52 protein-coding genes and 1 pseudogene (2 of these 53 running past the window's edge) are annotated in these 57,671 nt (G+C 37.7%); 42 read left to right on the top strand and 11 right to left on the bottom strand.

The features are described 5' to 3' along the window. On the top strand, positions 1-383 hold the end of the coding sequence (locus MMB69_RS16640) for an aldehyde dehydrogenase family protein (protein WP_050689120.1). It extends 1,057 nt beyond the left edge of the window; only the last 383 of its 1,440 coding nucleotides appear in the window; the start codon falls outside the window, past its left edge; the stop codon is at positions 381-383. A gap of 152 nt (positions 384-535) precedes the next feature. Continuing rightward, positions 536-1,384, top strand: a complete 849-nt coding sequence (locus tag MMB69_RS16635) for an MBL fold metallo-hydrolase (protein WP_221786017.1) — start codon at positions 536-538, stop codon at positions 1,382-1,384. A 137-nt stretch (positions 1,385-1,521) separates the two neighbouring features. Here MMB69_RS16635 and MMB69_RS16630 read toward each other — a convergent pair whose 3' ends face one another. Then, positions 1,522-1,758 carry a hypothetical protein gene (locus MMB69_RS16630; RefSeq protein ID WP_221786016.1) on the bottom strand — a complete coding sequence of 79 codons (237 nt, stop codon included), beginning with the start codon at positions 1,756-1,758 and terminating at the stop codon, positions 1,522-1,524. Positions 1,759-1,928: 170 nt separating this feature from the next. Here MMB69_RS16630 and MMB69_RS16625 point away from each other — a divergent pair, with 170 nt between their 5' ends. From MMB69_RS16625 to MMB69_RS16615, 3 genes are all read left to right on the top strand, one after another. Continuing rightward, positions 1,929-2,552: a LysE family transporter gene (locus MMB69_RS16625; RefSeq protein WP_221786015.1), complete on the top strand. Its 624-nt coding sequence runs from the start codon at positions 1,929-1,931 to the stop codon at positions 2,550-2,552. A gap of 119 nt (positions 2,553-2,671) precedes the next feature. Then, entirely contained in the window at positions 2,672-4,015 is a 1,344-nt protein-coding gene (locus MMB69_RS16620) for an amino acid permease (protein ID WP_221786014.1), read from the top strand. Positions 4,016-4,085: 70 nt separating this feature from the next. Then, the gene (locus tag MMB69_RS16615) at positions 4,086-4,226 is read left to right on the top strand and encodes a hypothetical protein (protein ID WP_013082476.1); all 141 of its coding nucleotides are present in this window, start codon (positions 4,086-4,088) and stop codon (positions 4,224-4,226) included. 44 nt (positions 4,227-4,270) lie between these two features. Here the strand turns inward: MMB69_RS16615 and MMB69_RS16610 are convergent, their stop codons facing one another. Beyond that, a complete protein-coding gene (locus MMB69_RS16610; protein WP_014460817.1) occupies positions 4,271-4,423 on the bottom strand; it encodes a YpzG family protein in 153 nt (50 codons plus the stop codon). A gap of 227 nt (positions 4,424-4,650) precedes the next feature. Continuing rightward, entirely contained in the window at positions 4,651-6,324 is a 1,674-nt protein-coding gene (locus tag MMB69_RS16605; protein WP_221786013.1) for a ribonuclease J, read from the bottom strand. A gap of 216 nt (positions 6,325-6,540) precedes the next feature. On the opposite strand from MMB69_RS16605, the gene MMB69_RS16600 reads away from it, so the two are divergent. The 4 genes from MMB69_RS16600 to MMB69_RS16585 all read left to right on the top strand — a co-directional run bounded on the left by MMB69_RS16600 (position 6,541) and on the right by MMB69_RS16585 (position 9,036). After that, positions 6,541-6,681: a hypothetical protein gene (locus MMB69_RS16600; RefSeq protein ID WP_013056280.1), complete on the top strand. Its 141-nt coding sequence runs from the start codon at positions 6,541-6,543 to the stop codon at positions 6,679-6,681. A gap of 68 nt (positions 6,682-6,749) precedes the next feature. Continuing rightward, positions 6,750-6,896 carry a hypothetical protein gene (locus MMB69_RS16595; protein WP_195780663.1) on the top strand — a complete coding sequence of 49 codons (147 nt, stop codon included), beginning with the start codon at positions 6,750-6,752 and terminating at the stop codon, positions 6,894-6,896. Between the two features lie 181 nt (positions 6,897-7,077). Next, entirely contained in the window at positions 7,078-8,664 is a 1,587-nt protein-coding gene (locus MMB69_RS16590) for a type 1 glutamine amidotransferase family protein (RefSeq protein WP_221786012.1), read from the top strand. 147 nt (positions 8,665-8,811) lie between these two features. Then, a complete protein-coding gene (locus tag MMB69_RS16585) occupies positions 8,812-9,036 on the top strand; it encodes a transcriptional regulator (protein ID WP_221786011.1) in 225 nt (74 codons plus the stop codon). Positions 9,037-9,133: 97 nt separating this feature from the next. On the opposite strand, the gene MMB69_RS16580 is transcribed toward MMB69_RS16585, so the two are convergent. Next, entirely contained in the window at positions 9,134-9,865 is a 732-nt protein-coding gene (locus MMB69_RS16580) for a ZIP family metal transporter (RefSeq protein WP_277448008.1), read from the bottom strand. 461 nt (positions 9,866-10,326) lie between these two features. On the opposite strand from MMB69_RS16580, the gene MMB69_RS16575 reads away from it, so the two are divergent. The 3 genes from MMB69_RS16575 (at position 10,327) to MMB69_RS16565 (ending at position 12,447) form a co-directional block, all read left to right on the top strand. Beyond that, positions 10,327-11,712, top strand: coding sequence for an amino acid permease (locus MMB69_RS16575; protein ID WP_221786009.1), 1,386 nt, complete (start codon positions 10,327-10,329; stop codon positions 11,710-11,712). Between the two features lie 156 nt (positions 11,713-11,868). After that, on the top strand, positions 11,869-12,090 hold the full coding sequence (locus tag MMB69_RS16570) for a hypothetical protein (protein WP_013056286.1): 222 nt from the start codon (positions 11,869-11,871) through the stop codon (positions 12,088-12,090). 156 nt (positions 12,091-12,246) lie between these two features. Continuing rightward, positions 12,247-12,447, top strand: coding sequence for a hypothetical protein (locus MMB69_RS16565; RefSeq protein ID WP_221786008.1), 201 nt, complete (start codon positions 12,247-12,249; stop codon positions 12,445-12,447). An 89-nt stretch (positions 12,448-12,536) separates the two neighbouring features. Here the strand turns inward: MMB69_RS16565 and MMB69_RS16560 are convergent, their stop codons facing one another. Further along, on the bottom strand, positions 12,537-12,746 hold the full coding sequence (locus tag MMB69_RS16560) for an alpha/beta-type small acid-soluble spore protein (RefSeq protein WP_013058452.1): 210 nt from the start codon (positions 12,744-12,746) through the stop codon (positions 12,537-12,539). A 90-nt stretch (positions 12,747-12,836) separates the two neighbouring features. Further along, positions 12,837-13,820, bottom strand: a complete 984-nt coding sequence (locus MMB69_RS16555; RefSeq protein WP_221786007.1) for a LacI family DNA-binding transcriptional regulator — start codon at positions 13,818-13,820, stop codon at positions 12,837-12,839. Positions 13,821-14,144: 324 nt separating this feature from the next. Between MMB69_RS16555 and MMB69_RS16550 the strand changes: the two genes are divergently transcribed. The 12 genes from MMB69_RS16550 to MMB69_RS16495 all read left to right on the top strand — a co-directional run bounded on the left by MMB69_RS16550 (position 14,145) and on the right by MMB69_RS16495 (position 31,803). Next, positions 14,145-15,386: an MFS transporter gene (locus MMB69_RS16550; RefSeq protein WP_028413935.1), complete on the top strand. Its 1,242-nt coding sequence runs from the start codon at positions 14,145-14,147 to the stop codon at positions 15,384-15,386. Between the two features lie 21 nt (positions 15,387-15,407). Further along, a complete protein-coding gene (locus MMB69_RS16545) occupies positions 15,408-16,865 on the top strand; it encodes a glycoside hydrolase family 32 protein (protein WP_221786050.1) in 1,458 nt (485 codons plus the stop codon). Positions 16,866-17,138: 273 nt separating this feature from the next. Continuing rightward, positions 17,139-18,590, top strand: coding sequence for a protein adenylyltransferase SelO (locus tag MMB69_RS16540; protein WP_221786006.1), 1,452 nt, complete (start codon positions 17,139-17,141; stop codon positions 18,588-18,590). Positions 18,591-19,180: 590 nt separating this feature from the next. Further along, a complete protein-coding gene (locus MMB69_RS16535) occupies positions 19,181-20,632 on the top strand; it encodes a glycoside hydrolase family 68 protein (RefSeq protein WP_098399806.1) in 1,452 nt (483 codons plus the stop codon). Positions 20,633-20,985: 353 nt separating this feature from the next. After that, positions 20,986-23,772: a sigma-54-dependent transcriptional regulator gene (locus MMB69_RS16530; RefSeq protein WP_221786005.1), complete on the top strand. Its 2,787-nt coding sequence runs from the start codon at positions 20,986-20,988 to the stop codon at positions 23,770-23,772. A gap of 254 nt (positions 23,773-24,026) precedes the next feature. Beyond that, positions 24,027-24,467 carry a mannose/fructose/sorbose PTS transporter subunit IIA gene (locus tag MMB69_RS16525; protein WP_014460796.1) on the top strand — a complete coding sequence of 147 codons (441 nt, stop codon included), beginning with the start codon at positions 24,027-24,029 and terminating at the stop codon, positions 24,465-24,467. Next, positions 24,464-24,958, top strand: a complete 495-nt coding sequence (locus MMB69_RS16520; protein WP_221786004.1) for a PTS sugar transporter subunit IIB — start codon at positions 24,464-24,466, stop codon at positions 24,956-24,958. The genes MMB69_RS16525 and MMB69_RS16520 overlap by 4 nt, the downstream gene beginning before the upstream one ends. Positions 24,959-24,970: 12 nt before the next feature. After that, the gene (locus tag MMB69_RS16515; protein WP_013056297.1) at positions 24,971-25,777 is read left to right on the top strand and encodes a PTS mannose/fructose/sorbose transporter subunit IIC; all 807 of its coding nucleotides are present in this window, start codon (positions 24,971-24,973) and stop codon (positions 25,775-25,777) included. Between the two features lie 26 nt (positions 25,778-25,803). After that, positions 25,804-26,631 (top strand): mannose/fructose/sorbose PTS transporter subunit IID, encoded by an 828-nt coding sequence (locus MMB69_RS16510; protein WP_013056298.1) that lies wholly within the window; start codon positions 25,804-25,806, stop codon positions 26,629-26,631. Positions 26,632-26,717: 86 nt separating this feature from the next. Then, the gene (locus tag MMB69_RS16505; RefSeq protein ID WP_277448007.1) at positions 26,718-30,293 is read left to right on the top strand and encodes a glycoside hydrolase family 32 protein; all 3,576 of its coding nucleotides are present in this window, start codon (positions 26,718-26,720) and stop codon (positions 30,291-30,293) included. A gap of 193 nt (positions 30,294-30,486) precedes the next feature. Further along, positions 30,487-31,284 carry a type I methionyl aminopeptidase gene (gene map / locus MMB69_RS16500; protein ID WP_221786049.1) on the top strand — a complete coding sequence of 266 codons (798 nt, stop codon included), beginning with the start codon at positions 30,487-30,489 and terminating at the stop codon, positions 31,282-31,284. A 210-nt stretch (positions 31,285-31,494) separates the two neighbouring features. Beyond that, complete coding sequence (locus MMB69_RS16495) at positions 31,495-31,803, top strand: DUF5634 family protein (RefSeq protein ID WP_014460781.1); 309 nt, start codon at positions 31,495-31,497, stop codon at positions 31,801-31,803. A gap of 870 nt (positions 31,804-32,673) precedes the next feature. Here MMB69_RS16495 and MMB69_RS16490 read toward each other — a convergent pair. Beyond that, positions 32,674-33,147: a YbaK/EbsC family protein gene (locus MMB69_RS16490; protein WP_013082511.1), complete on the bottom strand. Its 474-nt coding sequence runs from the start codon at positions 33,145-33,147 to the stop codon at positions 32,674-32,676. A gap of 307 nt (positions 33,148-33,454) precedes the next feature. On the opposite strand from MMB69_RS16490, the gene MMB69_RS16485 reads away from it, so the two are divergent. The 8 genes from MMB69_RS16485 to MMB69_RS16450 all read left to right on the top strand — a co-directional run bounded on the left by MMB69_RS16485 (position 33,455) and on the right by MMB69_RS16450 (position 41,143). After that, entirely contained in the window at positions 33,455-33,646 is a 192-nt protein-coding gene (locus tag MMB69_RS16485) for a hypothetical protein (protein WP_269871034.1), read from the top strand. 37 nt (positions 33,647-33,683) lie between these two features. Further along, positions 33,684-34,508 (top strand): aldo/keto reductase, encoded by an 825-nt coding sequence (locus tag MMB69_RS16480; protein ID WP_221786002.1) that lies wholly within the window; start codon positions 33,684-33,686, stop codon positions 34,506-34,508. Positions 34,509-34,865: 357 nt separating this feature from the next. Then, a complete protein-coding gene (hutH, locus tag MMB69_RS16475; RefSeq protein ID WP_269871033.1) occupies positions 34,866-36,377 on the top strand; it encodes a histidine ammonia-lyase in 1,512 nt (503 codons plus the stop codon). Positions 36,378-36,427: 50 nt separating this feature from the next. After that, positions 36,428-38,089 carry a urocanate hydratase gene (hutU, locus tag MMB69_RS16470; protein ID WP_269871032.1) on the top strand — a complete coding sequence of 554 codons (1,662 nt, stop codon included), beginning with the start codon at positions 36,428-36,430 and terminating at the stop codon, positions 38,087-38,089. A 16-nt stretch (positions 38,090-38,105) separates the two neighbouring features. Next, positions 38,106-39,395 (top strand): imidazolonepropionase, encoded by a 1,290-nt coding sequence (hutI, locus tag MMB69_RS16465; RefSeq protein ID WP_269871031.1) that lies wholly within the window; start codon positions 38,106-38,108, stop codon positions 39,393-39,395. After that, on the top strand, positions 39,370-40,353 hold the full coding sequence (locus MMB69_RS16460) for an agmatinase family protein (protein ID WP_269871030.1): 984 nt from the start codon (positions 39,370-39,372) through the stop codon (positions 40,351-40,353). Before hutI ends, MMB69_RS16460 begins: the two co-directional genes overlap by 26 nt. Positions 40,354-40,543: 190 nt before the next feature. After that, positions 40,544-40,975, top strand: coding sequence for a MarR family winged helix-turn-helix transcriptional regulator (locus MMB69_RS16455; protein ID WP_221785998.1), 432 nt, complete (start codon positions 40,544-40,546; stop codon positions 40,973-40,975). A gap of 3 nt (positions 40,976-40,978) precedes the next feature. Continuing rightward, positions 40,979-41,143, top strand: a complete 165-nt coding sequence (locus MMB69_RS16450; protein WP_221785997.1) for a hypothetical protein — start codon at positions 40,979-40,981, stop codon at positions 41,141-41,143. A gap of 88 nt (positions 41,144-41,231) precedes the next feature. On the opposite strand, the gene MMB69_RS16445 is transcribed toward MMB69_RS16450, so the two are convergent. Further along, positions 41,232-42,170 carry a nucleoside hydrolase gene (locus tag MMB69_RS16445; RefSeq protein ID WP_277448006.1) on the bottom strand — a complete coding sequence of 313 codons (939 nt, stop codon included), beginning with the start codon at positions 42,168-42,170 and terminating at the stop codon, positions 41,232-41,234. Positions 42,171-42,724: 554 nt separating this feature from the next. On the opposite strand from MMB69_RS16445, the gene MMB69_RS16440 reads away from it, so the two are divergent. The 4 genes from MMB69_RS16440 to MMB69_RS16425 all read left to right on the top strand — a co-directional run bounded on the left by MMB69_RS16440 (position 42,725) and on the right by MMB69_RS16425 (position 50,300). After that, a complete protein-coding gene (locus MMB69_RS16440) occupies positions 42,725-44,146 on the top strand; it encodes a YfcC family protein (RefSeq protein WP_277448005.1) in 1,422 nt (473 codons plus the stop codon). Positions 44,147-44,208: 62 nt separating this feature from the next. After that, the gene (iadA, locus tag MMB69_RS16435) at positions 44,209-45,381 is read left to right on the top strand and encodes a beta-aspartyl-peptidase (protein WP_221785995.1); all 1,173 of its coding nucleotides are present in this window, start codon (positions 44,209-44,211) and stop codon (positions 45,379-45,381) included. Positions 45,382-45,489: 108 nt separating this feature from the next. Further along, entirely contained in the window at positions 45,490-48,042 is a 2,553-nt protein-coding gene (locus tag MMB69_RS16430) for a cyanophycinase (RefSeq protein WP_277448004.1), read from the top strand. Between the two features lie 212 nt (positions 48,043-48,254). Beyond that, positions 48,255-50,300: a sigma 54-interacting transcriptional regulator gene (locus MMB69_RS16425; RefSeq protein WP_277448003.1), complete on the top strand. Its 2,046-nt coding sequence runs from the start codon at positions 48,255-48,257 to the stop codon at positions 50,298-50,300. A 78-nt stretch (positions 50,301-50,378) separates the two neighbouring features. Here the strand turns inward: MMB69_RS16425 and MMB69_RS16420 are convergent, their stop codons facing one another. Continuing rightward, on the bottom strand, positions 50,379-51,455 hold the full coding sequence (locus tag MMB69_RS16420; RefSeq protein ID WP_277448002.1) for a cyanophycinase: 1,077 nt from the start codon (positions 51,453-51,455) through the stop codon (positions 50,379-50,381). A 422-nt stretch (positions 51,456-51,877) separates the two neighbouring features. Between MMB69_RS16420 and MMB69_RS16415 the strand changes: the two genes are divergently transcribed. Continuing rightward, complete coding sequence (locus MMB69_RS16415) at positions 51,878-53,146, top strand: MFS transporter (protein WP_221785991.1); 1,269 nt, start codon at positions 51,878-51,880, stop codon at positions 53,144-53,146. A 244-nt stretch (positions 53,147-53,390) separates the two neighbouring features. Here the strand turns inward: MMB69_RS16415 and MMB69_RS16410 are convergent, their stop codons facing one another. Then, positions 53,391-54,137, bottom strand: a complete 747-nt coding sequence (locus MMB69_RS16410; protein WP_221812675.1) for a phosphorylase family protein — start codon at positions 54,135-54,137, stop codon at positions 53,391-53,393. Between the two features lie 288 nt (positions 54,138-54,425). On the opposite strand from MMB69_RS16410, the gene MMB69_RS16405 reads away from it, so the two are divergent. The 3 genes and pseudogenes from MMB69_RS16405 to MMB69_RS16395 all read left to right on the top strand — a co-directional run. Continuing rightward, the gene (locus MMB69_RS16405; protein WP_277448001.1) at positions 54,426-54,998 is read left to right on the top strand and encodes a GNAT family N-acetyltransferase; all 573 of its coding nucleotides are present in this window, start codon (positions 54,426-54,428) and stop codon (positions 54,996-54,998) included. A 51-nt stretch (positions 54,999-55,049) separates the two neighbouring features. Continuing rightward, positions 55,050-55,499, top strand: coding sequence for a GNAT family N-acetyltransferase (locus MMB69_RS16400; RefSeq protein WP_277448000.1), 450 nt, complete (start codon positions 55,050-55,052; stop codon positions 55,497-55,499). A gap of 148 nt (positions 55,500-55,647) precedes the next feature. Next, positions 55,648-56,154 (top strand): annotated as a pseudogene (locus MMB69_RS16395) (class I SAM-dependent methyltransferase); the annotation flags it as partial. Between the two features lie 62 nt (positions 56,155-56,216). On the opposite strand, the gene MMB69_RS16390 reads toward MMB69_RS16395, so the two are convergent. Continuing rightward, complete coding sequence (locus tag MMB69_RS16390; protein ID WP_277447999.1) at positions 56,217-56,864, bottom strand: YczE/YyaS/YitT family protein; 648 nt, start codon at positions 56,862-56,864, stop codon at positions 56,217-56,219. A 116-nt stretch (positions 56,865-56,980) separates the two neighbouring features. Here MMB69_RS16390 and MMB69_RS16385 point away from each other — a divergent pair, with 116 nt between their 5' ends. Together MMB69_RS16385 and paiA are read left to right on the top strand one after the other, a co-directional pair. Beyond that, positions 56,981-57,433 carry a MarR family winged helix-turn-helix transcriptional regulator gene (locus MMB69_RS16385; protein ID WP_277447998.1) on the top strand — a complete coding sequence of 151 codons (453 nt, stop codon included), beginning with the start codon at positions 56,981-56,983 and terminating at the stop codon, positions 57,431-57,433. Between the two features lie 28 nt (positions 57,434-57,461). Next, positions 57,462-57,671: the start of a spermidine/spermine N(1)-acetyltransferase gene (paiA, locus tag MMB69_RS16380; RefSeq protein ID WP_260507069.1), read on the top strand. It continues 306 nt past the right edge of the window; only the first 210 of its 516 coding nucleotides appear in the window; its start codon is at positions 57,462-57,464; its stop codon lies beyond the right edge, outside the window.

Genomic DNA, 57,671 nt, shown 5'->3' with positions numbered 1-57,671 from the left:
ACGGCTTAGAAACAGGATACTTTGTTAAACCGACAGTCTTTACTGATGTTTCAAATGATATGGTGATTGCACAAGAAGAAATCTTTGGGCCTGTAACCACTATTATTACGTATGATGACCTAGAGCAAGCTCTTGAAATTGCAAATGATACAATTTATGGACTTGCAGGCTACGCGGTCGGAAAAGACCAAGAAACACTTGACTATGTTGCTAAAAATATTAGAGCTGGTCAAATCATCGTCAACGATGCGGAGCAAGACAGAGCTGCACCATTCGGTGGATTTAAGCAATCTGGTATTGGACGCGAGTGGGGAGCATTTGGTATCGAAGAATATCTAGAGCCAAAAGCGATCATGGGCGTTAAAGTTCCGGCAAAAGTATAATTCATGTAAAAAAAGAAAGGAGTTTTTCTCCTTTCTTTTTTTATGGATACATAAAAGAGAGCTAGTTAAAAAAAGAATAACGAAAGCAAAGGTGGATAGCATAAACGTGTATCACGCATATGAAGTGACACGTTAAAGGAGGGAATTATAAATTGAATAGAGAGATGCACGGAAGTTCATCAACGGAAAGCTTTATTCCCATGAGCTCTATAGCCAGTGGAAAAGGAGTCGAAGTGACGCGGGATATCTACAGCTACACTACACAGATTGTTAACATATGTTTTATAGGAAATCCAGATAAAGACAATAATTTTGTACTTGTGGATGCAGGAATGCCTAATTCTGCTTCTATGATTATCAAAGAGGCAGAAGAAAGGTTTGGAAAAGGAAAAAAACCAAAAGCAATTATTCTTACACATGCACATTTTGATCATATTGGATCTATTATTGAACTAGTGGAGAAGTGGAACATACCGGTATATGCACATCCACTTGAACTTCCATATGTGACGGGTGAAAAAAATTATCCTGCACCGGATGGTACAGTGGAAGGCGGGCTTGTGGCAAAGCTTTCTCCTTTATTTCCAACGGAAGCCATTGATTTAGGCTCTCATGTGCAAGCTTTACCAGCCGACGGCTCTGTACCTCATATGCCGGAATGGGAATGGATTCACACCCCTGGCCATTCTCCAGGACATATTTCTCTTTTTAGAAAGCAGGATCTTGCGCTTATCGCAGGAGATGCTTTTGTTACCACTAAGCAAGAATATTTGCTGGATGTACTAGAGCAAGAATTGGAAATTAGCGGTCCACCTCGTTATTTAACTACGGACTGGGCATCTGCCAAAAAATCAGTTGAAGTGCTTCAGTCACTTCATCCGTCTGTAGCGGTGACAGGACATGGAAAACCGGTTTCCGGCGAATGGCTTTCAACTAATTTATTAAAGCTTACGAAGAAATTCGATGAAATTGCTCTTCCTGATTACGGAAAGTATGTATAAGAATAAAGAAAAAATGTTACTCTTTACGCAGCTCCTAAAAACTGCAGGTGAAGATCAAAAGCTCTACGAACCCACTGAGTTCGTAGAGCTTTTTCAGTTTTTCGTATAAAAGTGAAAAAAGGTTGTTATTACCCTTATTAAAAATTTTGTTGAATAGCCTGCTGCGCTTCTCGTAAATGTTTTAAGTGCTCTTCCATTCGTTTTAATTCTTTATCACCAGACGCCGCTTCTTTTTGTTCATTAATTTGCTGCTGAACCATATTCAACTGCATTTGAGCTTTTTGAAAATTGGCTGCGTCCAAATTCATCTGCCCTTGACAAACAGCCTGTTCAGCTAATTGTAATGCTTCTTTAATATGAGTGTATGAATTCATGCTTCTCATCCTTCTGTATAGTATTTACAGTTAACATGCGCTGGTTTTTCGTAGCTATACAAAAGGATTTAGAAATAAAATAAAAATTACGTAGTACAAGCTAAGCAGGCTGCATAGATTTATCATAGTTCAATTTATAAAATCTCAGAAGTGATAGAGGGTGGATGTATGTGGGGGCTTTTTTCAGCTATGTATTATTAGGGCTATCATTAGCTGCGCCAATCGGTCCAATCAACGCAGCTCAGCTTGATAAAGGAATTAAAAGCGGTTTTTTGCATGCTTGGTTCTTAGGGATAGGAGCAACATCGGTTGACGCTCTTTATATGCTTGTAGTTTATTTTGGGTCCGTTCATTTTTTAAGCAGCGATTTTATGAAAACGTTTCTTTTTTCGTTTGGGTGCTTTGTATTAATTTATACAGGTGTTGAGGGGCTAATGGGTGCAGGGAGGATTACACAGCATAGAAAAACAAACGGTGATTCTGTATTAAAGTGTTTTTTCTCAGGTTTTTTGCTGTCATTAACGAATCCGCTTACAATTCTCTTTTGGCTTGGGATTTATGGCTCTGTTTTAGCAAAAACAGCTAATACATATGAAACCCAACAGCTTATCTTATATAGCTGCGCTATTTTTACGGGAATTCTGGCCTGGGATATTGCGATGGCAGCTTTAGCAAGCACGTTTCGACGATACTTAGCAGCGACGTTTTTAACTGCCGTGTCCGTTGTATCGGGGTTATCTTTAATAGGGTTTGGCCTATATTTCGGCTGGCAAGCCGCACAGCAATTAGGCTAAAAGAAGTGCTGAATCTAAAGTGTTTTCAGTACGTTGAGAAATAATAGAAAAGGTGCTTCTTTTTACGCATAAATTTTTCAAACTATCACACACTACATCGAAGTGTGAGGAGTGATAGAGTGAAAAAGGAAATAGGCTGCGGAAGTCAAGTTGAAGGGAAATTAAAATGGTGGCATCTGTCTTTAATCGGAGTAGGATGCATAATCGGTACAGGCTATTTTTTAGGATCAAGTATTGCAATAAAAGCAGCTGGCCCCGCTGTATTAATTGCCTTTTTATTAGCGGCAGTGTGTACATTTATTGTGTTTGATGCGCTTGCTAAAATGAGCGCTCAAGATCCTCAAAAAGGTTCGTTTCGCTCCTATGCTAAAAAGGCTTATGGAAGATGGGCAGGATTTAGCAGCGGATGGGTGTACTGGAGTTCAGAGATGCTGATCATGGGGAGTCAGCTCACGGCTTTATCTCTTTTTACACGTTTTTGGTTTGACGGTATTCCACTGTGGGTCTTTGCCTCTATTTATGCTGTTTTAGGCATTGCTGTTGTATTAATCGGAACAAAAGGCTTTGAACGAATGGAAAATGTATTTGCTGTCACAAAAGTGGCTGCTATTTTAATGTTCATTGTATTAGCTAGTCTAGCTTTATTTGGATTTCTTGACGAAGGCGCCAAACAAGGAGTGCCTCGAACGATAAACGAATTATTTCCCCGCGGTTTTTTGGGTTTATGGGGTGCTTTGCTTTATGCATTTTATGCTTTTGGAGGCATCGAAGTTATGGGGATTATGACGGTTCGTTTAGAAAAAAAAGAAGACGCACCGAAAGCGGGAAGAAGTATGCTTATTCTCCTTGGAATTATTTATATCGCTTCATTGAGCTTAGCTATTTTAATTGTGCCATTTCATGATTTTCATGGAAATCAAAGTCCATTTATAACAGCTTTAGAAACATATCATCTTCCATTTTTCCCTCATGTTTTTAATGGAGCAATGATTATCGCTGGTTTTTCAACGATGTCAGCGTCTTTTTTTTCCGTAACGACAATGATTGTCACTCTTTCAGAAGATGGGGATGCTCCGGCATTATTTTCAAAACAAAAAAAGAAAAAGCGGCAATTTCCTTTCCCGGCTTTGCTTTTAACAACAGCGGGATTAGTTATTTCTATTGTTTTGTCCTTGCTATTGCCCGGGGAAATTTATGAGTACATTACAACAGCAGCGGGACTGATGCTGATTTATAACTGGTTCTTTATTTTAATTTCTTTTCATCGTTTAATGGAACAAACCGTGTGGGATAAAATAAAACAAGCTATTGGTATCTTGTTAATCTTACTAGCAGTAAGCGGCACGCTGTTAGAATCAGCAAGCAGACCGGGCTTTTTTGCAAGTTTAGGCTTTTTAATTGTTATAAGTCTTGTTATTTTGAAACTGCGCCATAAGTGGAAAGAAGAAGAAGCGGCTAGCTAACATATATTTAATCTTTATGAGGGACACTATGCACGTTATACTATTACAAAGATAAAAGGTGGTTTTAAATATGCCAAAAAACAAGCAGACTCCTTCTTCACAAGTAGATCAAAAACAAGTAGTAGATGACAAAGCAAAAGCGCTACGAGAAAATAATTATGAAGATGGCCATATTCGCAAGATAACTCAAAGCGGGGCAGACGGTCAATAACAAAAAAAGACGCGTTCGCGTCTTTTTTTTGTTGAAGCGTATCCTTACCAACGATGAGCTTTTGCATTACTTCGCAGGATGATGTTCGTTTGAGACATCTCTGTATGTCCATTTACTTGGGACTTTGAACGCTTCGGTCTCGTCCAGTTGTGGCGGAATAGTTCTGAATGCTGATCTACATGATTTTTATCATTCATCATAATCACCTCAAGGATAGGATACTTTCACAAGATATTTGCGGTGAAATATCTCTCTTATAGAATGGGGTAAAAAAGAAGAAATACACCTAACACTTTTAACCATACATATAAAAGCAGGGCCTATTCATAAACTACAGAAGGCAACTTCTAACTTTAGGTTAAGCTTCGGATTTATAAGGAAAAAACTGCCTTAGTGGGGACTAAGGCAGTTTTTGCTGGAGGAATTAAACTTCAATAATGATGGGAAGAATCATAGGTCTTCTTTTCGTTTGATTATATAAGAACTGTCCAAGGGTGGTCTTAATTTCTTTTTTCATAATGTTCCATTGGTGAACGTGCGCTTTTTGTAATTGGTTTACGATTTTAGTCACTTGTCGATTAACGTCTTTTAATAGCTGCTCTGAGTCTCTTGTATAAACAAAACCTCGCGAAATTGTATCTGGACCAGACACAATTTTTCCTTCCGTTTTATTTAAAGTAATCACAATAACCAGCATGCCATCTTCTGAAAGTTGTTTACGGTCACGTAAAATCGCGTTTCCAACATCCCCAATGCCAAAACCGTCTACATATACATTGCCTGCAGGAATTTTTCTTGTTTGAAAAGCTGTTCCGCCCTTGATGTCAACAATATCACCGTTATTTATAATAAAAATGTTCTCTTTTTCCACCCCGACGGATTCTGCTAATAAACTGTGGTGATGAAGCATTCGAAACTCACCGTGAATCGGGATAAAATACTTCGGCTTCATCAATGTAGCCATTAATTTTAGTTCTTCTTGATAGCCGTGTCCTGATACGTGCATACCCGTTGCGCTTCCTGAACCATAAATCACGTGAGCCCCGAGTGTGAAAAGACTGTCGACAATACGAGAGATGTTACGTTCATTGCCAGGAATAGGCCCGGCTGATAAAATGACCGTGTCTTCAGGAAGAATCTCTACTTGTCGGTGATTTCCGCTGGCTAATCTAGATAAAGCGGCCATCGGCTCGCCTTGGCTTCCAGTGCAAAGGATAGCCACTTGTTCAGGGGCAAGTGAATGTACTTCATGAGGCTCAATCAGCATCCCTTCAGGAATGGTTAAATACCCTTTCTCTAACGCAACTGATACAACGTTAACCATGCTTCTTCCTAGCAGCGCAAGTTTTCTGTTCGTTTTAATCCCTGCGTCTACAATTTGCTGTACGCGGTTAACATTGGAGGCGAAAGTAGAAATAATCACTTTTCGCTTTGCTTTACGAAAAGCTTCTTCTACATGTTTGCCAACTAGCTTTTCTGAAGGCGTAAATCCAGGGCGTTCAGCATTTGTACTTTCGGATATTAAAGCCAATACGCCTTCACTGCCGATTTTCGCCATTTTATGAAGATCTGGATATTGGTCGTTAACAGGAGTTAAATCAAACTTAAAATCTCCCGTATGCACAACAGCTCCTTCAGGGGTATGAAAGACAATGCCGAGACAATCTGGAATGCTGTGATTCGTTTTAAAAAAGGAAAGCGGAATATTGCCTAATATAATTTCGGACTCTTCGTTGATTTCAATAAGCTCCGTCTCAGCAGATAATTGATGCTCTTGAAGTTTAATATCAATTAATCCAAGGGTAAGGCTTGTTGCATAAATAGGGAGATTTAACTGTTTTAAAAGATAAGGAATACCTCCAATATGGTCTTCATGACCATGAGTCACAACCAGTGCGCGAACTTTTTCTCGATTCTCTTGCAAGTATGTAATATCAGGTATAATCAAATCAATTCCTAATAAACTTTCGTCAGGGAATTTAGAGCCGCAGTCGATTACAATGATGTCATCATCATATTGAACGGCATACATATTTTTTCCTATTTCATTAATGCCACCTAAAGCAAAAATGGATAGTGTGTTTCTATTTGTACTCACACTTATTTCCTCCTATATTTTCAAAATGAATATGCAGAATTTCTACTCTTAGTATGAACATTTATTTCTGGTGCAGTCTGTTAAATATGGAGATTTTATTTTTATTCAATATGAGGATGCAAGTAAAAAGAAAAGAAGGTCATTTTCCTAATACTACCTCTTATTTTCTTTTTATAACTCCATAAAATATAGACGTTACACATGGAGGTGGATGGAATGAGTAAACAAAATAAAAGCACAAACCAAGGAGTCAGCAGCAGTGCAGCTGCTGTCGATAATGTGAATAAAAGTATTTTATCAAACGATATTCATACAGATGAGCTTCAAAAAGCAAAAGTAAGCCGTCATAACAAATAAAAGAATGACAACCAAAAGAGCAGCTTTGAGCTGCTCTGGATAAAATAGAGATAGGGAAGTGAAAAAACGTGTCAGAAAATAAAAATTCTCAATATAAAGAAGAAAATAAGTCAACTCCTAGTCGTCCTCTTGAATATAAAGAACGCACAAACGAATCACAGAGTACACGTCAAATGCTGCGCAGCATTCTCGAATATTCAAGTCGATATCGTTAACAAATTTTACATATAATCATGGGCATATTTAAAAGGGCCCGTCTCGACAAATATAAGGTATAAAGAACCTTTTTTGAAAAAATATATATTATTTACAATAAATTTAAAAAAATCATAAATGAACCTGCTATAATCCTCTTGAAAAGACAAGCTTGGCAAAAATTTGAGAGGAGCATTTTATATGCGAAAAAAATATAATCGCGTAGGTTATGCCGTTTTAACAATGTGTACAGCTTTATCTATTTCACTGCCTTTTACTACTCATTCAGCATCAGCAGAAAGCGCTGCTGACCCTGCACCAGAAATTAAAGCCTCTGTCGTAAATGAAAATAACGGTAAGAAAATCTTGTTTGATAATACCCATGGTCAAACTGCGGGTACAGCAGACTGGGTTATTGACGGAGGTTTTTCTGATTTTGGAAAAGGACTGGCTGGCAGCGGGTTTGATGTGAAAGAGTTGCGAAAATCTACGCCGATTACATACAGTGATCTCAGTGGCTATAGCGTGTTTGTTGTGCCAGAAGCGAATATTCCGTACAAATCTTCTGAACAAGCCGCCCTTTTGCAATATGTTCAAAACGGGGGAAGCGTCTTTTTTATTGCTGATCATTACAATGCAGACCGAAACAAAAACCGGTGGGACTCTTCAGAAGTTTTTAACGGATACCGTCGCGGAGCATGGACAAACCCCGCAAAAGGTATGACAACGGAAGAAGCAAACTCCGATGCAATGCAAAACGTAACAAGCTCTGACTGGTTAGCGAGTAACTTTGGTGTTCGCTTTCGCTATAATGCCATTGGTGATGTGACAGCCAATGATATTGTAGCTCCTTCTCAAGCATTCGGTATTACGCTAGGTGTTTCCAGCGTTGCTATGCATGCAGGTTCTACGGTTGCTATTACGGACCCAAGCAAAGCAAAAGGAATTGTGTATCTTCCTAAGACAACGACAAAATGGTCAAATGCTGTAGATCAAGGAGTGTATAATGGAGGAGGAAGAGCAGAGGGGCCTTTTGCTGCTGTTTCAAAAGTAGGGACAGGTAAAGCTGCTTTTATAGGAGATTCTTCACCGGTTGAAGATGCTACACCAAAATATAGACGAGAAGACACAGGATCTTCTAAAACCACATATGACGGATTTAAGGAACAAGACGATTCTACACTGCTTGTAAATATGGTCAATTGGCTAGCGAAGCAAGAAAGCTATACCTCTTTGAATCAAGTATCAGGACTTGAATTGGATCAGGCTACAGCATTACTTTCGTCGGAAACGCCAAGTCAGTCCACTGAGCCTCAGCCAGAGCCATGGTCAGCACCTACAGCAGGCTATAAATGGTACGATACGTCAACTTTTGCATCAGGTTCATATGGTTATAAAGGTGGAACCACACAGCCTCCAACTGCTAGTGCTTATGGATTTGAACATCAAGCCATTTTACCAACAAGCGGCGTATTCAAAATACGTATAAAGGTAAGCGGGCTTTCAGCTAATACTACGTACAGCACGTTTAATCTAGGTGCATATAACGGATCAGGAACTCAAATTGCTAAAGTCCAAAACGCCGATGGAAGCTGGCCGTCATCGTATGGATACAGCAGTAATTTTTCCATCACAACGGACACAGCTGGAAATGGAGAAAAGGTTGTAAATGTCCAACTAAATCCAAGCGCATCGGGGAGTGCTAACCTTCGCTTACGCCAAAGCAGTACGAACGCATATACAGAAGCTGTAACGGTAGGGAACGTAGCGGTTGAACCACTGCCTTAAACGAGGTGAAAGCAAGCCATTGTGCTTGCTTTTTTATTGTTTTATTCTCCGTCTTTAAGCTTTGAAAGAGCTTAAGAGAAGGCTTTATTCATGAAGAAGAAATATGATATGTTATAAGAAAGAATGAAGTAAAAGGAGTCACTCAATATGTCTAAATATAGAGATTTAGAAACGCGCTATCTAATGGATAAGATTAAAGAATACAAAAACTTAATTTGGAGAGTAGGGCCAGGAAGTGAAAGAACTATAGAAGCTGTTCAAGAGATTCAAGGAATGGAAAAAGAGTTAAAAGCACGCAATGCAGAATTTGAAGCTACGGATTGGAAAACTTTCACTCAGGAAATAAAAGAAAACTACGACTTTACTTATTAAATAAGACACATTCATAATAATGTGATTGAAATAAATGTCTCCAAGTAGAAGGCTTTCTGCTTTCTACTTGGAAACGATATAAGTAGTATGAAGACGATTAAGAAAAATAATCCAGTATCAGTGAAGCAAGTAATCCAAGTGCAGCAATCAATCCTGTAATAGAACCTCCTTCTTCATAGGCCTCTGGCATCATTGTAGAACCTACCATAGCAATAATACCGCCGCCGGCAAAAGCAGCAATAGCAGCCATAAGTGTCTCAGATGCATGGTCTAAAAAAACAAATCCTGTCCATGAACTAAAAGCTGAAATAAACAAAACAGCTGCCCATAGTAAAAAAATTTTCTTTTTAGAGAAGCCGCTTTTCAATAGACCGGTCGTACTGGACAATCCTTCAGGAATATTACTTATAAAAATAGCGATAACAAGAAGCCAGCTAACGGTTGCATTTTCAAGTAAGCTAGCCCCAATCATAATGGACTCTGGGATTGCATCCATTACGGTTCCTATAAATATAGCAATTCCAGAACTACTCGCAGCCATTTGTTTGGTAGACCTCTTTCTTTTATTCGCTCCTTGACGTGAAATTAGATAGTCTAAAAAAGTAAAAACAATAGCACCTGCAAGGAACCCAAACGAAGTAGCTTTTAAACCACCGTTATGAACCGAGTCTCCAAGCAGCTCATAGGTAGATGCTCCGATTAATACACCTGTCCCAAAAGCCATAATATAACCAATTATCTTTTTGCCGATAGGCAAAAAAACTGCTGCCAAAGCACCAAGAAGGACAGCTGATCCTGAAATTTCGCCCCACATCGCAGCTTGCCACATGAAAAATTCCTCCTCATCTCTATTTTCTATGGATACTTTCCCTAAGAAGAGAAAGAAAAAACGTAAAAGGAGAAGAAAGAAATTTGTTCAATTAAGCAGTGGTTTCATTTCGTTAGCCTTAAGAAATAGAGTGTTCCGGCACCCTGCGCCTATATATATTTTAAATATTCATAAAATTTAAATTATACTGAAATAAAAAACTATTTCGCTGAGATGATTGATTTAACAAAGGTAAATGGTTTGCTTGAGTGTTTTTCTGAAAAAAACAATTGTATTTCTGAGGAAAATTTATTATTATAAAATAAGTAATTATACAGTCGGATAGCTAAAAATAGAAAAAATAGTTTAGTTGTAAAGGTACTAGGTAAAAATGGAAGGTTTTAAAAACGATAGCTGTTCCATCAGACACAAAAAGTATCTTTCCTAACAGAGCTATAACAAGTTTAGGAGGAGGAAATGGAATGGCAGACAAAGAGCTAAAAAGAGGTTTAGAATCTCGTCACATTCAAATGATCGCGCTAGGCGGAACAATTGGCGTTGGGTTGTTTATGGGATCAGCAAGCACCATTCAATGGACAGGTCCATCGGTATTGCTTGCTTACGCAATTTGCGGAATGTTTATTTTCTTTATTATGCGTGCTATGGGCGAAATGCTGTACATGGAACCAAGCACAGGTTCATTCGCTACATTTGGCCACAAATATATTCATCCATTAGCAGGTTATATGGCTGCGTGGAGCAACTGGTTTCAATTTGTAATCGTAGGGATGTCCGAAATTATAGCGGTAGGAGCATATATGCATTATTGGTTCCCTCATTTACCAGCTTGGGTGCCTGGTATTATCGCCATGTTGATTTTAGGCACAGCGAACTTAATTTCAGTAAAATCATTTGGAGAGTTTGAATTTTGGTTTGCGATGATTAAGATTGTAACAATTATTTTAATGATTATCGCAGGACTTGGGTTAATTTTCTTTGGATTTGGAAATGGCGGAGACGCAATCGGGTTATCAAACCTTTGGGCACACGGCGGCTTCTTTGCAGGCGGATGGTCAGGCTTTTTCTTTGCTCTATCTCTTGTTATTGCAGCTTATCAAGGAGTCGAGCTAATTGGGATTACAGCTGGTGAAGCAAAAGATCCTAAAAAAACGTTAACAAGCGCGATTCAAAGTATCATTTGGCGTATTTTAATTTTTTATATTGGAGCTATTTTTGTCATCGTGACGGTCTATCCTTGGAATGAGCTAGATTCTTTAGGAAGTCCATTTGTATCTACATTTGCTAAAGTTGGTGTTACGGCAGCTGCAGGTATCATTAACTTTGTAGTCATTACGGCAGCGATGTCAGGCTGTAATAGCGGAATCTTTAGTGCAGGACGCATGCTTTATACGCTCGGTGTAAACGGTCAAGCACCTAAATTCTTTACAAAAATTTCTCGCAACGGTGTTCCAATTTACAGTACACTCGCTGTTATGATTGGATTAGTAATTGGTGTTATTTTAAACTACATCGCTCCACCTAATGTATTTGTTTATGTATACAGTGCTAGCGTGCTTCCTGGAATGATTCCTTGGTTCATTATTCTTATCAGCCAAATTCGTTTCCGTAAAGCTAAAGGTGCTGAAATGGATAGTCATCCTTTCAAAATGCCCTTTGCGCCTGTAACGAACTATGTAACCATTGCTTTTCTACTAATGGTGCTTGTAGGCATGTGGTTTAATGATGAAACGCGTATTTCACTTATTGTAGGAATTATTTTCCTCGCTCTCGTTGTCATTAGTTTTTACGCATTCGGAATAAATAAACGTATGATACCTGAGACAGAGAACGGTCAAATAAAGAAATAAATATGCTTTTTCATAATCGAAAAGCAAAACAAAAAAACGGCTGAGAAAAGTCGTTTTTTTGTTTTGTTTAAATGAAAGATACAATAAAAATGTCATTGTACGCTGATAGTTTGGATAAACTATATTCGTTCATATAACGTAAAGGGAGCGAATGTTATGAGAAGCCACAGATATATTATTAAAGATTCACTAAAAGCTGATGAAGTTGCCCGAGATTTGGAACTGCAGCTCGATATAAACCGAATGTCGGATGTCAGAATTCTTTCGGTAAATGCACAAAACGAAATACTCGTTCAAATGGAGGAGGAGAACGAAGAAGCAGGAGATGTTATTGATGTATTTATGAAAGAGTATAAAACCGCAGAGATTATTGAATAGCACGTAATTGAGAAGAATATTGAGAGGTTTCGTTGAATAAATAAAAAGAAAACACCTTTAATTTTTATTAAAAAAGGAACGCACGAAGAAAACTTCTTGTTTATCAAGAAGTTTCTTTTGTATCTGAACATTCGTTTGTATAGGTAAGGAGAGGTGATGAAGGTGAAAAGAAATGGTGAGGGTCACGTCTTTTTTATTATTCTCGGAGGCCTGTTTATTTTAATAGGCACACTCTTTGCAAATACTTCCGTTTATTTTCTCGTCTCCGGATGGATAGCAGCTGTCTGTTGTTTAGGAATCAGCGCTGTACTAAAGAAAGGAAAAACAAAATCAGTCAGTAAAGAGGAGGAAGAATAATAATTTTTATATAAAGATGGAAAGTAAATATATGAAAAGGAAGAATGGATATCCATTCTTCCTTAAGTCATGGTGTGTATGAAATTGTCTTAGAAACGTCCGCCGCCAAGTTGTTGCTCAGCTAATTGTACAAGACGTTTTGTGATTTCGCCGCCTACTGATCCGTTTGCACGTGCAGTAGTGTCAGCTCCTAAATTTACTCCGAACTCGCTAGCGATTTCATATTTCATTTGATCGATTGCTTGTTCAGCTCCGTATACTAATAATTCATTATTATTGCTGCTTTTATTGTTTGCCATTGTATTCAACTCCTTTCTGTAACGTTAAGGTGTGAATAAAAGAAGAAGAATATACAACAAACTGATATTTATTTTATAAAAAACGTATTTTTACGTTGTTTGTCCTTCTAGAAGCTTAACGGGAAGGCAGATTTCACGAGGTATATTGCTGAATTCTCCTTCAATTTCTTTTAGTAAAATATCAATGGCTGTTTGAGCAATCGATTCGATGGGCTGTTGAACTGTAGTTAGACCAGGTAACAAAGTCTGACTGGTCTCTGTTCCGTCATAGCCCACGATTTTTAAATCTCTTGGGACATTTTTTCCTCTTTTTTGTGCTTCCGCAACTACTAAAGCTGCAAGTAAGTCATCGCTTGCAAAAATACCATCTACTTCCGGATGTTCTTCAAAAACCTTAGAAATAGTTTCTCGCTGAATGTTGCGGTCAAAGGTATTTGAAATCTCATACGTGATAGGCTGTTTTCCGTACTGTTTCATCACGTTTTCATAAGCTTTCCTTCTTAAGTTAGCTGGAGTTTCAAGTTTAAGGGGACCGTTAATATGAATAATATGCTTACAATCTTTTGAAATAAGCAATTCCGTGGCTTGTTCTCCTCCAGAATAGTTATCAGAAGATACGGTAGGAATATCTTTTGATAAATAGTGATCCACTGCTACTACAGGAAGGCTTTGACTTTCGGAATCAAAAATACCTCTATTATAAGTAACGGCAATAACACCGTCTACCTGATTTCTGATAAGCATTTCTACGTATTTTTTTTCTTTATCAATTCGATTCAGACTGTTACAAAGAAGTACTTTGTAGTTAAGGGAAGCACATATACTTTCAATGTGAAAGGCTAACTCTCCGAAAAAAGGGTTGCTCGTTTGCGGGACAATCATACCGATTAAATTTGTTCGCTTATTAAATAATGAACGTGCAATATCATTTGGGAAATAATTAATTTCTTTCATTGCTTTATAAACATTTTCTCGAGTTTCTTTGCTTATGTAACCACGGTTATTTAATACACGAGAAACTGTAGTCGGTGAAACACCTGCAATTTTTGCTACATCACTAATTTTGGCTTTCATCTAGTTTCCTCCTAATTTCTCCAAAACCTTGCTTTTATAGTATATATCAGTTGTGTAAAAGCCTTAAAATAAATGCAATCAAGCAAGCAGCTTTCCAGTCGCTACGTTTTATTTTGATACATAAAATCTATGTAAAGATTGTAAACGGTTTATTGAACAATTTAAACATACCACAAAGCCCACTTTTACGCCTAATACATCTTTTTTCAATATAAAATGTGAAACCGGTTGACATATAAAACCGGTTGACATAAAATCAAATTGAAAGTGCTTTCATTTTGTTAGATAAAAGATTTTATATCTTAAGCTAAAGGGGTAACTAAAATGAAAAGTTCAAAAAGTTTATATTGGAAGCTGAGTGCATATTTTTTCTTCTTCTTTTTTACGTGGTCGTCGAGCTACTCTTTATTTTCTATCTGGTTAGGGCAAGAGATTAAGTTGAACGGATCAGCTACAGGCTTAATCTTTTCTGTAAACGCTATCTTTGCTTTGTGTATGCAGCCTTTGTATGGATATATATCTGACAGGATAGGTTTAAAGAAACACATTTTATTTTTTATTAGCTGTCTTTTAGTGTTTGTAGGACCATTTTATATTTTTGTTTATGGGCCTTTGCTTCAATACAATGTGTTGATAGGAGCTATTATTGGAGGATTATATTTAGGAGTAGCGTTTTTGGCGGGCATCGGAGCGATTGAAACATACATAGAGAAAGTCAGCCGAAAATATAAATTTGAGTATGGAAAATCTAGAATGTGGGGTTCATTAGGCTGGGCTGCAGCTACATTCTTTGCAGGACAACTATTTAATATTAATCCTCATATTAATTTTTGGGTGGCATCCGTTTCAGCGGTTATCCTAGTTGCTATTATTTTTTCTGTGAAGGTAGAAATGAGCAGCTATGAAATGGAAAAAGCTGAATCCGTCACGCTGAGAGATGTAGGTAATTTATTCTTATTGAAGGAATTTTGGTTTTTTATGATTTATGTTGTTGGTGTTACATGCGTATATGGAGTATACGATCAGCAATTTCCTATCTATTATGCATCTTTGTTTCCTACTGAATCGATAGGTAACCAAGTATTTGGCTACTTAAATTCATTTCAAGTATTTTTAGAAGCTGGAATGATGTTCGCAGCACCCTTTATTGTAAATAAGATCGGTGCAAAAAATAGTTTGATTTTAGCAGGATTTCTAATGGGATTTCGTATTATTGGGTCAGGACTTGTGGTAGGTCCAATTGGAATATCTTCGATGAAGCTTATTCATGCATTAGAACTTCCTATTATGCTCATTGCCATCTTTAAATATTTGGCAGCTAACTTTGACACGCGCCTATCTTCTATACTTTATTTGGTTGGATTCCAATTCGCTTCACAAATAGGTGCTTCCGTTCTTTCACCCATAGCGGGAGGATTATATGATAGCGTAGGTTTTTCTCGTACCTATTTAATTATGGGTGGTATGGTTTTGGTATTTAACGTTATTTCCATGTTTACACTACTAAACTCTAAAAAACATAAGTTTATAAGAAAAGATGTACAAGAAAACACGCAGATTATATAGGGGGATATGATAATGTTAACGATAAATAAAATCGAGCAAGCTCAACATTCATTAAATGAAGCAGAGAAAAAGGTAAATCATCAATATCGGTTAGGGTATCATATTATGGCGCCAGCGAACTGGATTAATGATCCGAATGGGCTGGTTCAGTATAAAGGAGAATATCATGTTTTTTATCAACATCATCCTTATGACGAGAATTGGGGGCCGATGCATTGGGGACATGTAAAAAGCAAAGATCTTGTTCATTGGCAGCATTTACCGATTGCTTTAGCTCCTGGAGATACATTTGATAAAGATGGATGTTTTTCTGGAAGTGCCGTGGATAACGAAGGAGAGCTTACGCTAATTTATACAGGACATAATTATATAGACAAAGAACTGGATACTTTTTTTCAAAACCAAAATATAGCTGTTAGTAAAGACGGCATTACCTTTGAAAAAGCAGAGGTCAACCCAGTTATTGCTGAGCCGCCGGCAGATAGCTCTCATCATTTTCGAGATCCTAAAGTATGGAAGCACGAGGATTTCTGGTATATGATTCTAGGAAACTCAACAAAGAAACAAGAGGGACGTGTTGTCTTATACCGCTCTTCAAATTTACGAAAATGGGAATATGTTGGCGTCCTTGCTAAAAGCGATGGGAATCTAGGGTACATGTGGGAGTGTCCGGACTTCTTTGAGTTAGACGGAAAACATGTTTTAATGATTTCTCCTCAAGGGATAGAAGCAAAAGGCGATTCCTATCAAAACCTTTTTCAAACAGGGTACTTAGTTGGAGAATATAGTTATGAAACTAATACATTTCATCATGGGTCATTTACTGAATTAGATCACGGCCACGATTTTTATGCTGTTCAAACGCTTTTAGATGATAAAGGAAGACGAATTGCAATTGGATGGATGGACATGTGGGAAGCCAATATGCCAACTAAAAAAGATGGATGGTGCGGTGCGCTAACGCTTCCGAGAGAACTAACTTTAAGAGAGGATAAAGTGTTAATGAACCCCGTCCAAGAGCTTACATCACTTCGGAAAACTCAGTATAACATGCTAACCAATAAAGCTCTTTCTAACAGCTATGTAGTAGAAGTAAATGAAGACTTGCTAGAGATACAAGCTGTATTTGATTTAGCGGACTGCCAAGCTTCATCGGTAGGAATAAAAATTCGTGGAATAAACAACGAAGAAACGCTTATGTGTTACAGCCTTAATGAGCAAAAGCTATTGCTTGACTGTACTCACTCGGGAAAAGAAGATGGAGTGAGGAAAGTAGAGTTACAAGCAGGTGAGACACTAGCTTTACGAATATTTGTGGATCGTTCTTCCATTGAAGTATTTGCAAACGAAGGACAAGCGACCATGACGAGCCGTATTTACCCAAAAGAAAGCAGGCTTGGAATTGAGTTATTTACTGAAGGAGGAGAAGTAATCGTAAAAGAGTTAACGTATTGGAATTTAAAAGATATTTGGGGGTAAAATACAGAGGAAGAAGTATATTAATACTTCTTCTTTTTTGAACATTTAATAGCTCGTCAACAAAGTGGAGGTATATAAATGGATAAGGCACTTTAGATTAAAAGTACGAGCAAATACGATATAATAGTAAAAGAGATAATGAATGAAAGAGAAACTATCCTGCTCTAAGATGCCCAAAAGAAAGCAGGGTAGAGCAGGGCTACTGCGCGTATAAAACCACGATCAGTAAAGAAAAGAGTTATGTTTTAAGACACAAAAAGAAAAGGAGATACGATGATTAATCAAAAAGAAACAGGATGGAATTTACGTAATAGCTATGCGGAGTTACCAAACATCTTTTTTACGCCTCTTGATCCTAATCCAGTAAGTTCACCTAAAATAGTTAAATTTAACGACTCTTTAGCCGCATCTCTAGGGTTACAAAAAGAACAGCTGCAAAGTCAAGAAGGAGTTAGCATTTTGGCTGGAAACAGTGTCCCAAAAGGTGCTTTCCCTCTTGCACAAGCTTATGGGGGGCATCAATTTGGCCACTTTAACATGCTAGGAGACGGACGGGCTATGCTGATAGGGGAGCAAGTTACGCCTTCGGGTGAGAAAGTAGACCTTCAGCTTAAAGGCTCAGGCCGAACTCCATATTCCCGCGGAGGAGACGGACGGGCAGCTCTAGGACCTATGCTGCGTGAGTATATTATTAGTGAAGCCATGCATGCTTTAGGTATTCCGACTACTAGGAGCTTAGCAGTCGTAACAACAGGCGAATCCATTGTTCGTGAAAAAGAACTGCCGGGGGCGATTTTGACGCGTGTAGCTTCCAGTCACCTTCGTTTTGGCACATTTCAGTTCGCTGCAAAATGGGGAACGGTCGACAACCTTCAAGCTTTAGCTGACTATGCATTAGAACGTCACTTTTCCCACATAGAAAAGAATGAAAAAAAATATTTATCATTGCTTCAAGAAGTGATTAAGCGTCACGCTACCCTAGTTGCTAAATGGCAGCTTATTGGTTTTATTCACGGCGTCATGAATACGGATAATATGACAATTAGTGGAGAAACAATTGATTACGGACCATGTGCATTTATGGATACCTATGATCCAGAAACTGTATTTAGCTCAATTGATGTACAAGGGCGCTACGCTTATCAAAATCAACCAGGCATTACAGGGTGGAATCTTGCGAGGTTTGCTGAGGCTTTATTACCGCTATTGGATCAAGATATAGAAAAAGCAGTTGAAATAGCGCAAAGCGCCGTGACGGAATTTCCAAAATTCTATCGGGAAAACTGGCTGGCAGGTATGCAGGCTAAACTTGGGCTTTTTAACGAAGAAAAAGAAGATGAAGCATTATTCCAAGAGCTTCTTACAATAATGAAAACCTATGAAGCTGACTATACAAATACGTTTCGTGCATTAACTTTCGATAAGCTAGGAAATAGTGACTTATTTGAAAGCAAAGAGTTTGCACAGTGGCATGAGCTATGGCAGAAAAGACTAGGTAGACAACAACAATCTAAAGCGGAGTCACAAGAGCTTATGAAAAATAATAATCCGGCTGTCATTCCTCGAAATCACCGGGTGGAAGAAGCGTTAGACGCAGCACAAAAAGAAGACTACAGCGTGATGGAAACCCTTCTTGAAGTGCTTTCTAGCCCATATGAATCTCCGGGTCAGCCAGAGTATTGTACACCGTCTAATCAGCCTTATCAAACGTACTGCGGAACTTGATTTATTTAAATAAGAACGGCTATTTAAAAACAGCATAAATGATATCAAAAAGAGCTCTTTATAAAGAGCTCTTTTTGATTTTCTGAAAAATGTATTATTGATTCATTAAAATGATAACGATTTCTCGTGAACAGCTACATAAAATTTAACAGGAAAAAAGAATCAAAATGAAAAGTAGTTATCTGATTCTTTAGTCTCTTATTATTGCCAATAGGAACTATTATATAAAAAATTATTCCACTATTTCACAAAAAATACATTAACGATATTTTTTTGAAGATTGGGTACTTTAATAGCTGTAGAAGAGCTTATAAAAAAATAGCAGGTTAAATATGACGATGAATTTGCCCATTTAATCAAAAAGTTGAAGGTTTAAGACTTTATAACCAAATAAAAAATACAAGGGGAGAAAAATGAGATGATTACTCCATTTTACCTATTTGACTTTTCAATATTATGCAAGTAATCTTGGAAAGGTGATGGAACCGGTTCTGTTATTTCGCCAGATTGATATGACTTCTCGATACATAGAAAATGAATGGCTTGTGAGTGACACAAGAAAAGGTATTATACAAAAGGGAGAAAAACAGATGAATATTAAGAAAATCGCAAAGCAAACTACAGCCTTATCTTTTGCTACAGCTCTGTTAGTAGGTGCTGGATCTCAAACATGGGCAGCTGAAAGCAATCATAAAGATACCAACAATAATTATGGAGTTTCCCATATTACGCGTGATAACATGCTGAAAATTCCTCAGCAGCAAAAAAGCGAACAGTTTAAAGTTCCAGCTTTTGATAAATCAACAATCAAAAATATTGCCTCCGCAAAAGGGTATGATAAATCGGGCAATTTAATTGATTTAGACGTATGGGACAGCTGGCCTCTGCAAAATGCTGACGGAACAGTAGCCAACTATCATGGTTACCAAGTTGTATTTGCACTAGCAGGTGATCCGAAAGATGCTGATGATACATCTATTTATGTGTTTTATCAAAAAATCGGTGAAGATTCGATTGACAGTTGGAAAAATGCAGGAAGAGTGTTCAAAGACAGTGACAAATTTGTACCGAATGATCCTCATTTGAAAAAGCAAACACAAGAATGGTCAGGATCTGCTACTTTAACATCAGACGGAAAAATACGCTTATTCTATACTAACTTTTCAGGTGCAAATTATGGAAAACAAACCTTAACAACAGCTCAAGTAAATGTATCCCAGCCAAGTGGAGATACGTTAAAAATTGAAGGTGTTGAAGATCATAAATCCATTTTTGATGGTGATGGTAAAAAGTATCAAAATATTCAGCAGTTTATTGACGAAGGCGCATATGGTTCAGGAGATAATCATACGTTGAGAGATCCTCACTATGTAGAGGATAAAGGGCATAAATACCTTGTGTTTGAAGCAAACACAGGAACTGAAGATGGTTATCAAGGTGAAGATTCCCTTTACAATCGAGCTTACTACGGTGGAAATAATCCATTTTTCCAATCAGAAAAAGAGAAATTACTTCAGAGCTCTAATAAAAAGAAAGCCTCTTTAGCAAACGGTGCATTAGGCATTGTTGAACTAAATAACGATTATACCTTGAAAAAAGTAATGGATCCACTGATTACTTCAAACACGGTGACAGATGAAATTGAACGCGCAAATGTATTTAAAAAAGATGGGAAATGGTACTTATTCACAGATTCTCGCGGATCTAAAATGACTATTGATGGTATCGGCCAAGATGACGTATATATGCTAGGGTACGTATCAAATACGCTGACAGGAAAATACAAGCCGCTAAATGATACAGGCCTTGTTTTACATATGGACCTCGACCCTAATGACAAAACGTTTACGTATTCACATTTTGCAGTTCCACAAGTGAAAGGAGACAATGTCGTAATCACAAGTTACATGACAAACAGAGGCTTCTATTCAGAGGAACATTCTACTTTTGCTCCTAGCTTTCTGTTGAATATTAAAGGATCAAAAACAGCTGTTGTGAAAAATAGTATTTTACCACAAGGGCAATTAAGTACGGATAAATAATTTTTAAAAACGAAAGAAGATGGCGACAACTGCTGCTGTTTTCTTTCGTTTTAATATTTAATCAAAAATGTGCTGTAACCGCAGCGGTGATTAAAATAAAAAAGCAGTATCTACATTAATAGTTATTTAAAGAAAATGAAACATTCAGACAGACTATAACTTTAAGAATGAAACCGGTTGACATGCAGGTTTGACTAACTTAATATATTTACATATAATGGTTTGAAACGTTTTCATAGATTAGTATGACATGAGGGTACTTGTAGATGAAATAGCTTGTAGTAGTAGGGAATGATCATTTCTTTGAAAGAGAAAATCCCAATCGTGAACTGAAAATAAAGAAGGTGCTTCTAATGAAACGAATTGATAAGGTATACAATCAGCTGTTGAGTAATTTTCAAGAGTTTACAGAAGTGGAACTTTTACATAAACAAGGAAGCTCAGCGATTGAAATTGCTGAACAGTTAGATTTAGAGAGATCTAATGTAAGTCTTGAACTTAATAAACTTGTCCGCATGCAAAAAGTAATCAAAATTAAAATGTTCCCCGTTCGCTACGTTCCGCTAGAGGTTGTCGAAACCATTTGTCGTCAAAAGTGGGATCCGAATAAGATGGAAGTAGAAAAACTAGAGCAGCTATCTAATGTGGGAAAAGAAGAAGCCCTTCCTGCTAATCCTTTTGAATTAATGATTGGAGCTACAGGCAGTTTGAAAAAATCGATTTCTCAAGCAAAAGCTGCTGTTCTTTACCCGCCTAATGGATTACATATGCTGCTATTAGGTCCCACGGGATCGGGAAAATCTCTTTTTGCAAAACGAATCTATCAATTTGCCTTATATTCAGAGAGGCTAAAAACAGATGCCCCATTCATTACCTTTAACTGCGCTGATTATTACCATAATCCTCAATTACTTCTTTCTCAGTTATTTGGTCATAAGCAAGGGAGTTTCACTGGAGCAACTGAAAGTAAAGTAGGTTTAGTAGAACAAGCAAATGAAGGGATTCTCTTTATGGATGAAGTACACCGGCTTCCTCCCGAAGGCCAAGAAATGCTTTTTTACCTCATTGATCAAGGTACGTACAATCGCCTAGGGGAAACAGATCATAAGCGAACGTCTAAGGTATTAATTATTTGTGCTACAACTGAAAATCCCGGTTCAGCCTTACTGCAAACTTTCTTAAGAAGAATTCCGATGACTATCCATATTCCCTCATTAGAAGAGAGGTCTTTAAAAGAAAAAATTCGCCTCACCACGTTTCTTTTAGAACAAGAGGCTAAACGAATTAATAAAAAGCTAAGTGTCCACATTGATGTATTAAATGCTTTAATCCACACTGAAAAATTCGGGAATGTAGGGCAGTTAAAGTCGAATGTGCAGCTCGTGTGCGCACACGGATTTTTAAATAACCTTGATAGTAAACATATGGTGGAACTTACAGTGCGAGATCTGCCTGATGATATTAAACGAGATTGGATTTCGAACAGTAAAAATATGGAGCGAAGCAAAAAAATTTCTGAATATGTAAACCTTAAAACGATTATCTCCCCGGCTATGGAGAGCCAAGAAATAAAAATAGAGGAAGACGTATCGTTTAATTTATATCAGTTAATAGAAGAAAAAGTAGATGTTTTAACAAAAGAAGGTTTATCTCAAGAAGACATCAATCAGTATATTCTTACCGACATTCATTTGAATGTTCGGAGCTTTTTTAATCAAAAAAATGGCCAGAGCTCTAATTTAATGAAATTCGTAGAAGACGATGTGATTCAGCTTACAAAAGAATTAAAACATTTGGCTGAAAAAGAATTGAACTGTAAATTTGATCGCAGGTTTATTCATTTTTTAAGTATGCATATGGAATCCTTTTTAAAGCGAAAAAAACAAGTAGACGTCTTAAATACAAAGGAGATAGATGAAATTCGCGAAACATACCCAAAAGAATATGCGGTAGCACTGCTTTTTAAAAATCGGATTGAAAAGTGGTTTAACATTCGCGTGCCAGAAATAGAAGTCATTTATCTCACAATGGTTATTCAATCGATTCGAACGTTAGAAGAAAATAAACGAGTAGGGATTGTAGTTGCTGCGCATGGAAACAGCACGGCAACTTCTATGGTTGAAGTTGCTACGGAGCTTTTAGGAAGCACTCCTATTATAGCTATTGATGTGCCTTTGACGGTATCTCCGGTTGAAATTGTAGACAGGTTAATCCAAGGAATTAAGAAAGTAGATGAAGGAGAAGGCGTATTAATGCTTGTGGACATGGGTTCGCTTGCCATGTTAGAAAGCAAGTTGGAACAAAAAACAGGGACTAAAATTAAAACCATCAGCAATGTGACGACGTCTATGGTGTTAGACACCGTTAGAAAAGTAAATTATTTAGATTTAAACTTATATGCCATATTTGATTCGGTGCAAAAAGACTTTATGGAATTTATAGATAAGCAGCAGCACGTGTTTGGAAAAAAGAAAGCACTTGTTTCTATTTGTACAACAGGAAGCGGTACAGCAAAACAATTAGAAAAAATCTTGACGATTATTTCACGCAAAGTATCTCAAGAACCTATTAAAATTCTAACCGTTTCTTCTATTAAACTAGCAGCAAATATTCGAGAAATTCAAAAAGAATATGAAATTGTTGCAACGGCAGGTACTAAAAATCCAAGGATTGATGCGCCTCATGTATCATTAGAAGTCCTCATTGAAGGGCAGGGGGAGCGAATACTTCAACAGGCAATTACAAAAGAAACGATATGCTATGATGACGAGAAAACCGGATCGAATATTGTGGTGCGTGAACTTTGCGAAGAAAACTTGCGAAAGTACCTTCTATTTATTAACCCGTACCTCATAAGTGAAATTCTGTTAGAGTGGTTAAGTCATGTACAAGATGAGTTAGAAATGGAATTAAGCAACACTGTTATGATTCGAATTGTGATGCATACGGCCTTTGCTTTAGAAAGAATGATAAAAAATGAACCTCTTACTTTTCCCGAGGATGAAGAAATCACTCACCAGTTAGAAAATATTTATCAAAAAACGGAAAAAACATTACAAGCCGTCGAAAAAAAGCTGAAACTTACCTTAACAAGAGATGAAAAATTATTTATTGCCACCATTTTTGCGGATGAAATGTAAAAATCATATTATAATTCTGAGAAACTAGTTTGATTTATATGCCACTAGTTTCTTTTTTTATCCCACTTTTTAAATAACAGAAAAACCTGTATTAAAACGCATGACGTGTTGATACAGGTTTGTTTATTTTAAGGAACCTGTATCAACAACACAGAAAAAGGTATTGAAAAATAAATGAAAGCGCTTAATACTCTTTGTTGGCACGATACTTGCAATAAATAAGTGTAGAACGTAAAAGAGAGGAGCAAGTGTACATGATTTCAGTCATTATTAGTGGACATGGTGATTTCGCGCCAGCGTTAGAGGGGTCTTCCAAAATGATATTTGGTGAAGAGAATCACGTAGTAGCCGTACCTTTTCTAAAAGGAGAGGGTATCCAAACCCTTGAAGAAAAATATAAGCAGGCACTAGAGGAAATGCCCTTAGAAAATGAAGTGCTTTTTTTAGTCGATATTTTCGGAGGTACACCCTACAATGCGGCTACTCCCTATATCCTTAAAAATAAAACAGCGGATATGGTATCCGGAGTTAACTTGCCTATGCTATTAGAAGTGTTAGCCATGAGGGAACACGTTACATTAAAAGAGATGCTAGGAAGATTAAAGCAAGTGAATGAAGAAAGTTTTCAAGTATGCAGTGAACATTTGGAGAAAATCCAGCAAGCAAACCAAATCGGAGAGGATGGATTATTATGAAAATCGTTTTAGCAAGAATTGATGACCGCTTTATTCACGGGCAGGTATTAACAAGATGGATCAAAACAAATGCAGCAGATCGAATTATCATTGTTTCAGATGAGGTGGCAGCGGATGAAATGCGAAAAACGCTTATTCTTTCTGTGGCTCCTTCGAATGTAAAGGCGAGCGCTGTGTCGATTTCTAAAATGACAAAAGCATTTCACAGCCCTCGTTATCAGGATACAACAGCCATGCTGCTGTTTGAGAACCCTACAGACATTGTCGCTCTTGTTCAAGCAGGCGTACCTATTGAAACAGTAAACGTAGGGGGCATGCGTTTTGCTAATGACCGAAAACAAATCACTAAATCTGTAAGCGTTACCGAAAAAGATATCGATGCTTTTGAGAAACTGCAGGAACTAGGCGTAAAGCTTGAGCTGCGCCAATTACCTTCAGATTCTAGTGAAAATTTTATTCAACTACTGAGAAACGAAACAAAAATCAAATAAGGAGATGAGTTTATGTCTTCCATACAAATTATTTTATTATTAGTCATTGCAGCGGTAACTGGCATCGCAAGCGTGTTGGACGAAGGGCAATCCCATCGTCCTCTCATTGCCTGCACGTTAGTAGGCTTGGTGCTTGGAGATTTAAAAACCGGCATTATTTTAGGTGGAACACTGGAATTAATGGCTCTTGGATGGATGAATGTTGGATTGGCGATGGCACCTGATACGGCTATTGCTTCTGTTATTTCAACTATTTTAGTTATCACAGCTGGTCAGGGGATTGGTGAAGGCATTGCGGTAGCCATAGCTTTAGCAGCTGCAGGGCAAGTACTCACTATTTTTGTTCGTACTATCACAGTATTTTTAATCCACCGAGCTGATAAGTACGCGGAAGAAGGAAACTTTAAAGGAATTGAAATTATGCATATTACTGCTATGGGTTTTCAGGCTCTCCGCGTTATGATTCCAACTTTAATTGTTACATTAATCAGCGTAAGCGCCGTGCAAACTTTCCTCGGAAATATTCCGGAAGTTATTACAAAAGGCCTGCAAATTGGAGGAGGCATTATCGTGGTCGTAGGATATGCCATGGTTATCAATATGATGAACATTCCTCATTTAAAGCCCTTTTTCTATATCGGGTTCTTATTGGCGGCATTTACAGGGTTTAACCTGGTAGGATTTGGAGCGCTCGGTCTTTGTTTAGCACTTCTTTATCAGCAAGTAATGCAGCAGCGAAATCAAATGCAGCCGGCAGGCGTTCCCGCAGCTACAGGGAGCGAACAAGTATATGATGACGATGATGATTTAGATGCCTAAACGGCGAACTTAAGGGAGGGATAGAGATGGAAAATGAAAAAAGATTAACGAAAAAAGATATCTTTAGCATGTTCATTCGTTCGAATTTTTTACTCGGTTCATTTAACTTTGAGCGTGTTCAAGCAATGGGCTACTGTTATGTTATGATTCCGGCAATCAAACGTTTATACGGACCAGGGGCACAGCGAAATGCAGCACTAAAGCGGCATTTAGAATGGTTCAATACACATCCATGGATTTCTGCACCTATATTCGGCGTAACGGCAGCAATGGAAGAAGAAATGGCAAACAAAAAAGATTTTGATGAAAAAGCTATCAGCGGAATGAAAATTGGATTAATGGGACCGCTTGCTGGTGTAGGAGACCCTATTTTCTGGGGAACGCTGCGGCCAGTTCTCGCAGCACTAGGCGCATCTCTTGCGTTAGGCGGGAATATTGCCGGGCCACTGCTGTTTTTCATCTTAATTAATGCCATTCGATTAAGTACAAAATATTATGGATTAAAATATGGCTATTTAAAAGGAACAGAAATTTTAAAAGATTTAGTAGGGAATCGAATTCAAAAACTGACGGAAGGTGCATCCATTTTAGGACTCTTTGTAATGGGAGCATTGGTTTCGAAATGGACCACTATTAATATACCAGTGGTTGTTTCTAGGATCAAAGATGATTCTGGTAAAGTTGTCGTGAAAACCGTGCAAGACGTACTCGATAGTATTCTACCGGGACTGCTACCTTTAGCGCTAACTTTATTAGTAGCATGGATGCTTCGAAAAGGTACAAATCCGCTGCTTATTATTTTCGGTATTTTCTTAATCGGTATAGGAGGTTATTGGATCGGCTTTTTAGGCTGATAAATAAGAGGCGTCATCTATTCTTCTAGCATCTGCTGGTGAAAATGTTTTACATAGCCAGTATGCCAATAAAGGAGGAAAGGAAGATGAAAAGAACCGTCAAAAAGTTATTAATGATTGGAGTCGCTTGTTCTATAAGCTTGTTTTCTGTATACCCTGTATTAGCTGATAATACAGGGTATTATCAAGAAAAATACCGGAATCAATTTCATTTTTCTCCAGAAGCGAACTGGATGAACGATCCAAATGGAATGGTCTATTATAACGGGGAGTATCACCTTTTTTATCAGTATTATCCTTACGGTACCACCTGGGGACCTATGCACTGGGGGCATGCAGTTAGTACAGATTTAGTGAAATGGAAACACCTGCCGATTGCTCTTTCTCCAGACGAGAACGGAGAGATTTTTTCAGGCAGTGCCGTTATTGATTGGAATAATACCGCAGGGTTTGGAAAAGAAGCGATGGTAGCTATCTTTACGCACTCGGGCAGTAAAGGGCAGGTGCAAAGTCTAGCATACAGCAAGGACAGCGGAAGAACGTGGACCAAATATGAAGGAAATCCTGTTATGCCGAATCCCCCAGTTCCTGACTGGCGCGACCCAAAAGTGTTTTGGCACGACCAAACCAAGCAGTGGGTGATGTCTTTAGCTGCTAAAGATAAAATCATGTTTTATACATCACCTGACTTAAAAAGTTGGAAATACGCAAGTGAGTTTGGATCTGACGGAGGGATTCAAGCAAACGGTCAAAGCGGTGCCTATTCATATACTTTGTCTGAACAAAAAGGTCAATCCTTTACTCTAGAGGGAGAAATTACGCTTGTAGAAAAGAATGGACGCGAAGGTGCAGGAGGCCTTGTTTTTCGTTCTGATAAAGATGCAACAAACGCATATACCGTCAATTTAGATGCTGAAAAGAACCTCTTAACACTTAACAAAGTAGAGAAAGGAAGCGTAACGACCGTTGTCTCAAAGTCGATGAGGCTGGATACGTCGCAAGCGTATCACGTGAAAGTAGAAGCAAGCAGTCACCACTTTAAGATACTGCTAAATGGAAAACAGGTTTTAGAAGGCAGTGATGCATCTTTTGAAAACGGTCAGTTTGGATTAACAGCATGGAATTCCACAGCTGTCTTTCGTCATGTTAAATTTACGAATCAATCTAATTTTATAACCAATCTATCTAACTGGAAACCTGTTACGGGAACATGGAATGATACTGCTGCTGGAAAACTTGGTAAATCTGACAGCGATGGATATATCATAAGTGAAGAACAGGGAGATCAGTTCATTTTCAAGTCAAATATGACATTTTTAGATGCAAATGGTTCAGGTGCACTACTCTTTCGAGCAGACGCAGAAGCCAAAAACGGATATATAGCTAGCGTGGACGCTTCTAAAGATACAATCAAACTAGTAAAGCTTCAAAATGGCATTTCAACTATCCTTGCCGAAACAAACGCAAAAATTGATACGAGCAAATCACATCAAGTAAAAGTAACTGCATTGGAAAATAAACTTGATTTGTATATAGACGATAACTTCACCCTTACTGCAAAAGATGAAACTTTTTCAAAAGGATTGTTTGGACTACACGTTAATCAATCTTCAGTCCAGTTTCAAGACGTTAACATGACAAAGTTTATTGATACAGATGAAAAAGAAATTAAAAATAAAAGTTTTGAAACAGGAGATCTCACCGGCTGGAAAACGATAAAGGGAAATGCATTCACAAACGATCATGTAACGGATGCAACCGCAAATTGGAGCGGTCTTTTTGAACAAAAAGGAAAGTATCATTTATGGGGTTTTTCTGATAAGCAAGATGGCGATAATGCCACTGGAGAATTACATTCGTCTTATTTTAAATTGAGCGGATCAGGTGAAATCAATTTGTTAATGGGAGGCGGAAACGACCCCACAAACCGCTATGTCTCCTTAGTCCGGGCATCTGACGATAAAGAATTGATTCGTCAAGCGAATACAAAGTTTGCAGATGAAAAGTACCAGCGCTACGTATGGGATGCTTCTAAGTATATAGGAGAAGTACTGTACATTAAAGCTGTTGATCAAGCTGTAGGCGGATGGGGGCATATTAATCTAGATGATGTGAATGTATTTAATACAGAAAAGATGCCGGAGAAAGTAGACAGTGTAGCAAAAGAACCAGAGGAAGCTAAACAAAGAGAAGGCGGAGAGCTTTCAGATTGGAACACAGTGTCAGGAGAATGGGTGAATTCAACTCACGGAAGCAACGGAGGAATTTGGGAGTGTCCTACTTTACTCGAACTGCCGGTTGATGGAGACAGCACGAAGAAAAAATGGATGCTGCAGGTCAGCATCAATGATGGAGCGGCAGCTGGAGGTTCAGGGATGCAGTACTTTGTTGGCGATTTTGACGGAAAAACATTTAAAAATGAAAATCCGCCAGAGGAAGTGCTTTGGACAGATTATGGTGCCGACTTTTATGCCGCTGTAGATTGGAGCGGAGTTGAAGGAGATAACGGAGAAAAGTATTGGCTAGGCTGGATGAGCAATTGGCAATATGCCAACAATACCCCAACTACTACTTGGAGAAGCTCTATGTCAATTCCAAGAAAAATAGAACTAACCAACACAGCAAAAGGGCTTCGGTTACAACAAGTACCTGTTTCAATTGATTCAATTCGCAATAAGCAAGAAAAAAAGATATTGAAGAATTTGATGGTTACTGAAAATGAAAATCTTCTTTCAGGCATAAAGGAAAATAAATATGAAATCATGGCAGAATTCGATGTTTCAAATACAGATGCACAAGAATTTGGTTTTCAAATTCAAAAAGAAGGCAGTGAAAATACGAAAGTCAGCTATAACATAAACAAGCAACGATTATCTGTTGATCGAACAAACTCTGGAAGTTTTGATTTTGGTGAAAATGTGAAAGGCAAACACTCTGCTCCCATGCTTCCAAAAGACGGAAAAGTTAAGCTCCATATGTTTGTAGACCAGTCGTCTGTAGAAGTATTTGGCAATGACGGCACGGCAGTAATAACAGACCAGCTCTTTCCAACGCTTTCAAGCAATAAAATAAAGCTTTACAGCAAAGGAGGCGCTGTAAAATTAAATTCTCTTAAGATGTATCCATTAAAATCTATTTGGAATAAAAGTCCTGTTGATACAAACTTGTCTGTATGGAAGAATATTAGCGGACTATGGACCGATACAATTAACGGAAAACAAGGACGAAGCAAAGAAGATTCCTTTACCTTATCATCAAAAGAAGCAAAAAATTTCACATATGAGGCAAAAATAAAGGTGTTAGACGATCCCGTTTCAAATTCTACAGGAGCAGGAGCGCTAGTATTCCGTTCGGATGAACAGGCAAACAATGCTTATGCTGCGAATGTAGATGTGCTGAATAATCAAATAAAGCTCATTGCGTTTAGAGACGGAATAGGCAAGGATCTCATTATTTACGACGATGGGGGAAAGCTGGATTTAAAGACAAATACGGATTACCATCTAAAAGTGACGGCTGAAGGAGAACACATTCAAGTTTATCTCGATGATAAGCTGGTGATCGATACGATGGACCCTACCTTTTCAGAAGGTTATGCTGGGCTGAATGTGTGGAATTCTACTAGTTTGTTTAATGAAGTGAAATTTGAAATAGTGGATTAAGGGATTGTGAAAGCTTCTGCTTATTTGAGGGATTTTTTATATGGCATAAAAAAGCATGCTGCGGTGAAGTAGCATGCTTTTTAAATTTCATAGGTTAATGAAGAGGATTTTGACATATGATAAATATCTTACTAGTCTAATTAATCGTACATTTTAGTTCTTAAAAGGTCTTTTGAAAAATCCTCATAAAAATATGATAAAATCGGATAGGATATATATTTCGAGGAAGGAAAGTGTTTTTTTTATGATTATTGGTAACGAACAAGATTTAGAAAGTTTACGCAAAATTGGACGCATCGTTGCACTTGCGCGCGAAGAAATGAAAAAACAAGCAAAAGCAGGTATGACAACAAAAGAGCTTGATATGATCGGTAAAAAAATATTAGATGAACACGGTGCTATTTCTGCACCTGAAAAAGAATATAATTTCCCAGGTGTAACGTGCATTAGTGTCAACGAAGAAGTGGCTCACGGTATTCCGGGAGACCTCGTATTAAAAGATGGCGATTTAGTAAATGTGGATGTATCCGCAGTACTTGATGGCTATTATTCGGATACGGGTATTTCATTTGTTATTGGGCAAGACGAAGAAAAAGAAAAGCTGTGTCAAGCTGCAGTAGATGCATTTTGGACAGCTATGAAAAAAGTAAAAGCTGGTTCAAAACAAAATCAAATTGGTCGTGCTGTTTCTAACTTTGCACACCAAAACGGATATGCTGTTATTGAAAACTTAACGGGTCATGGTGTTGGCCGCAGCTTGCATGACGCTCCTAACCACATTTTAAACTATTATGATCCAATGGATAAAGCCCTCTTGAAAAAAGGTCTTGTTATTGCTGTAGAGCCGTTTATCTCTATGAAGGCTGATCATATCATTGAACGCGGAGACGACGGCTGGACGTTTGTTACACCTGATAATAGTCTTGTAGCACAATGTGAACATACGATTGTTGTAACAAACGGTGAACCGATTATTTTAACTGAACTATAATCAAGTTTCTCTGTAGATTTCGGTAACAAAAAAGCTACTTCACTTAGCAATGTTTTTTCATTGCATTATAGTGAGGTAGTTTTTTTATTACTATGTAATGAATGACTATTATATTGACTTGCTTTGTTCATACAACGTTTGAAAGATAGTGTAATTGAATATGCTCAAGGGAATGCTAAGTATAAATCAAAATGAAAAGGGGTATGAAATGTGGAATATGTAGGAAGAGAAGCGATTGTAAGTGAACTGACTCATCATATGGATGACATTTTAAACAAATATAACCTTCAAGGCGTCTCCGTATATGAAGAGGAAGGAGAAGGTAATCACTATTATCTTGGCTACACAGTAAAAAAGAATGATCATGTGTTTATGGTTAACAGACCTTATCTAAAAGATAAAGACGGGAAATTAGCAGTCGAAAAGCAAGAATGGACCGTTCAAGGTAACGAAGGAGAAACAAACGGATATACTTCACTTGAAGATGCGTTTCAAAAAATTGATGAAACCATACATTAAATAATTTTTTGAATTTCAGTTCAGATTTTTTCTTTGAATGCGTGAATCTGAACAGTAGGGCGCTAATGGCTGTCGTGCTTCTTTCACCTATACTATCTAACTTTTCTTTGCTATAAAGTCTAGAAAATTACATGTAATAAAAAATTGTTTTTTTAGGTTTTACTATATAAATACGGGGTACACATATAGTACAGCAGCTATCATGCAAATGGTTGTTGTGGAAGGTTAAATACTTAGCGTTTGAAGGGACTGATTAGTTTTGAAAGGCTTAACAGCGACTTCAGCAAATGTATTACCGCAAATTGAAAGCAGATATTCGTATCTGACACAAGGCACTTTGGTTATGAACCGATATACGTAACGAAAGGGCCTGACTAGGCAAACAAAGGAAAGACTGAATCAACTAGAAGAAGCCTGCATCTAAAAATGTAGGCTTCTTCTTTTTTACAGATGAAACTAAGATGATGAATGAGTACATAACGGGTATAAATTAAGAAGATTCACATTCAATCAATTTTCCGTACACGTTTTTCTTGAAAAAAGGTCATAAGTTGAAGATACTGTATATAACTATGTAAAAGAATTTTTGAAGACAAAATAGTAAATCTGCTTGAGGTGAAAATGATGAGAAAAGCAAATAAAAGTGAATTTCTGTGGAATACGTTAGACGGCTGGCTTTTTATCCCTAGGAACATTCCTTTACTATTTCTTTTTGTATTTCTCTTAGGGGTTTCTTACCTAGGTTGGGTTAAGCTGTTTCATAAATTCGTTTAGCTACACCAATGAGCTGAAACAAAAAACTGTTTCAGCTTGTTGGCGTGCTGATTTATTTATTTATTTTATGTATAGCTGTACCGTAATTTACGTAAATTATTCATTCCATCCTTTGCATACATCAACCCACTTTAAGCATTTCGAAAATTCTTCTAGTTCAGGTATTGTTAATTCAATTGCACTATTTCCACTTCCACAGGCAGGAAAAACGGTAACAAAACGTTTCAGAGATTCATCTAGATACACGTGAACACCTTCATTAACGGCAAACGGGCATACTCCGCCTACGGCATGACCAATCAGCGTTTCTACTTCACTTGCTCCAAGCATTTTTGCTTTGGTTCCGAACTCTTCTTTATATTTTCGGTTATCAATTTTCGCATCTCCTGCTGCCACAATCAATAGAACAGTTCCTTCGGCGTTAAAAGAAAGACTTTTTGCGATCCGTTTCGGCTCGCATTTTAAAGCTTGCGCTGCTAGTTCTACAGTAGCACTGGACTCATCCATTTCGATAATTCGATTCTCCATACCATATTGTTTAAAATATGCTTTTACTTTTTCAATCGCCATTTTTTATATCCATTCCTTTCTTGCAAATATGTATGATTGCCTTACAGAGAACGTGCAGTTGTTCTTTACAGTGAAAAAATCTTATTATTTTAATATACAGAAATTATACACAACTTTGAAGTTAAAAGCACATATTCGTTTTAATTAAAAAAGTTACGTAGGTAAAGTATTTTTAACTGATTAAAGCAGGATTACGGAACCGTTTGACGAATGTAACTATGTCGGCTGCGAAAACATAGGCATTAGAACGAAAGATAAATGATGAAATTGAAAAGGCGCAAACGTTCTAGTGAAATGAGGAGAAGTAATGCCAAATTTACACACTGTCGTCAGTTTTTTTAGCAGTACATGTATGGCAGCGATGAGTATGATTTATTTGTTTTCCCTTGTGCCGCGCGCATGGTCTTTTAAATTTCGATTTGGAGCCATGATTATAGGAATCCCAGTCGGCATTATAATGGGACAGGTTGCTATGCTGATCGGCTGGCACCATCATTAAAACTTTGAATTTTTTAACAAAAAAGGAGACGTGTAAAATGAATATTGTTACATTAAACAATGGTTTAAAAATGCCTCAGCTTGGGTTTGGCGTATGGCAAGTAGAAGATAACCAAGCAGCAGCTGCAGTGTCAAAAGCAATTGAAGTGGGATATACGTCTATCGACACAGCCATGATTTATAAAAATGAAGAAGGAGTAGGTCAAGCGATTAAAGAATCTTCTGTTCCTCGAGAACAGCTGTTTATTACAACAAAAGTTTGGAACAGCGACCAAGGCTATGAAAATGCATTACGTGCATTTGATGAAAGCTTAGAACGATTAGGACTTGAGTATGTCGATTTATATTTAATTCACTGGCCTACGCCTCAATATGATGAGTACGTGGAGACGTATAAAGCATTAGAAAAGCTTTATCACGACGGAAAAGTAAAAGCAATTGGTGTCTGCAACTTTGAAATTGAGCATTTAGAGCGCTTGTTAAACGAATGTGATGTAACGCCTGTTTTAAACCAAATCGAGTGTCATCCGTATCTTGCTCAAAATGAATTAAAAGAGTTTTGTGCCAAACATAATATTTTCGTGGAAGCATGGAGTCCTCTTGATCAAGGAGGAGAAGTGTTACAAGACGAGGTTATTCAAAAAATTGCTGAAGTACATAGCAAAACTCCGGCTCAAGTTGTATTGCGCTGGCACTTACAAAACAACACAATTGTCATCCCTAAATCAGTTACACCGTCTAGAATAGAAGAAAACTTTAACGTGTTTGATTTTGAACTTACTGCCGATGATATGGCAGAGATTAATGGGTTAAACAGCAATCGCCGCAAAGGTCCGCACCCAAGTGACATGAACGTCCGATAACGTTTAAAAAATAAAATTGTGCAGCCGTGAATCATCGCTGCTATAAGAAATAATGAGTTTATTTCAGATTATTTAAAATTTTCTTAAATAATAATTGACAAATGATTAATTCAGCGTAATACTTAGTGTAGGTACCCTAGTTGCTTTAAGTTGTACAGCTTAAAGTGTATAGTGATTTAGTCGTTTAGCGATTGTTTGTATGTATAAGTTGAAATGCCGATTATTAATAAAAGCCCATAGTGTAAGTAGGTTAGTTTATAGGGGGCTATATCAAAAGGAGCTTGTTTCCTCTTTGATATAGCCCCTTTTTGTGTTCAAAAAAAAGGTAGTCTACAGTTTAACAAGGGAGCGGGTATGATGTTTATTCAAATCGACGGAAATTCACTGACGTTCGACCAAATCTACAAAGTTATTTACCAAGGATACTCCGTGAAAATTAGCGATCACGCAGTTGAACATATACAAAAAAGCAGAACGTTAATTGAAGAGAGCATTACGAATAACAACGTAATTTACGGAGTAAATACTGGATTTGGAAAGTTTAGCGATACGGTTATTTCAAAAACGGACTTAGCTGATCTGCAGATTAACTTGATTCGCAGTCATGCCTGCGGACTAGGAGAACCATTCTCGTTAGAAGTAAGCAGAGTGATGCTGCTGTTACGAGCAAATGCATTGGCTAAAGGATATTCCGGAATACGACTGGAAACCTTGCAGCTTCTTATCGATTGCTTAAATCAAAACGTAGTACCGGTTATCCCGAGTCAAGGTTCGCTTGGAGCTAGCGGTGACTTAGCCCCGTTATCACATCTAGCGCTGCTGCTAGTTGGAGAAGGGGAAGCTGTATATAATGGTCAGCAAATGCAAGGAGAAGAAGCTTTAAAGCTAGCGGGGCTTGAACCTATCCAATTACAAGCGAAAGAAGGGCTAGCTTTGATCAACGGCACTCAGGCAATGACGGCTGTAGGAGTAGTTTCGTACCTTGAAGCTCAAAAGCTAGCAGATCTTGCTGACGGGATTGCAGCACTGACATTAGAAGGTCTGCAAGGCATTTTAGATGCATTCATGCCCGAGTCTCATGGAGTAAGACCTTATCCGGAACAACAGCAGGTAGCTGCCCGAATTCTTTCATATTTAGAAGGCAGTCAATTAACTACTTCTCAAGGTCAAATGAGAGTGCAAGATGCTTATTCACTGCGCTGCATTCCTCAAGTTCATGGTGCTATTTATCAAGTTTTAAATTATGTAAAAGAAAAGCTGTTAATTGAAGTTAATTCAGCAACCGATAACCCGCTCATCTTTGCCGACAGCGGCAAAGTAATTTCTGGAGGGAACTTTCACGGGCAGCCCATTGCGTTTGCTATGGATTTTCTAGGAATTGCAATGGCGGAGCTTGGGAATATTTCTGAACGGCGCATTGAACGAATAGTAAACCCTCAGCTTAGTGGGCTGCCCGCATTTTTAAGTGCAGATCCAGGTCTAGAGTCCGGGCTCATGATTACTCAATACGCTGCAGCTTCATTAGTTTCCGAAAATAAAGTATTAGCGCATCCATCAAGTGTTGATTCTATCCCATCTTCAGCAAATCAAGAAGATCATGTCAGCATGGGAACGACTGCTGCTCGTCATGCTTATCAAATTATCCAAAATACACGAAGAGTTCTATCGATTGAAGCAATTTGTGCGGCTCAAGCAGCCGATATTCAAGGAGTGGATAAACTCGCTTCAGAAACAAGAAAAATTCATTCAAGAATTAGAAAAACCGTACCAACCATTATTAAAGATCGAATTTTCTCACGTGATATTGAGGCGTTAGCAGCTGATTTCAAAACCTTTGTGCAAGATACTAATTATGAACTAGCGTTGTAATAAAAATGTTCGTTTAACAGTTTTTCATTTTTATAGAGGAGGAAAACAAAATGGAGACAAAGCAAAGTGGAATGAAAGCACCTCGTGGAACGGAACTAACGACAAAAGGCTGGGTACAAGAAGCTGCTCTTCGCATGCTTCTAAACAATTTAGATTCCGAAGTAGCGGAGCATCCGGAAAAGTTAGTCGTATACGGAGGAATCGGAAAAGCAGCTCGTAACTGGGAGGCGTTCGATCGTATTGTCGCAGCGTTAAAAGAGTTAGAAGAAGATGAAACGCTTCTCATACAGTCCGGTAAGCCTGTTGCGGTTTTTAAAACCCACAGTGATGCACCGCGTGTTTTATTAGCGAATTCGAATCTTGTTCCTGCTTTTGCAAATTGGGAGACGTTCCATGAGCTTGATAAAAAAGGGTTAATGATGTACGGACAAATGACTGCAGGAAGCTGGATTTATATTGGAACCCAAGGCATTGTTCAAGGAACGTATGAAACATTTGCTGAATGTGCCAACCAGCATTTTAACGGAACTTTGAAAGGAACCATTACGGTAACAGCTGGATTAGGAGGAATGGGAGGCGCACAGCCACTAGCTGTTACGATGGCAGGCGGCGTTGTAATTGGAATTGATGTTGATCGCACGCGTATTGAAAAGCGTATTGAAACAAAATATTGCGATACGGTAGTCGAAAGCGTAGCTGATGCAATCACATTAGCTGAAGATGCAAAAAGATTGGGCAAAGCGCTTTCTATTGGATTAGTTGGAAATGCAGCCGAGATTCTTCCTGAAATGATAGAGCGAGGATTTATCCCAGATATTGTGACAGATCAAACATCGGCACATGATCCGCTTAACGGATATTTGCCGATTGGAGTCAGCTTAGCAGAAGGAGAAAAATTGCGGAATACAAATCCAAATGAATATATAAAACAATCAAAAGCAAGTATGGCTATTCACGTTCAAGCCATGTTAGAGATGCAAAGAAAAGGCGCGGTTGCTTTTGACTATGGCAATAATATTCGCCAAGTGGCGTTAGATGAAGGTGTCACGAATGCATTTGATTTCCCGGGATTTGTCCCAGCGTACATCCGTCCGCAGTTCTGTGAAGGAAAAGGACCGTTCAGGTGGGTCGCTTTGTCAGGAAACCCAGAGGATATTTATAAAACAGATGAAGTCATTTTACGTGAGTTTTCGGATAATACGCATCTTTGCAACTGGATTAAAATGGCGAGAGAAAAAATTGAGTTTCAAGGATTGCCGGCGCGTATTTGCTGGCTAGGCTACGGAGAAAGAGCGCGCTTTGGAAAAATTATTAATGATATGGTAGCAAACGGAGAACTGTCAGCGCCTATCGTTATTGGTAGAGATCATCTAGATGCCGGTTCTGTGGCGTCGCCAAACCGTGAAACTGAAGCAATGAAAGACGGCAGTGATGCAGTAGCAGACTGGCCGATTTTAAATGCATTAGTAAATACGGCAGCAGGCGCAAGCTGGGTATCTGTTCACCACGGAGGAGGAGTAGGTATGGGGTATTCTCTTCACGCTGGAATGGTTGTAGTAGCAGACGGGACGGACGAAGCCGCCAAACGTCTAGAGCGTGTTTTAACAACAGACCCAGGCATGGGTGTTGTTCGTCATGTAGACGCCGGCTATGATAAAGCTATTCAAACTGCAAAAGAAAAAGGAATACAAATTCCGGCGTTAAATGAATAAAAAAGGAGGGATACGTATGACTATTACGTATATCAAATGCGCTGCACAAGTCATTACGGTTAAAGGAGGAAGTCAGCCTAGACGATCGGAGGAAATGTCAGATCTAGGAATCATTGAAAATGGCAGCGTACTCGTGAAAAATGGAAAAATTGTATTTGTTGGGCTTGACGTCAAAGCGCAGGAATACCTTGAGCATATCCATGAACCTATTAATATAATTGATGCCGAAGGAAAAATCGTAACGCCTGGGTTGATTGATCCCCACACTCACCTTGTGTTTGGCGGCAGTCGTGAAAAAGAATTAGAAATGCGCTTAAACGGGGCGAAGTATATTGATATTTTAAAAGCGGGAGGAGGAATTTTACAAACAACCGTTAGTACACGACAAGCAACGGAAGAGGAGCTAATCAAGCAATCTACAAAACGTTTAAATAAATTTCTGCAGCACGGAGTTACAACTGTCGAAGCCAAAAGTGGGTACGGTTTAAATCTTAAAGATGAAATCAAACAATTAAAAGTAGCGAAGAAACTGAATGAACAGCATCCAGTAGATGTTGTTTCAACCTTTATGGGAGCTCATGCGGTGCCAGTTGAGTACAAAGGAAATGAAGATCAGTTTGTTCGTTTCGTTATCGAAGAAATGATACCAATCGTTGCAAAAGAAGAGCTAGCGGAGTTTTGTGATGTATTTTGTGAAGAAGGCGTGTTTACAGTTGAACAGTCAGAGCATATTTTACAAGCTGGAAAAGCATACGGACTAAAACCTAAAATCCACGCCGATGAAATTGTGTCTTTTGGCGGGGCAGAATTAGCGGCTAAAGTGGGAGCAGTGTCCGCGGATCATTTGTTAAAAGCATCGGATCAAGGAATTAAGCAAATGGCTGAAAGCGGAGTTATAGCCGTTCTACTGCCGGGTACGGCATTCTTTTTAATGGAAGAGCCGGCGCGTGCTAGAAAAATGATTGAAGCAGGAGTGCCGGTTGCTTTGTCTACAGATCGAAACCCTGGGTCTTCTCCTACGGAATCACTGCCGTTTATTATGAATTTAGCATGTTTAGCGATGAAGATGACGCCAGCAGAAGTTTTAACCGCCTGTACGATCAACGCGGCTCATGCCATTTGCAAAGGGGATCAAATCGGAAGTATTGAAGTAGGTAAAAAAGCCGATTTAGTGCTATTTGACGCTCCCAATTACCAAACGCTGCAGTATAACTATGCCGTAAATCTTGTAGACACGGTATTAAAAGATGGAAAAGTTGTGGTTGAAGGCGGTGTTTTACATGAACTATCCGTACCCACAGCTTGATCGACCGCCTTTTTGCTGGCAGCGTCAAAGTACTTCTGATCCTAAAGTAAGTGATTGGATTCAGACAGTTGAAGATGGGAGCAGCGTCGACTTTACATCGATAGATATTACGGTCTTGGGCGTGCCTCTTTCAAGATCTTCCATTAGCGCTTCTGGAGCCAGTGAGACGCCAATGGCCATGAGGAAGCTCTGGAAATCCTTTAACCCGTATCATATTGAGTATGATACGGATTTGACTTCCTTGTCAGTGTTGGATTTAGGAGACGTCAAGCAGCACGTAACGAATATAGGGAAGTCTCATCAGTATATAAAAGAAGCGATGATGTCTATGCGGAAATGTCATCCGCATGCGCTACCTATTATGCTTGGAGGCGATCATTCTATTACAGCTATGTTAGTAAAAGGGTGGAAAGAGTCACATCCCGAACAGAAAATAGGGATTTTGCAGTTTGATACGCACTTTGACTTACGCAGCTTAGAAGATAACGGTCCTTCTAACGGAACCCCTATACGAAATTTAATCGAAAGCAATACTATTGATGCAGCTCATGTATGGAATATCGGACTTCACGGGTTTTATAATTCAAAATCGTTAAAGGAATATGCAGATAGCAAAGGCGTTCATTATGTAACGTTACTGCAAGCAAGAAAAGCAGGAATAAATCATACCGTGAAAGAAGCATTAAAACAGCTGAGCAAAGAGGTAGATATGATCTATTTAACCGTTGATATGGATGTGTTAGATATCACTTACGCACCTGGAGTTCCAGCAGGAACGACAGGGGGAATGAGAACGGAGGAATTGTTTGAAGCGGTATACACGGCTGGGAGTCATCCGCTTGTTCAAGCAATGGATATTGTATGTCTAGATCCGCTGCGTGATGTAGGAGAAATTACCGTGAAAGCAGGCATACACGTGTTTTTGAATTTTTTAACGGGTGTTGCAAACAGAAAGTAAGGAAGTGTGCTTCCTTACTTTTTTATATGGCTATTTTTATAAGATTAATAAACGATTGTTGAGAGTGGGATAAAATAACTTTAGAAGTGTGTATGGATTTTAGTAAATATATTTTTACTAAAATAAACAATTTTTATTGTTTTTATTAGAATTTAGTAATAATATATTTACTAAAGAAGGTGAACATCTTATGAAGGAAAATCTGGCTAAGGAATATATCGCTTTAATACCGGTTTTATTTAAAAACTTCAAGAACTTAAATAAGAATGAAGTGAAATTAACACATTTACAAAATCACGTAGTTGAATTTATGTATATGAAAAAAAGAGATTTGAATATTAAGGAAATTAGTAATGGATTAAATATTGCCAAACAACAGTTAACGAATGTTATCAGTGAATTAGAAAATGAAGGATATTTAATCAAAATGCCTGATCCGCGAGATAAGCGTGCAGTTTTAGTCTCATTAACGTTTAAAGGAAAAAGTATTCAAGAGGAAAAATGGAGAGGGATTTATAGTAACTTTCATACAAATCTTGCGAAGTTAAATGAAGAAGAGCAATTAGACCTGCAGTTTGCTCTTCATAAATTAAGTGTTTTATTAAAAAAGATGGAGGGATAAATCATGAATCAAAGAGAGCGAATTTTACTTATTAGTGTAGGCGTTATAGGCGGGACAGTAATGGGAGTAATTTATAAAGATATATCCAAATGTTTAATTACAGGTGTTATTGTCGCTTCAATCATTACGGTAATGCTCAATCAAAAAGCGAAAAGAACAGCTAGATAGTATGAATAAACGTAAGACAGCACCAGCAAGTCACCAACTCAGCTATGGTGCTGCCTCTCGTTTATAAAGTGTATTTTCTAAATGAACATTACGAAGTTGAATATGATTTAAGAGCTTCAAGCATCAGATCCCAAAATCCATCCACATCAAGGGTTAAACCAAACTTCGCATTTGCTTTCCTTCCTGTAACTCCAAGCAAATCAACTGAAGTCGTTCCAGCCGTGTATTCTCCGCGTGTTTCTACCACAATATTAACTTCCTTTAGCGTAAATAGTTCTGGAGCTATGCAATAAGCAACAGTTAATACATCGTGAACAGGAGGACCATCAAAGCCAAACGTTTCTTTATAGGTAGATTTAAAAAATGCTAATAATTCACCCACCTTTTTTGCTACGTTATTATCAATGTTCATCACTTGGTTAATAACATTATCTGTTGCAACGGCTTGATGCGTAATATCTAACCCCATTACTACGAGTAGAATGCCGCTATCAAACACTTTTTTAGCCGCTTCTGGATCTGCCCAAATATTAAACTCAGCTGTTGGCGTCCAGTTCCCGAAGGTTCCGCCGCCCATAAGGATAATCTCTTCAATATTTTCTTTAATTTCTGGAGCTTTTATTAAAGCTAAAGCAATGTTCGTTAATGGACCGGTAGGCAAAAGCGTAACGGGATCTTCTGACTCTTTGACCATTCGTATAATAGTATCTACTCCGTGTTCTTCGCTCCAGCTGCGAGAGAGAGCCGGGAACTCAGGGCCGTCTAATCCCGAATCACCGTGTATACTAGGCGCGTTTTCACGTCTGCGCATCATTGGTTCGCTTGCTCCTTTTGAAACAATCACGTTATGTAACGATACCAAATCACACACCTTCAAAGCATTCAGCGTCGTTTTTTCTATTTCTGCGTTTCCTGAAACAGTTGTAATCCCTAAAATATCTAATCCTGGTTGTGCAGCAGCTAAAATAATTGCAATGGCATCATCATGACCTGGGTCACAGTCCATAATAATCTTTCTTTTTTTCATTATGATCACCTCTATAGAATGGATAAATTGCTGTTAATGTTACATGGATTTTATTTTTTCTAAAATAGCTTCTGTAAACTCCGACGTAAAGGCATGTCCGCCTAAATGTTTCGTTTTCACTTCAGCTTGGAGCGTTTGATAAAGTGCGTGTTCTACTGTAGCAGCCACTTCTGTAAGTTTGTGATCCGCATGTTTTTCAGCTAGCCATTTGAGTATAGTATTTTTTTATGTTTATAGATTAAATTCTTTTATCTTTTTTTGTAGATTTTAAAAAAAAGAACTAGCTAATGCTTCGTGCTCCAGATTTTCTATTAAACAGCTTCTTAATTGGTCATATTAAATTTAAAAAAACACCCAATTACCACCTAAAACATGATTTAATTATATCATAATTCAGAAAATTAAACGGTTATACGTTGGCACGAAAATTGCTTGTACTATATGTGAAGAACACAAGAGAAAGGAGCAATATGTAGTTGCAGATAAGGAAGCTGCTTTTAAAGAACGAGAAGTCTGTTTAAAGTTATTATTTCACAATGAAGGGGAGAAGAAGAATGAGTGAACCGCAAAAAGAAATGAGTTCATTAAATCAGGTAAGGGAAAAAGAGAGGAAAATAAACGTTTTTGCTTTATTGTTAGGCTTTCTTGTGATTGCTACTATTTTAACGTATATCTTGCCAGCCGGAGAATACGCACGTGTAGAAGTAGACGGACGAACAACGGTAGATCCTCAGTCGTTTAAATGGATTGATTCTACACCAGTTGGATTCTTTGATATGGTCAAAGCGATACATACAGGAATGGTAGAAGGAGCCGATATTATCTTTTTTGTATTAATTATCGGGGGTTTCTTTGGTGTACTAAGCGCTACGGGGACAGTAGATGTATTAATTACAACGATGGCTAAAAAGCTTGCTACCCGAGAAAAATTATTAATTCCTGTTATGATGCTATTTTTTGCGGTAGGAGGATCTTTAATGGGAATGGCGGAAGAAACGCTAGCCTATATTCCTCTTTTAATTCCGCTGGCACTTGCTCTTGGGTTCGACGCATTAACGGGAACTGCCATTGTTTTAATTGGAGCATCAGCTGGTTTTACTACGGCTGTTATGAATCCGTTTACAGTGGGTGTTGCACAAGGAGTAGCAGAGCTTCCTATGTTTTCTGGAATGGGCTTTCGCCTTATCTTATTCGTAGTTGTTTACGCTGTTTCAGTATGGTTTGTCTATCGATATGCGATGAAAGTTAAAAAAAGTCCTTCGATTGGAACTTACGGAAAATACAGCATAACTAATGCAAATAAACTTTTAAACTCCGATGCCAAGTTAACTAGAAAGCATAAATGGATTATGGCAGCATTTCTTGTTAACTATGTAATTCTTGCTTTTGGGGTTATTAAGTATAAGTGGTACATTACCGAAATTGCCTCTCTGTTTGTCATTTTGACTATTGTGATTGGGGTTATTGGGAGACTGTCTGTTGAAAATACAGTTAAGTCGTTTACAAACGGGGCAGCAGCATTAGTTGGAGGAGCGCTAGTTATCGGAGTTTCTCGTGCTGTTCTTGTTGTTTTGAATGAAGGTCATATTGTAGATCCTATGCTTCATCAAGTATCTGGAGCCATTCAACATATTCCGGGATATTTAAGCGTTATCGGAATTTATAACTTCCAAGCCCTGATTCACCTTATTTTAGCATCTGGAACAGGTCATGCGATGCTGACAATGCCAATCATGACGCCGCTTGCAGATTTGCTTGATATTACAAGACAAACAGCAGTATTATCTTTTTCTTTTGCAGACGGCATCGGAAACATTATTTTCCCGACGGCTGGAACATTAATGGCTGGCTTAGCGATTGCGGGAATTTCATGGACAAAGTGGGCGAAATGGGTGCTGCCGTTAGTCCTTATTCAATATGTGATTGGTCTAATAGCCGTTGTGATTGCTTATTTTATCAATTACGGGCCATTTTAAGAGTTGAAAGTATATAGAAAATGTTATTCGTAAGCTGAGCTTACTAGTAGGAGGAATAGACGTTGTTAACCTTAATCAAAAACGCAGAAGTATATGCACCACAGCCTTTAGGAAAAAAAGACGTATTACTTGCAGACAGCAAAATCATCCTTATAAAAGATTATATTGAGCATTTAAATACGTCCATTCCTATTGATGTTGTAGACGCCGCTAATCACATTATAGCTCCAGGCTTCATTGACTCACATGTTCATATTATTGGTGGAGGAGGAGAAGGTGGATATAAAACACGCACGCCTGAACTAATGTTAACCGATGCAACGACTGCCGGTGTTACAACTATTGTAGGTGTACTTGGAACAGACGGTACAACAAGAAGAATGGAAAATCTTCTGGCCAAAGCAAGAGGATTAGAAGAAGAAGGGATTAGCTGTTTCATTCACACAGGTTCCTATCAAATACCGGTAAAAACGTTAACCAGCAGCATCGAGGAAGACCTTATTTTAATTGATAAAATTATTGGAGTAGGTGAAATTGCGATCTCTGACCACCGTTCCTCTGAACCGACATTTGAAGAACTGGTAAAGGTGACTTCCGCTGCCCGCAATGGAGGGATTTTATCAGGAAAAGCTGGAATATTAGAAGTTCACGTAGGAGATGGAGAACGAAAATTATCTTTATTAAATCAAATTGCAGATAAAACAGACCTGCCAATTCGTCAATTTCATCCTACACACATTAATCGAAATGAAGAGCTGTTTAAAGAAGGAATTCAATTTGCAAAACGAGGCGGATATGTAGATTTGACGACTAGCACCATTCCTCATTTTTTAGAAGAAGGGGAAGTGAAGTGCAGCAAAGGGTTACGCATCATGCTTGAAGAAGAAGTTCCGATCTCAAGTATTACGTTTTCATCCGATGGAAACGCGAGCCTGCCGTTTTTTGATGATAACGGAGATTATAAAGGTCTTCAAGTTGGAAAAGTGTCTTCTTTATTTCAAGAAGTACGAGATGCAGTATTAGAGGAATCAGTACCGTTAGAAACAGCTCTTCAAGTTATTACCTCTAACCCTGCTAAAGTATTAAAATTGTACAATAAAGGGCATATTCAACCTGGAAAAGATGCAGATTTAGTCCTTTTAGATAAAGAGACGCTAACGATTAAAACAGTTTTTGCTCAAGGTAAAATGATGCTAAAAGATGGTGTTCCTCTTGTGAAAGGAACGTTTGAATAATAGATTTTAGACTCTAAGCAGCGAAGCATCATTTAACGAACGTATTGTGGAAAGGATATGAGCTAATTAGAAAGAGCTATTGAAATTTGCGTGGAAAGGGGCATTCCAATGAAAAAGAAACTTGTTTCATGTCTGATCAGCTTTACATTACTTTCTTCTTTGAGTACACCGCTGCTTGCAAAAGCACAAGACAATACTCAGGACATTAAAGGCAACCTTGTTATTGCAGGCGGAGGTGTAGGAACATCCAATCACGATATATATGAAAAATTTCTCTTGCTTGCTGGGGGAAAAGAAAAAGCCAAAGTAGGGATTATTCCAGCTGCTAGCACAACGCTGCAGTCTTCTGAAAAGTTTAAGGAAGACCTCGTGAAATACGGAGTAAACTCAGATTCTATTCAAATTCTTCCCGTTTCCAATCACGATTTTTCTGACACACAAAAAGATGAATCGACTTGGAAGAATCAAGTGAACGACAAGAAGTTATCCCGTACGATTAAAGGACTAACGGCAGTTTGGTTTGTTGGAGGAGACCAAACAAAAATTGTGGATTCCCTTCGTCAAAATAATGGAAACGATTCTGAAGCGTTAAAAGCTATCTGGGATATATATCGTAAGGGAGCAGTTATCGGAGGTACAAGTGCAGGAGCTGCAATTATGAGTGACGTCATGATTACAGGAGGAGACAGTCTAGGAGCTTTAAAAGAAAGTATAGGAAACAAGGAAAATAAACATGTAAACGAAAACCAACACAATAAGAAAGAATACGAGCCTCTATCAGTTCAAAAAGGGCTGGGATTTTTCCAACACGGCATAATTGATCAGCATATGGATGAACGAGCACGACTTGGGCGACTTGCAGTAGCTGCGTATAATGCTGAACGCGACAAAGAAAAAAACTTTGCATACGGTGTAGACGAAGATACTGCTATGGTCGTTAACAATAAAGATCAAAAGGTTGAAGTCGTTGGAAGAAGCGGAGTAGCTGTCTTAGATATGAGCAAAGCTAAGCTTATATCTAAGCAAAAAGTGCGTTCAGGCTTAGAGAACATAAAAGTCAGTTACTTATCTCCTGGAGATAAAATTAACTATCATTTAAAATCATTTGAATTTCCAAACGATAAAGTAGAAACGAAGGGGTTTGAATATTATTCCTTTAACGCACTACCTGCTACGGGTGTTTTTACACCGTATGGAAGGTTAAAGGCTTATTTATCCTATTCTCTTATTGACAATGAATCGATGAAATCTGCCAAAAGCTATGTTTATGACAGTCAAGGGTCTGGGTACGAAATTGCTTTTCAAAAGAATAATGACACAAACGGCTACTGGCGGTATACTGACGGACAAAAAGATGATTATTCCATTGTAAATGTAAGAATGGACATTACGCCTAAAACCGTCAAATTTCAACCGGATAAAAAAACTAGTTTAACGTATAAAAAACCTACTTTTTCTTCATCTGAAAGTCCTGCATACGATTCGATTAAAGGTAACCTCTTAATTGCAGGAGGAGCGCTTGGCAGCAGTAATTCAAGCGTGTATAACAAGTTTATTACTCTGGCAGGAGGAAAGCAGGCCAAAATAGGAATTGTTCCTGCAGCGAGTACTAAGTTCGACTCTTCTAATCAGTTTAAAAGTGATTTAGTTAAATACGGAGTGAAGGCAGAAAATATAGAGAATTTACCTATTTCAAACCATGACTTTAAAGGAACTTCTGAAAATGAGTCGAATTGGAAAGCAAATATGAATAGTGATAAACTAGCGCAAAAAGTTAAAGGGCTAACAGGTATTTGGTTTGTAGGAGGAGATCAAACCTTGATTACGGGCTCGTTGCGGAATGAAAATGGTTCGGACTCAAAAGTTTTACAAGCCATATGGCATACGTATAAAAACGGGGCAGTACTTGGCGGTACGAGTGCCGGAGCGGCGATTATGAGTAATACTATGCTCGCTGGCGGAGATAGCTACGGAGCTCTTTCGTACGGATTTACAGACACATACGATGATATGACTCAGCAAGAAGGCGGTCCTGCTTATTTAGAAAAAGGCCTTGGCTTTTTTCAATACGGTCTTGTAGATCAGCATTTTGACAACAAAGCAAGACTGGGACGTCTTATTGCAACAGCGTACGAAAAAGGAAATAAAAATCAGCTTGCGTACGGAATCGATGAAGATACAGCTATGGTGGTCAACAATTCAGGAAAACAAATAGAAGTTGTTGGAAGAGGCGGTATTACGTTAGTTGATTTAGCCAAAGTACAGGCAAATGACAAATTTCCGAGTAATTACAAAAATATTCTTATCTCTTGTATTACTCCAGGCGATAAAGTAAATATGACAACAAAAGAAATCGTAATAAACCCAGGTAAAACGTCTACTAGAAAAAATGAATACTACAGTGAAAAGATTGGGCCAAACACGGGTCTTTTCTCTGCGCACGGTGTATTAAGAAAATTTTTAGCTTACGATCTTATCGATAACGCTCAGAGCAAAGAAATAAAGAGCTATACGTTTAACCAAAACAAAGGTTTTGAGCTTACCTTCAGAAAAAGCCCTGAAAGCAATGGCTATTGGGCTTATACCGACGGTCAAAAAGACGATTACTCTATTGTGAAAGTAGCCTTAGATATCAAACCAATAAACGTAGACATTAAATGAGAAGGAAGTAATTCAATGCATCTAGCACTTTAGCATATCGTGCCTCCACCAATTAAAGTGGAGGCGCTTTTTTCTACTTTTTTTATTTACAAAAGGGACAAACGTCCGCTAGATGAAATGCACAGCAAAGTATAAAATGATAGGTACAGTATTCCAAAAGCTAATCTCTGAAGGCAAGTCAAGTTAAAGGCCTGTAGAAAGGTGTCCATACGATGAAAAAGAAATTAGTTTTAATAACAGGAAGTAAGCAAACTAGAATCATTTTACACAATCAATTAAAAGAGTTGTTAGGAGATTACATTTTTATTGAATGCTTTGCGATTGATGAAGAATTACCCGGAAAAATTGATGGAGATGTTGTCCTTTATTCATCAGAGAGTATATATCATGAAATAAAGAACAGATTAGACGTTCAGCATGCACATGAAATTGTAGGAAATAGAACGATTCACCATAAACATATAAATGAATTGCTGAAAATCCCTGCCCATACAAAAGTGTTAATTGTAAACGATGATGATAAAGAAACTCTTAAATTAATAGAGTCTCTCTATCAAGTAGGGATTAATCATGTTCAGTTTATTCCTTTTAAAAAGCAAAAGACCTATTACGAAGGGGTTGAAATTGCTGTTTCTCCAGGTGAGGTTCACTTGTGTCCCCCATACGTAAAACATGTAATTGATATAGGCGTTAGACTTTTTGATATGGCGACCATTTTTGAACTTATAAAATCATTTGGTTTTAATCAGTCTAATCATTCAATTATTTGGGATCGCTATTTACGAAATATTATTGAGCTGCAAAAAAAATTAATAGAAGCAGAAGGGCAAATGAAAGAACTTCACCTTCATGTAAAGAGTATTGTAAACGTAGTAGAAGATGGTATTCTTGCCGTGGATTTTAACAAAAAAATTACGTTATTCAATAAAAGGTTAGAATCATTGTTTCAGTTATCTTCTTCTGATGTTGTAGATCTTGAAATTCAACATGTCATTTCTGACGAAGGCCTTGTGGAGTTTATTACATCGTCTGCCCAGAAAAGTCAGTACTTTAACGTAAACGGGTACGAAATGGTTATCTATAAGTCTATGATTCAGGAAAGCAATACTACGGTAGCAACGTTTAAAAGTGTTAATCAAGCTGTTGAAATAGAAGGGAAAGCGCAGTCAGAACTTAGAAAAAGCGGTTTTTCTGCTAAGTATAACTATGAAGATATTATAGGAGAACACCCAGCTTTGCTTAAAACGATTGAAATTTCCCGGAAAATGGCGGTTACTGAGTATCCTATTTTAATTCAAGGAGAAACCGGTACAGGAAAAGAGCTGTTTGCTCAGGCTATCCACAATCATTCTACACGTAAAAATGGACCGTTTCTTGCCGTGAACTGCAGTGCTATGACCGATACATTACTAGAAAGTGAGCTGTTTGGGTACGAAGAAGGCAGCTTTACAGGAGCGCAAAAAGGCGGCAAAAAAGGGCTGTTTGAGAGCGCTGATAAAGGTACGATCTTCTTGGATGAAATTGGTGATATCAGTCCGCGTTTACAAACTCAGCTTTTAAGAGTGCTTCAAGAAAAAGAAATTAGACGGGTAGGAGGGACAAGAGTTATTCCAATCAATGTAAGAATAATAGCAGCTACTCACAACAATTTACTACATAAAATGAAAGAAGGGTTGTTTCGAGAAGATTTGTACTATCGTTTACACGTATTATCTTTAACGATTCCTCCTTTAAGATATAGAAGAACCGATATTCCTTTACTGATTCATCATTTTATTTCTAAATCAAAAACATGGACGCATATCCATCCAGAAGCGATGAAGCTGCTTATCGAATATGAATGGCTAGGAAACATAAGAGAATTAAAAGGAGTCATCGAGTATTTGCTTACTGTCTGCGATGAAAACGAAGTGAAAGCAAAAGACGTAGAGTATAGGCTTAGTAGTCAAAAAGAGGAGCATAATTTACATGAAGTTGAAAATGAATCGGTTGACTTGATCGAACTTCAAGAAAATCACGCTCTGTTAGAAACGATAAAGCAGTGTAATGATACAGGAAAAGCAGCAAGCAGAAAGTGGATTACACAGCATTTAAAAGGCTTCACTCTTACAGAACAGCAGGTGAGAAATCGTTTGGATGTACTAGAAGAAAAAGAGTATATTATAAAGCGCAGAGGCAGAGCAGGAACGAAGATAACAGAAAAAGGACTGCATTATCTATATCATTTAAAAACAAAACAGCACTTAATCAATCCTTAATATCTTAATATAAGGAAGAAAGGGAAACTTCACTAATTAAGTTTCCCTTTTCTATAAAGTAAAATATTCATTTACCGTTTACGGCTGATTTCCTCCGTAAACTTTTCCTGTAGAAGAAGTAATAATACCGCCGTTTACGTTTAAAGTATAAGCTAATCCTCCAGAACCTGTCCAAGTGGAAAGATTAAAAGTGCTGCCATTAAATAGTTTATAGATAGAAATATTATTAAACGTCAGAGGCTGACCGCTTATACAAGTAGTAGGCGCCTTATTTGTTTTAGCCAGATAAACAGCAGCATTTGTAGAGCCTGGCTGTGTTACTACTTTAGCTGAACCGTCTTTTTCTACCAGAAGCGCTGACTGTTCATTAACAGCAATCCCTTTTGCGGTTGTCCCAGTTTCTTCTCCGTCTTGGATATTACGTGCTAAAAATGTTAGAAAGCGTCCCATTCTATCTCGTTGTTCAAAATGGGTGTCTGTTTGAATGTTGTTGTTATGAGGTGTTTGAATCAAATAATCTGTAAAGGAAATAAGAGAACTATAAGGATTGTTTAGCGCTGTTTTAGAATCTAAAGTTGTAGAGCCTGCTGAGATAGAGTCGTAAATATGATCCCCTTGAATCATGGTGCCAGCACTTGTTCCCCCAAAAGGAATGCCTTGATTGATACGATTATTTAATGCTGTCAGAGCCGCAGAACCTTCTAAGAAATCTACGTAATCAGCCTGATTGCCTCCAGCAAAAAAGATGCCTTCTGCTTTGTTAATTTTATCAATTAAAGAAGAGTCTGAGCCTGCTCTTATTAAATCATCGACGACAATTGTGCTAACAGAGTTAAGAGGCTTACCTATGCTTTTTGCTAGGTCGTAGATATAAGAGTTATAGGCATCAGTACCCGTCGCTCTTATAACTAAGAAATCTCCGCCGTTTGCCTTTTGAATCATCCATTTGAACGCTTCATCTACATCGGTGCTTCCTCCCATATAGACTTGTCCGAAGCTTGTACTGGTCGCTTTGTCTGCAGTACTTCCCATCTGATAAAGCGTATAAGGTGCAGAAGCAGCAGAAGCTGAAATGGGCAGTAAAAGAGACGTCGCGAGAACAGCACAAGTGATGACTTGCTTTTTAATACTTTTCTTACGTTTAGCTTTTTTCATAAAGTTCTCCTCCTTTAATTAAGTGTTCATAGATGAACATGCAAGTCTTATACCAACTTATTAAACAGCAGAACAACTGTGAAAGAAGAGGTCTTTTGAAAAAAATACGCATGACATAGGTTCTTTATGGGTTCTTATTAAATTGCTTTATACCCAAAATGACAAGAAAAACTCTAACTTGAATGCCTAATAGTGAAAGGGAAATAGTAAAGGATATATTTTAAAAGTCCATACTTCATTGAAAAATATCATTTAAAAACTTAAAATTATAATAGAAAGGAAAAACAAGGATAAAAAAGGGCTTCCCCAAATTAGCACTTTATTTGTTTAAAAGACCTTCATTCTATCAATATCTTCGTCTCTTAAACGTTTTCTACTAACATTTCTACGCAGAAAAATTATACACGAGAGGATCTGTCAAAATGAACAAACAGGAAAGTAGTTATAGATGGGTTGTTTTTGGAACCGCTTTATTAGCATATTATTTGATTGTCAGTCAACGAACAGCCCCTGGACTTATTACAGAACAGTTAATGAAAGATTTTCACGTTTCAGCGTCTGTTATAGGATTAATGACGAGCATACAATTTTTAGCGTACGCAGGCCTTCAGATTCCTGTTGGCTTACTTTCTGACCGGTACGGTCCAAATCGATTTCTTATTATAGGATCGATTTTAACCGGAATAGGAAGTCTTATCTACAGTACGGCTCCCAACGAATATGTCTTAATTTTCTCTCGTTTGCTAGTCGGTACCGGAGACTCCATGATTTTTGTCAATTTAGTGTTAATTTTAAGTCAGTGGTTCAAGGGAAATGAGTTTGTAAAGCTGTTAGGTTTAATTGGGCTGGTAGGAAGTGTAGGTTCATTATCAGCTACTGTACCTTTATCTATGTGGATTTCACTTTCAGGATGGAGAGTTCCTTTTCTTAGCATAGGTCTGGTTTTAATGGCGGTATCTTATTTGCTTTATGTCGTTTTAGTCGTAAAGCCTAAACGATTATTTGTAGATGATGCTAAAGCAAATAAAGCCTCTGTTAAGACCCAAGAAAGCGTATGGGCGATCCTAAAAAGGGTAATGACGACTCGTCAAGCATGGGCAACATTTCTTTGTCATTTTGGTGTAGTGGGTACATACATTGGTTTTATTGGTTCTTGGGGAGTTCCTTATGGCATGAATGTGTTTCATTTATCTCGCGCTGATGCAAGTCAGCTTATTATGTATGGTTTGTTTGGCGCTATGATTGGCGGACCTTTAATCAGCTGGATATCAAGCAGGCTAAACTCTATTAAAAAAATCTATTCACTCGTCCATCTTATTGTGGTGCTTAGCTGGACAGGATTATTATTAACCGGAGTGAAACCTTCATTCATGCTAGTCGTTATTTTACTTTTTATCATCGGATTTGGAAACGGCGCAAGCGCTTTGACATTTGCCGTAGTACGTCAATCTTTCTCAGTGAAAGAAGTAGGAGTTGTATCAGGTTTTGCTAATATGGGAGGTTTTCTAAGCGCCGTATTATTACCTAGTATTTTTGGAAACGTCCTTGATTTATTCCCCGAGCGCTCGCTGCAGATTGGATATCATTATGCTTTTATGATTCCCATTTTGTTTTCAATGATGGGGTTGTTAGGTGTCTTACTAATTAAAGAAAAAGGAAAAAAGGAGCAGAGCGTACTGAATGCTTCTTAATTTACAATGACTGTCTCATTTACAGTGCAGAAAAATTCGTATCTTTATTATAAGGTTCATTTTTATACTTTCAAGCAGCCAGAAGATAATCGCTTTTATAAGTGGTTATCTTTTTTAGTCTATACCATTTTTTAGAGTCGTATAGAGCTAATACTTCTAAAAACAATAGCATAACTGAGTATTCTACTCCAAATAGATTTTACTCATATCAGTAATACAAAATTTTTTATAAGACAGCACACTATTAGAATTTACTACTTAAATAAAGAGCCACATCGCGAATTGCTTTATCAGTTTCACTTTCTATTAACTCTCTGTCCTTTGTATAGGAATAAAGAGTATCACCGTGAAGAAGGTGGTCTGATAAATTTAATAAGCCGACAGCACGTTTGTTGAATTTATAAGCAATAGCTAAAGTGGTGGCTGTCTCCATATCCACGCCAAGAAAATCTGCAAGCGACCATTCTTTTACCAGGTCATGCGTCTCGATAAGCATGGCGCCCATACTGACCACATGTCCTTTTATATATTTGTAGCCTTTTTGTTCACAATATCTACAGGCGGCTTCCACTAGCTCTTTGTCAGCTTCTACAAGCGTTTGTTCTGGTAAATACCAGTGCGATACGCCGTCTTGCATTTGTGCTGCAGATACGATTAAGATATCTCCATATTGTATAGTAGAAGATAAGCCTCCAAAATATCCCGTTTGAATGAATAAGTCGGTTCCGCTGCCAGCAAACTGATGGACAATGTTTGACGCCATCGGACTGCCGTATACATTCGCAAACCCTATATTTCTGTTTTTGAACTTACCTATCACGGTGTTCCATTTAGGCATATGAACATCAGTAGATAAAATCTCTTTCCATAAGCTTAGATTATCTTGGAATCCCCACTCACCATGAATAATGAATGCATTAGGCAGCTCTTTTTCTGATAGCTTTAATACGTTTAGCCAATCTTCTTTTTCAAAATCCCCATACAGTTTCATATCGTTCTCCTTATTCTTTTCATTTAGACTAGTTGGAGAAGAATTCTTCATTACTAGCTTTTATTCCTTTAATTTTTAGAACTAACAAACATAAAAGAAATGACAGTGCTGATTTAAAAATGATGTTATGCGCGCTTTTTTTTTACTCATTTCTCCACAAATATTTAGGATTAAAAAGGAATTCAGTAATAATAAAAGAACTTTCTTACTAACGGTTATTTAAATTAGATAAAGCTGTGAGAAAAGCTCCGTTTAGTTAATGAATGGATAAAAGGAGGGAAGGTACAGGTGTCAAATTATTTTCCCGTAATTAAAACAAAAAGGCTTATCCTAAGGGAAATCATAACAGAAGACGCAGGCAATATTTTAAAATACCTATCCGATAAAGAAGTAATGAAACACTACGGTCTAGAGCCTTTTACAACGGTTGAGGATGCTTCAAAAGAGATTGCGTGGTATAAATCAATCTTAAGCGGAAAATCTGGAATAAGATGGGGTATTACTCTTAAAGAACAAGACGACATTATTGGCAGCTGCGGGTTTCTTAATAGAGTTCATGGCCATTACCGTGCAGAAATTGGATATGAGCTAAGCAAAGACTACTGGGGGAACGGAATTGCTAGTGAGGCATTGGGCGCTGTCATAAAATATGGTTTTACACATTTGAACTTGCGAAGAATTGAAGCTTTAATAGAGCCTGCTAATGTTTCTTCACAAAATCTAATAAAAAACCACGGTTTTGTAAAAGAGGGATTATTAAGAAGTTATGAATTTACGTGTGGAAAATTTGATGATTTGTATATGTATTCTTTATTAAAGCAAGATTTTGACAGGTTTCAACCACATGAAGGGAATATCTAGACATCGTTATTAAGAATATGTATAGCATAATGACAGATAAGGGGAAAATGTATGGCCTATTTTAATGTTGATATTGTTCACTATCATCCTCAATTTGCTGAGCAAACGGTGAAAATGTGGCGGGATAGTAAAGAAAAAGCGATTGGACAAAAGGAAATGCACAGTTTTGACCGTCATGTTTATTTCTTAAATCATATATTATCAGCACACTATAAAATTGAATTAGCGCTAATGGATGAACAAATAGTAGGAATGATTGCTTATCATGCTGACGAAATTAGCCAACTGTACGTTCATGTAGATTATCAAGGAGGAGGAATCGGACAGCTTTTACTCGAAAGAGCCAAAATAAACTCAAATGGAAAATTAACGTTACGTACTTTTGAACGAAATAAAAGTGCACAGCGGTTTTATGAGAAACACGGCTTCAGTATTATAAAGAGAGGATGTGAAAATGAAGAGAAATTACCCGATATTACATATGAATGGACAAATAAATGAAAAATACGTAATTCTGATGAAGGAGAGTTTATTGTGAATAAGTTGGCACATGAAACATAACAACGCTGCCTGTATGTTCGTGGCCCGCCTTTTACTAGTTTAGGATAAATGATTAATGCTGACTGACTATTAAAAGGAGGATTTTAACATGATAACGGACAAACATTTTTTAAACGCTGTAAACAATACAAATGTTGATTTTACTGGCTGGGATTTTTCTATTATTACTCGTACTGGACGTATGGATAGCGACAAGCTTTCGTGGTCATATGGAAGTGAAGCTTTTCGCCTTATTCAAAACTCTAATGCTGCTTTAGATATGGGAACAGGAGGAGGAGAGTTTTTATCTTTGTTACAACCTTTTCCTCGCGTTATGTATGCTACCGAAGGATACAAACCTAACGTTCCAATCGCTAAAAAACGGTTAGAGCCACTTGGTGTCACCGTTGTTGAACGAACTGAAAACGCGAATCTACCGTTTAAAGATGGTACATTTGATTTGATTTTGAACCAGCACGAATCTTTTTGTGCTTCAGAAGTAAGAAGGATTTTGTCAAAGGAAGGCACGTTTTTCACTCAGCAAGTGGGAGGGTTGGACTGTTCACGAATCAATGAATGTATAGGAGTTCCAATAAATAGAGAGTTTTCTAACTGGAGATCCGCTTTTTGTGCATCAATGATGATTGTACATAAAAATCATGATATAGACAGAATTAGTTATGTAATGGAACGTTTATGATCTTTAATATGATTTTTTGATGTATGAGATGTTGGTAATATGCAATTTACTGCTTTTTGAGTAATAGGCATAAAGAAATTAAGCAGCACACCGCCTAAACACACGGTCAATAACGTTCCAACACCAATCGGTCCGTTTAAAAGCATTGCAGCTAGTAAGAATGTGAGGTAAATAAATGTTCTTGAAAGCAATAAATTTGTTTTAGTTAGTTTTTGTATGATTAAAGTTAAGCGGTCAATTGGAATGGGTGCAAAATTTGTATGTAAATAGGCTGAGGTGCCTACACCTATAATGATTAAGCCAATTCCAAAACAACATAATTTGCTGTACCAACTTTCGAACGTAACCCAGTTCTGTAATAAAAAAAGCCATATATCGATACCAAGGCCGGTTACAACTGCTGTTAACAGTCCCAGTACTTCCGGCTTTTGTTTGCTTAAAAGAGAATTACCACAAATTAAAATACAGGCAAGCATAATCTCCCAGCTTCCAACGCTAAGACCTACGTTTAGTGACAGTCCAACTAAAAGTGCATCAAAAGGTGAAGCTCCTAGGTTGGATTGGATCGTTAAAGCAATTCCTAGAGTTAATAGTAAAATTCCTCCTACATAAACAACATATTTCATCGTAATCAGCTCCTTTATTCATTATTTTTTGTTGCAAATGCAACTATTTTGAGGTATATTAAACTTATAATATTTTTATTGTATTTGCAACAAAAATATGTGCAAAGGAGACATTTATGAGTGAAATTCTGCGTGAAATTGGAATGATAGCAAGAGCATTGGATTCGATTAGTAATATAGAATTTAAAGAGTATGACCTGACTAAGGGGCAGTATTTGTATTTAGTGCGAATATGTGAAAATCCGGGAATCATTCAAGAAAAGTTAGCTGAGATGATAAAAGTAGATCGAACAACAGCGGCTCGGGCTATAAAAAAGCTTGAAATGAATGGTTTTATTGAGAAGAAAGACGATCTCTACAATAAAAAAAATAAAAACCTTTTTCTCACTGAAAAAGGGAAGAACGTATACCCGTTTATAAAAAGAGAAAATGATTATTCGGATAAAGTGGCATTAGAAGGTTTTACCCAGGAAGAAGCAGATACCATTCTTAAGCTGGTTCAAAGAGTAAGAAAAAATATAGAAACAGATTGGGAGTTTGTCAAAAAAGGAAACAAGAGAAATTATTGAGGATATAAAGGAGAGGCGCATATCAGTGATGATGGATATAAAAAAGTGTACTCTTGAAGATATAAATCACCTTCAAAATATTAGCTACAAAACATTTAATGAAACGTTTAAAGATCAAAATTCACCTGAAAACATGAAAGCTTATTTAGAAAAAGCATTTACAGTCGAACAGTTAGAAAAAGAACTATCAAATACGTCCTCGCAATTCTTTTTTATGTATGTTAATCATGAAATTGCA

Source organism: Priestia sp. P5, from assembly GCF_029522155.1.
Taxonomy (GTDB): Bacteria; Bacillota; Bacilli; order Bacillales; family Bacillaceae_H; genus Priestia; species Priestia megaterium_E.
The sequence above is the reverse complement of the archived record's forward strand: the minus strand, read 5'-3'. Positions and strand labels throughout refer to the sequence as shown.

Excerpts from the sequence above, each read along its gene's own strand:
- MMB69_RS16630 (WP_221786016.1), bottom strand. The coding sequence starts at position 1,758 with ATGAATTCATACACTCATATTAAAGAAGCATTACAATTAGCTGAACAG.
- MMB69_RS16615 (WP_013082476.1), top strand. The coding sequence starts at position 4,086 with ATGCCAAAAAACAAGCAGACTCCTTCTTCACAAGTAGATCAAAAACAA.
- MMB69_RS16610 (WP_014460817.1), bottom strand. The coding sequence starts at position 4,423 with ATGAATGATAAAAATCATGTAGATCAGCATTCAGAACTATTCCGCCAC.
- MMB69_RS16600 (WP_013056280.1), top strand. The coding sequence starts at position 6,541 with ATGAGTAAACAAAATAAAAGCACAAACCAAGGAGTCAGCAGCAGTGCA.
- MMB69_RS16590 (WP_221786012.1), top strand. The coding sequence starts at position 7,078 with ATGCGAAAAAAATATAATCGCGTAGGTTATGCCGTTTTAACAATGTGT.
- MMB69_RS16585 (WP_221786011.1), top strand. The coding sequence starts at position 8,812 with ATGTCTAAATATAGAGATTTAGAAACGCGCTATCTAATGGATAAGATT.
- MMB69_RS16580 (WP_277448008.1), bottom strand. The coding sequence starts at position 9,865 with ATGTGGCAAGCTGCGATGTGGGGCGAAATTTCAGGATCAGCTGTCCTT.
- MMB69_RS16575 (WP_221786009.1), top strand. The coding sequence starts at position 10,327 with ATGGCAGACAAAGAGCTAAAAAGAGGTTTAGAATCTCGTCACATTCAA.
- MMB69_RS16570 (WP_013056286.1), top strand. The coding sequence starts at position 11,869 with ATGAGAAGCCACAGATATATTATTAAAGATTCACTAAAAGCTGATGAA.
- MMB69_RS16565 (WP_221786008.1), top strand. The coding sequence starts at position 12,247 with ATGAAGGTGAAAAGAAATGGTGAGGGTCACGTCTTTTTTATTATTCTC.
- MMB69_RS16560 (WP_013058452.1), bottom strand. The coding sequence starts at position 12,746 with ATGGCAAACAATAAAAGCAGCAATAATAATGAATTATTAGTATACGGA.
- MMB69_RS16555 (WP_221786007.1), bottom strand. The coding sequence starts at position 13,820 with ATGAAAGCCAAAATTAGTGATGTAGCAAAAATTGCAGGTGTTTCACCG.
- MMB69_RS16550 (WP_028413935.1), top strand. The coding sequence starts at position 14,145 with ATGAAAAGTTCAAAAAGTTTATATTGGAAGCTGAGTGCATATTTTTTC.
- MMB69_RS16540 (WP_221786006.1), top strand. The coding sequence starts at position 17,139 with ATGATTAATCAAAAAGAAACAGGATGGAATTTACGTAATAGCTATGCG.
- MMB69_RS16535 (WP_098399806.1), top strand. The coding sequence starts at position 19,181 with ATGAATATTAAGAAAATCGCAAAGCAAACTACAGCCTTATCTTTTGCT.
- MMB69_RS16530 (WP_221786005.1), top strand. The coding sequence starts at position 20,986 with ATGAAACGAATTGATAAGGTATACAATCAGCTGTTGAGTAATTTTCAA.
- MMB69_RS16525 (WP_014460796.1), top strand. The coding sequence starts at position 24,027 with ATGATTTCAGTCATTATTAGTGGACATGGTGATTTCGCGCCAGCGTTA.
- MMB69_RS16520 (WP_221786004.1), top strand. The coding sequence starts at position 24,464 with ATGAAAATCGTTTTAGCAAGAATTGATGACCGCTTTATTCACGGGCAG.
- MMB69_RS16515 (WP_013056297.1), top strand. The coding sequence starts at position 24,971 with ATGTCTTCCATACAAATTATTTTATTATTAGTCATTGCAGCGGTAACT.
- MMB69_RS16510 (WP_013056298.1), top strand. The coding sequence starts at position 25,804 with ATGGAAAATGAAAAAAGATTAACGAAAAAAGATATCTTTAGCATGTTC.
- MMB69_RS16505 (WP_277448007.1), top strand. The coding sequence starts at position 26,718 with ATGAAAAGAACCGTCAAAAAGTTATTAATGATTGGAGTCGCTTGTTCT.
- map (WP_221786049.1), top strand. The coding sequence starts at position 30,487 with ATGATAAAATCGGATAGGATATATATTTCGAGGAAGGAAAGTGTTTTT.
- MMB69_RS16490 (WP_013082511.1), bottom strand. The coding sequence starts at position 33,147 with ATGGCGATTGAAAAAGTAAAAGCATATTTTAAACAATATGGTATGGAG.
- MMB69_RS16485 (WP_269871034.1), top strand. The coding sequence starts at position 33,455 with ATGCCAAATTTACACACTGTCGTCAGTTTTTTTAGCAGTACATGTATG.
- MMB69_RS16480 (WP_221786002.1), top strand. The coding sequence starts at position 33,684 with ATGAATATTGTTACATTAAACAATGGTTTAAAAATGCCTCAGCTTGGG.
- hutH (WP_269871033.1), top strand. The coding sequence starts at position 34,866 with ATGTTTATTCAAATCGACGGAAATTCACTGACGTTCGACCAAATCTAC.
- hutU (WP_269871032.1), top strand. The coding sequence starts at position 36,428 with ATGGAGACAAAGCAAAGTGGAATGAAAGCACCTCGTGGAACGGAACTA.
- hutI (WP_269871031.1), top strand. The coding sequence starts at position 38,106 with ATGACTATTACGTATATCAAATGCGCTGCACAAGTCATTACGGTTAAA.
- MMB69_RS16460 (WP_269871030.1), top strand. The coding sequence starts at position 39,370 with ATGAACTATCCGTACCCACAGCTTGATCGACCGCCTTTTTGCTGGCAG.
- MMB69_RS16455 (WP_221785998.1), top strand. The coding sequence starts at position 40,544 with ATGAAGGAAAATCTGGCTAAGGAATATATCGCTTTAATACCGGTTTTA.
- MMB69_RS16450 (WP_221785997.1), top strand. The coding sequence starts at position 40,979 with ATGAATCAAAGAGAGCGAATTTTACTTATTAGTGTAGGCGTTATAGGC.
- MMB69_RS16445 (WP_277448006.1), bottom strand. The coding sequence starts at position 42,170 with ATGAAAAAAAGAAAGATTATTATGGACTGTGACCCAGGTCATGATGAT.
- MMB69_RS16440 (WP_277448005.1), top strand. The coding sequence starts at position 42,725 with ATGAGTGAACCGCAAAAAGAAATGAGTTCATTAAATCAGGTAAGGGAA.
- MMB69_RS16430 (WP_277448004.1), top strand. The coding sequence starts at position 45,490 with ATGAAAAAGAAACTTGTTTCATGTCTGATCAGCTTTACATTACTTTCT.
- MMB69_RS16425 (WP_277448003.1), top strand. The coding sequence starts at position 48,255 with ATGAAAAAGAAATTAGTTTTAATAACAGGAAGTAAGCAAACTAGAATC.
- MMB69_RS16420 (WP_277448002.1), bottom strand. The coding sequence starts at position 51,455 with ATGAAAAAAGCTAAACGTAAGAAAAGTATTAAAAAGCAAGTCATCACT.
- MMB69_RS16415 (WP_221785991.1), top strand. The coding sequence starts at position 51,878 with ATGAACAAACAGGAAAGTAGTTATAGATGGGTTGTTTTTGGAACCGCT.
- MMB69_RS16410 (WP_221812675.1), bottom strand. The coding sequence starts at position 54,137 with ATGAAACTGTATGGGGATTTTGAAAAAGAAGATTGGCTAAACGTATTA.
- MMB69_RS16400 (WP_277448000.1), top strand. The coding sequence starts at position 55,050 with ATGGCCTATTTTAATGTTGATATTGTTCACTATCATCCTCAATTTGCT.
- MMB69_RS16390 (WP_277447999.1), bottom strand. The coding sequence starts at position 56,864 with ATGAAATATGTTGTTTATGTAGGAGGAATTTTACTATTAACTCTAGGA.
- MMB69_RS16385 (WP_277447998.1), top strand. The coding sequence starts at position 56,981 with ATGAGTGAAATTCTGCGTGAAATTGGAATGATAGCAAGAGCATTGGAT.